The following is a 57671-nucleotide window of genomic DNA, read 5'->3' on the forward strand; positions in this document are numbered from 1 at the left end:
TCGTGGGATCGTGAACCAGAACCAGGCCATGAGGAGTCCTGACAGCATGGAATCTAAAAGTGGGGAAGCCAAAGTGCAAAAGGTAAAAAACTGGTCGCCCGTGTGGATATTTCCTATCGTCACTGCACTTATTGGCGCCTGGGTTCTGTTTTATCACTACAGCCATCAGGGGCCACAAGTGACGCTGATTACCACCAATGCCGAAGGTATTGAAGGGGGTAAAACGACGATTAAGAGCCGCAGCGTTGATGTCGGTATCGTCGAGAGCGCAACCCTGACGGATGATTTGACCCATGTGGAGATTAAAGCGCGTCTTAACTCCGGTATGGAAAAACTGCTGCATAAAGATTCGGTCTTTTGGGTGGTGAAGCCGCAGGTTGGACGTGAAGGTATCAGTGGGCTCGGCACGCTATTGTCCGGGGCTTATATTGAACTGCAGCCTGGCAATAAAGGAAGCAAGCTGGAAAATTACCAACTGCTGGATTCACCGCCGCTTGCGCCGCCAGATGCGAAAGGGATCCGTGTGATTCTGGACAGCAAAAAAGCCGGTCAGTTGAGCCCTGGTGATCCCGTCCTGTTCCGTGGCTATCGTGTGGGTTCGGTTGAAACCAGCACATTTGATGCGCAAAAGCGTACGATCAGCTACCAGCTTTTCATCAATGCGCCTAACGACCGTCTGGTGACCAGCAATGTACGTTTCTGGAAAGACAGCGGGATCGCCGTGGATCTTACTTCGGCAGGTATGCGTGTGGAAATGGGATCGCTCTCCACGCTGTTTGGCGGTGGCGTAAGTTTTGATGTGCCGGAAGGCTTAGAGCAGGGCGAACCGGTCGCGCAACAGTCCGCGTTTAATCTTTATGACGATCAAAAAAGTATTCAGGACTCCCTGTATACCGATCATATTGATTACCTGATGTTCTTTAAAGATTCGATTCGTGGCCTGCAGCCTGGCGCGCCGCTGGAATTCAGAGGCATCCGTTTGGGTACGGTAAGTAAAGTACCTTTCTTCTCACCGAATATGCGCCAGGTATTCAACAATGATTACCGTATTCCGGTGCTGGTTCGTATTGAACCAGAACGTCTGAAGGCGCAACTGGGAGAGGACACTGATGTTGGCGCTCATCTGGAGCAACTGCTTAAACGCGGATTACGGGCATCGCTGAAAACCGGGAACCTGGTGACCGGCGCGCTGTATGTTGATCTCGACTTCTACCCGAAAGAACCGCCAATTACCGGCGTGCGCGAATTTAATGGCTATCAAATCATTCCGACCGTGAGCGGCGGTCTGGCGCAGATCCAGCAACGTCTGATGGAAGCGCTGGATAAGATTAACAATCTGCCGTTGAATCCGATGATTGAGCAGGCGACCAATACGTTGTCCGAAAGTCAGCGCACGATGAAGCATCTGCAGACCACACTGGACAACATGAATAAGATCACGTCCAGCCAGTCGATGCAGGATCTGCCAGCGGATATGCAGAACACGCTGCGTGAACTGAATCGTAGCATGCAGGGCTTCCAGCCGGGGTCCGCCGCCTACAACAAGATGGTAGCGGATATGCAGCGTCTGGATCAGGTGCTGCGTGAACTGCAGCCGGTACTGAAAACGCTGAACGATAAGAGCAACGCGCTGGTATTTGAAGCGAAGGACAAAAAAGATCCAGAGCCGAAGAGGGCGAAACAATGAAAAAGTGGCTAGTGGTGATGATGGCGGTCTGGCTGACGTCATGCAGCTCCAGCGGAGAAAATAAAAGCTATTACCAGCTTCCTATCACGCAAGGGGGCGTACAAAGCTCTGCCAACCAGGGTAATCGTCTGCTGTGGGTTGAGCAGATTGCTGTCCCGGACTATCTGGCGGGCAATGGGGTGGTTTACCAGACCAGCGATGTGCAATATGTGATAGCGAATAATAATCTCTGGGCCAGTCCATTAGATCAGCAACTGCGTAATACGCTGGTGGCGAACCTCAGTATGCAGTTGCCTGGTTGGGTGGTCGCTTCGCAGCCGCTGGGAAGCACTCAGGACACGCTGAACGTTACCGTAACCGGGTTCCACGGTCGGTACGATGGTAAGGTTATCGTCAGCGGTGAATGGCTACTGAATCACCAGGGACAGTTAATCAAACGTCCATTCCACATCGAAGCTGTGCAGACCAAAGACGGCTACGATGAGATGGTGAAGGTTCTTGCCAACGCCTGGAGTCAGGAAGCGACGGCTATTGCTCAAGAGCTGAAACGCATCCCTTAAGCTTAAATAATTGTAAATTATGCCGCCCCTGGTTCTTTGCCAGGGGCGGTTTTTTTTATTTTTTTAGCCGTGGAGATAGCTGTTCTGACTGATTATTTTTGTACAAATGATTTTGCGGGTAGCTCACAAATATGACACTGGCGTGAATTTTGCGCATTGACGAGCCTGATGTTTAGGGGTATTCGTTTTAGTGTGATTGCACACTTAGTAATCACTGTTTTCTTTTCCACCAGACCCAAAGATGAGGGAAACGAGGCATGAAGAGACAAAAACGAGATCGCCTGGAACGGGCACATCAACGTGGATATCAGGCCGGCATTGCCGGACGCTCAAAAGAAATGTGTCCCTATCAGACGCTGAATCAGAGGTCATACTGGCTGGGAGGCTGGCGAGAAGCCATGGGGGATAGGGTTTTAATGGCCTGATTCTGTCTCTTTAGATAAAAGAAACCTCCGCAGAGCGGAGGTTTCGCCTTTTACAGACCTGATTAGTATCTTAGGCCGACGCCAGGCGTCTTGTCAGGCCTATAGCCAGTCTGCAAATTAGAACGCGGAAGTGTCCTGGAACAGACCCACTTTCAGATCGTTAGCGGTGTAGATCAGACGACCATCAACCAGCACTTCACCATCAGCCAGGCCCATGATCAGTCGACGGTTGACGATGCGTTTGAAGTGAATGCGGTAAGTGACTTTCTTCGCGGTCGGCAGAACCTGGCCGGTGAATTTAACTTCGCCTACGCCCAGCGCGCGGCCTTTACCTTCGCCGCCCAGCCAGCCGAGATAGAATCCAACCAGCTGCCACATGGCATCCAGACCCAGGCAGCCTGGCATCACAGGATCGCCGATAAAGTGGCATCCGAAGAACCACAGGTCCGGGTTGATATCCAGTTCAGCTTCAACATAACCTTTGTCAAAGTTGCCGCCGGTTTCGGTCATTTTGATGACACGGTCCATCATCAGCATGCTTGGTGCAGGCAGTTGTGGCCCTTTTGCGCCAAACAGCTCACCGCGACCAGAGGCAAGAAGGTCTTCTTTTGTATAGGATTCGCGTTTATCTACCATGTTCTCTGTAAGCCTTATTTTATTGAAGCACGCAGGATAGCTAACACGTGTACGCTGAACAAGTCCGATCAGTTCGGAATAATCCAGTTCAGCCAGCGTAGCGGCCAGGGAAAACGGTGACGACCTTCCTGTTGCGTTGCCGTAGCAATACGCTCCTGGATAGTTTGCATCAGCGTTGTCTGGCCTTCGCCATCCCACACCAGATTTAATAACAGTGGCAGCGCATCGGTTACGTCGTCCACCGCCCAGATAGTGAATTTTTCTTCTTCTATGGCCTGTAGCAGCGCGGGCTGCAGGCTAAGGTGTCTGACGTTCGCTGAAGGAATGATAACGCCCTGCGTGCCTGTTAGCTCACGCTGTTGGCAGATGGTGAAGAAACCTTCAATTTTCTCGTTCAGACCGCCAACAGGTTGCGCCCGACCAAACTGATCGACAGAACCGGTAATGGCGATGCTTTGATTAACAGGAACGTCGGCGAGGGCGCTAATTAATGCGCACAGTTCGGCCATGGACGCACTGTCGCCGTCTACTTCACTGTAGGATTGCTCAAAGGTCAGCGAGGCGGAGAAGGGGATTTGCTGCTCAAGCTGGAGTTCCGACATCAGGAACGCCTGCATAATCATCATCCCCTTCGCGTGAATATTTCCGCCGAGCTCGGCTTTGCGCTCAATATCCGTAAATTCGCCATCGCCAATGTGAACCACACAACTGATGCGTGAAGGTTCTCCAAATGCGCGTGGGTGGCCAGGAAATTCAATCACCGACAGGGCGTTGATTTGGCCGATACGCTCACCTTCCGTCTCGATCAGGATCTGTTCCTGCAAGATCTCATCCTGCATACGTTCGGCGAGGAAACCTTCCCGCCATTCGCGCTGGGCCAGCATCAGGCTGAACTGCTCAGCATTGCAGGTTTCGCTCTCGCATAACGGTGCCACTTCTTTGAACTGTCGGGTTATCCACAGCGGGTTAAGCGGCAATGTATCCTGTTCACCGGTATAGCGAACGGCTTCACGGATTAGTACTTGCCAGGCATCAGGGGCCGGGTAGGGTAAATTATTGCGCGTCGCGGTATGCGTTACCCACTGACACCACTGCGTCATGGTTTCGGCATCCACAATCTGCAGATTATCTTCAAACTCGCTATAAATAGCCTGCTCAGCCAGCTCAGGTTCCATGTCCTGGAAATCTGCCAGTGATTCACGCTCACCGACTAATACCACTTTCAGTTTAAGGGGCATAGATGGAACGGAGACGGGCAGTGGGCGAGACTCATCAAAAGCTACCCAGTCAAAACGCTCGTGGCTGACAATGGCTTTCAGGCGCATCCACAGCAATGGTTGGGCCAGCAGGGTGCGCAATGAAATAACCAGCACACCACCGTTGGCCTGGTGCACAAGACCTGGCTGCAGGGTAACTTCGCCGTTGAACTGGCGCAGACAGCCAAACAGTTGTTCGGCTTCAACCCAGTCAGCGCTGACTACCTGAGTTAACGTGGCAAAATTGTCTTCTGCTCTCTCAGCCGCACGATAGCGGATAGTGTGACCGGAGATATCATAATGCCCCCCGGTGAGGCTTCCTGCATCTGAATGCAGAGGCCGTGCAGCCTTTGCGATAAGGTCGATATACTCAAGCTCTTCCGGCGCTTTTACCAGCATAAACGAGGACGTCGTCCAGTGCTGTAGAAGCTGCTCTAGCGCAAATTGTAAACGTGGCTGAGTCTCACTAAGTAAGGTATCGGTGTCGTCAGTGACGTGCGGCTGTGCAAATACTTCCTGATAACTATCGGTATCAGGAACCAGATCACGCCATGCAAGTTTCGTAATGGTCAAAGTTGATGTTTTTTAGTCTGTTGTAAAAAACGAGATTATACCGTAACCATCATCACTGCACACGTGGAAAGCGCCGTGAAACGGATGTGATGGCACGCGACAGTTCACAGGCTGGATATTCTTTTCTTCAGATGCCGAAAAAGCTGATATTCTGATAAGAGTTACACGGTAACATTGAGATCGCAATGAAATATCAACAACTTGAAAACCTTGAAAGCGGCTGGAAATGGAAGTATCTGGTGAAGAAGCATCGTGAGGGGGAATTAATCACCCGTTACGTAGAGGCCAGCGCTGCCGAAGAAGCCGTTGATTTGTTGCTAACCCTCGAAAATGAACCGGTTCGGGTTAACTCCTGGATTGAAGAACACATGAACTCTGCGCTGCTAAATCGTATGAAACAAACCATACGAGCGCGGCGTAAGCGGCACTTTAACGCTGAGCATCAGCATACGCGAAAGAAATCAATCGATCTGGAATTTATGGTCTGGCAGCGCTTAGCAGGACTTGCGCAGCGGCGTGGAAAAACGCTTTCTGAAACCATTGTGCAACTGATTGAAGATGCGGAGCATAAAGAGAAGTACGCGAACAAAATGTCGACATTGAAGCAGGATTTACAGGCGCTGCTGGGAAAAGAATAACGACAGAATGGCGATATGTTTGTTTACAGTGATGCTTTGACTGATAAAAGGTGAAAAAAAACCCCGCAAAGCGGGGTTTTTTATAAGACGATAACTTAAGCCTGAGGCTGAGTTACAACGTCTTTGATACCTTTAACTTCGATCTCAACACGACGATCCGGAGCCAGGCAGTCGATCAGTGCAGCGCGAGCTTTCACGTTGTCACAGGTGTTGCCAGTAACCGGGTTGGATTCGCCCATGCCACGTGCAGAGATTTTGTCAGAAGGAATACCTTTAGAGATCAGGTAATCAACAACGGACTGAGCACGTTTCTCGGACAGACCCTGGTTGTAAGCGTCAGAACCGATGCGGTCAGTGAAGCCCAGAACAACTACGGAACCGTCTTTCGGATCCAGGTTGCTCAGCTGGCTGTACATCTGATCCAGAGCCTGCTGGCCTTCTGGTTTCAGAGTAGCTTTGTTGAAGTTGAACAGAACGTCAGACTTCAGAGTGAAGTGCTTGGTCTGTACTTCTGGAGCCGGAGCCGGAGCAACAACTACTGGAGCTGCTTCTTCCTGCTGACCGAAACGGTAAGAAACACCAACGCTCAACAGACCGTTATCCGGACGACCACCAACGGTGTTCGCGTCACCGATGTTGTTGGTCCACTGGTATTCCAGACGGGTAGCGATTTCAGGAGTAATTGCATACTCTACGCCACCAGCGAATACTGGGGATACACCAGTGTCGTGGTCTTTGAAGCCTTCGTTGTTTTTAGCGTCTGCACGCCAAACCATACCACCCAGACGGGTATAAACGTCCAGATCGTCAGTGATTGGGTAACCCAGTTTAGCGGTCAGCTGAACGCCCTGAGCTTTGAAAGCGCCGTTATTGTGGGTAGCATCAGTAGCGCCTTTGTACGGCATACGACCTAACCAGTCGTAACCCATTTCGAAACCAACATACGGGTTAACCTGGTAACCACCGAACGCACCAGCACCAAGTTGACTTTCGTGGGTAGGACCGGAGTTGTTGATCTGGTTGTTGCCAATATCATGGTACTGAGACCAGCCCAGTTTAGCACCAGTGTACCAGGTGTTATCTTTCGGAGCGGCCTGCGCCACGGTAGCGAAACCAGCCAGTGCCACTGCAATTGCGATAGCTGTCTTTTTCATTTTTTGCGCCTCGTTATCATCCAAAATTCGCCATGAATATCTCCGAAGAGAGATAACACGGTTAAATCCTTCACCCGGGGACCAGTTCAATAGTTACTCTACCGATATCTGCGGCTTACGCCGAGCACCCCTGGCGATGTAAAGTCTACAACGTAGTTGAAAACTTACAAGTGTGAAGTCCGTCAGGCATATGAAAAAAAAAGGCTTGTATACACAATATTTAACATTTATAGATGAATAAATGTACTGAGGATTTCCTGAAAACCGCTTCAGACAGGCCTTCAGCCGGAAAACACGTTATAGCTCAACGGCAATTTAAAACATGAAAAAAAATTCCAGGATAAATCCTAATTTTACTCAATGATACAAATTCGAGTGAATTTTTAGCCCGGAATGCTGTCTCCCCGCAAGTGTCTGAGCGCGAACAGGACGCATGATAAACCCCATCGCATTACCTTCATCTGCCGCTTTTACCAGCTCGGCATGTTCATCTTCGGTTAATTCTTCCGTCAGCCAGCCGATGACAACGCTGTAGTTACCTGTGCGCAGCGCTCGAACCATCGATTCCAGCGTATTGCAGGGGGAGAGCTGGCTGATTTGCATGACTTTGGTCAATGGAAGCCCAGCCGACTGTACCCACTCACGGCTTAATTTTTGCTGAGGGGTCAGCCACAGCTGCCAGCGTGATTGCTGCCCTAACTGTTGCAGCAGGGGCAGCAGCAGAAGCTGCGTCATCATGGGCTGGTCTTCGCGATAGACCACTTCACTGATAAGCCCAGCGGTAGCATTCTCTGATGAAACGCGCGCAATACTGCTTGATGCGGAAGAGAACGACGAAGAACGATTTGCATAGCCTGAAGTGTACATAATCAATCCAGCCCTGTGAGTTACTGTATGGATATACAGTAACCCTGCCATCAATAAAGATCAACCTTATTTTCGGAAACAGGTTCGCAATTTTTAGTCGTCGTCACGGGAAACATTAAATTCATCTTGCCCCATACGCATAAGTTGCCTATTTTCGTCATTAACGGATCAGTTACTGCAAATTATTTGCTTACGTTATGATTTAAAAGGATTTTTATGAAAGAGCTTTCTTATGCAAGGATCTATAAATCACAAGAATATCTGGCTTCTCTGGGAACAATTCACTATCGCTCACTGTTTGGTGGCTACAGTCTGACGGTTGGCGATACGGTCTTTGCCATGGTCGCCAGCGGTGAGTTATATCTGCGCGCCTGTGAGCAGAGCGCACAGTACTGTGTGAAAAATTCTCCTGTCTGGCTGACATTTATTAAGCGCGGACGTCCGGTTGTGCTCAATTATTACCAGGTGAACGATGCCCTGTGGCAAAACCAGCAGCAGTTGGTATCGCTATCACGATATTCACTGGATGCAGCCGTTAAGGAAAAACAGAGCCGCTTTGCACAACATCGTCTGCGGGAATTACCGAATATGACGTTTCATCTGGAGACCTTGCTAAACGAAGCAGGTATTAAGGACGAGGGGACATTGCGATCGCTGGGAGCCCAGATGTGCTGGTTGAAACTGCGGCAGAATAACCCGGCGTTGACGGTAAAAATTCTCTATGCCCTTGAAGGGGCGGTCGGCGGAGTGCATGAAGCCGCGCTCCCGGCGACGCGTCGCCAGGAGCTGGTTGAGTGGGTGAGTTCTCTTACGCCGGAACCGGGGTATTAGATGGCAGCACGGCAATTTGTTGCTGTAAACGCCGAATTTCAGGGAGCAGGGCAATCAGTAACCCAACTTGCTGTACGACCAGTGGCTCCTTACTGTCCGGACGTGGCTCGAGATGCTGAATTCGCTGCTTCAGACCGTCCAACGCCTGGTATACGCGCTGTTCGTCGGCAGGTTGATGGTGAAGCGCATCATCTACATAACAGACGGCATCATCCAGCAACGCCAGAACGTCCGGATTAGTTAACTGCTCACGGTGTGCGCCCAAAGCGGAAATGTAGCTGGTAAACGTATGGTTAAGACACAGCAAGCGAAACGCCGTTTCGCGCGTCTGGGCCGTGACATCCGGTTCACTCGACATATTCGACACCACCGAAGCAAGTTCCGCATCACGATTGTGCGCGTCACGACGGGCGATACGGTATGCCAGACGATTGTCACGCCCCTGATGGTATTGCTCGAGAATAGCATCAAGATAACGACAGTTAGCGTCGGTAGCCCGTTCAATCACCCGCGGAAGATTACGAAAACGCCAGTCTGGCCAGATAAAACTAACAGCAGCCCACGCGATGGCACAGCCGATCAGCGTATCTATCACGCGCGGAAGCGCAACCTCGAAACCTTCACCGAGCAGGTTAAAGCACAGCAGTACCAGCAGCGTAATAAACATGGTGGCATGCGCGTACTGAACGTTACGAAAGGCAAAAAACAACACGCCAGTGATCACCAGGAGTATCAGTTGCCCTTCGAGAGAAGGTACAAACCACAGGATCGGTAAACCAATGGCGATCCCGACTAATGTGCCGATAATCCTGAGTGCCAGGCGATGCCGGGTGGCGTTGTAGTTTGGCTGGCAGACAAACAGGCTGGTTAACAGGATCCAGTACCCGTGGTTCATGCCGGTTATCTGGATAATGGCATAGCCGACGCAAAGTACCAGCGACATGCGGACAGCATGGCGAAACAGGGCCGACTCAGGCGTGAAATTACGGCTCAGCCGTAACCAGATATCGCTGAATCCATGCGGACTGTCATCGGCAAGCTGGTTTTCAGACTCATTACGAGAAAGGACCTGGGCCTGTTCGGACTCAATGGTTGCCAACTGGGCATCGATGGCCCGTAGGTTTGACAGCAAAAATCCCAACGTGTTGAGCAGGTCGGCAGGCTCACCACTCGCGCGCATGCGCTCAAGCGCAGCATCTATATGGGTGAAGACGCGCTCAAAGTGTGGATCGTGCTGATAAGGCGTACGTAATAAAATACAACGAGACAGTTGTGCACACGCCTGTCCCTGCATCGACATCAGGCGCTGGAAGCGAAACATCACGTCGCTGTGGCGGAAATGGTCGCGCAGCGTTTGATACTGAATATGCGAGGAACTTGCGCGTTCGTGAATATCCTGCGCCACAAAATAGTAATGTAGCGTGCGACGTGTTCCGCGCTGTCCGCGATCGCCACGCAGGCGAGTCAGCAAAGATACCTTCGTCTGGTTTAACGTCGCCATCAGTTGCCCATTCGCAAGGGCCAAATCATACAACGGCGCCTGGCTTTCATCTTCTATATCGGGATCAAACAGACGCGATTTCAGTTCCAGGTAGTGCGCTAACTGTTCGTAGCTACGCGCCAGATTGTCCTGCAAGGGGCGGATGGGAAACAGAAGATGGCCGGTCAGGGTTAACAGGTTGTACCAAATGGCGCCAGCCAGCAGCAGGATCGGCTGCTGATACCACTGATCGTAAAGCGAGGTGCCCAGCATCGTGTAAATGGCAATCAGCAACGCGCCAAAGGCGATGGTTGCATAGCGCTGGCCTAAACCCCCGAGCAGTATAAAGCCGCTGGTGGAAAGCGTTAACCCAATCGCAAACAGCCATGGCCATGGGAAGAGCAGTTCGACCGAGGCCGAGGCAATGAAAAAGCACACCAGCGTGATGATTAAATTGCGCAGGCGGCCTGCAAGACGATCGTCCAGGTCGGTAAGCGCGGCAGCGACCATGCCCAGCGTGAGCGGAATGGTCAGCTTAACGTCGCCCAGCCACCAGGGCAGCGCCGTTGTGCCGCAAAGTGCGATAAAAATTCGCACGTAGTAAAGCCAGGTGCTGTTCCAGGTATAGCGTTTGAGCAGAGGACTTAACATAAAGGCCATCGGTCCTGATTATTCGAAGCGACGACGCGCATTAGCTTCACGCGCTGCGCGAGCTACTTCTACGGATACCACCCGGCGACCAACTGGCCACAGTGCAATCGCCGCGATTTTGAAATTCGCAATGCCTACCGGGATACCAATAATCGTAATGCACTGGGCAATACCGGAGACTATGTGCATCAGGCACAACCACCAGCCGAAAAAAATCAGCCAGAAAATATTGAGCACCGTGCCGCCAGTATTCAACAGGACGTTTTTGCCCGCTGGATTAAGCTCATCGACATGAATCGCTTCGTTGCCATAAGGAAACAGCGAGAGCCGGGTTATTTCCCAGCAGGAGCGGGTCAGGGGGAGAGTAAAAATAAGCACGATACTGACCAGCGTAGCCAGTAGCCAGGCTAAGGTGGTGGCGAATCCACCGAGCACAAAATTTAAAATATTCAGAACAGTACGCATAAACCCTCGGTTAACTCTGGTTTTCTGTGAATTCGGCAATTGTAACGTTTTTTTGGGCTGGAGCACGTTTTCTCTGGCGGTTACACTGATAAGCAAATCTCTTCGTGTGGATCCGCTTGAGTCTTATGGAACTGAAAGCAACTTCTCTTGGAAAACGTCTGGCACAACACCCTTACGATCGGGCCGTTATTCTTAATGCCGGGATTAAGGTTTCCGGCGATCGTCACGAGTATCTTATTCCCTTCAATCAGTTACTGGCTATCCATTGTAAACGCGGTCTGGTATGGGGCGAGCTGGAGTTTGTACTCCCGGACGATAAAGTGGTACGTCTTCACGGTACGGAATGGGCGGAAACCCAGCGCTTTCATCACCATTTGAATTCGCTCTGGCAGCAGTGGAGCCAGGAAATGAGCGACGTCGCTGCGGGAGTTTTACACCAACAACTCGAGGCGATTGCGGCGCGTACCAGTGAAAATAAATGGCTGACGCGCGAGCAGACGTCAGGACTACAGCAGCAGATCCGTCGTGCTTTTGCCGCACTGCCGCTCCCGCTCAATCGGTTGGAAGAATTTGAAAATTGCCGTGAAGCGTTACGCCAATGCCAGGCATGGTTGAAGGACATTGAAGCTTGTCGCTTACAGCACAACCAGGCGTACACCGATGCCATGCTGGAAGAGCATGGCGAATTTTTCCAGCAAATTGAATCCTCGCCGTTGAATCCGGCCCAGGCGCGGGCGGTGGTGAATGGTGAACAATCATTATTGGTTCTTGCGGGTGCCGGAAGCGGAAAAACATCCGTCCTGGTCGCCCGTGCGGGCTGGTTACTTGCGCGAGGGGAAGCGGCAGCTGAACAAATCCTGCTGTTAGCGTTCGGACGTAAAGCGGCCCAGGAGATGGACGATCGCATCCGTGAACGTCTGCATACGGAAGAGATAACCGCACGGACGTTTCATTCACTGGCGCTACACATCATTTCGCAGGGGAGCAAAAAAGTCCCGACGGTCAGCAAGCTGGAAAATGATGCCTCTGCTCGCAGCAAACTTTTTATAACGACATGGCGTCAACAGTGTAGTGAGAAAAAGGCGCAGGCCAAGGGCTGGCGGCAATGGTTAGAAGAAGAGATGCAGTGGTCTGTACCTGAAGGTAACTTCTGGGATGACGAAAAATTGCAACGCCGGCTGGCTTCCCGGCTGGATCGCTGGGTCAGCCTGATGCGTATGCATGGCGGAGCGCAGGCGGAGATGATCGCCAATGCTTCGGAGGAGATCCGCGATCTGTTCAGTAAACGCATAAAACTGATGTCACCACTGCTCAAGGCCTGGAAGGGTGCACTGAAAGATGAGAATGCCGTCGATTTTTCCGGATTGATCCATCAGGCAATTGTCATTCTGGAAAAAGGCCGATTTATCAGTCCGTGGAAGCACATTCTGGTTGATGAATTTCAGGATATTTCTCCTCAGCGTGCCGCTTTGTTAGCCGCACTGCGCAAACAAAACTCACAGACTACGCTGTTCGCCGTAGGGGATGACTGGCAGGCAATTTATCGATTCAGCGGGGCTCAGCTTTCGTTGACCACCGCATTCCAGCAAAACTTCGGCGAGGGTGATCGTTGTAATCTGGATACCACTTACCGTTTTAATAGCCGTATTGGCGAAGTTGCAAACCAGTTTATCCAGCAAAATCCCCATCAGCTTACGAAACCGCTCAACAGTCTGGTGACTGGCGATAAAAAAGCCGTCACGTTGCTCGATGAAAACCAACTGGATCTGCTGCTGGATAAGCTGTCGGGATTTGTAAAGGCAGACGAGAGAATTCTGGTGCTGGCGCGATACCATCATCTCAAACCTGCCAGTCTGGAGAAAGCAGCCACTCGTTGGCCCAAGCTACAGCTGGAATTTATGACTATCCATGCCAGTAAAGGACAGCAGGCGGATTATGTTATTGTTGTGGGGCTTCATGAAGGGAATGACGGTTTTCCAGCCCCGGCCCGCGAGTCGATTATGGAAGAGGCATTGCTCCCGGCGGTGGAAGATTTCCCGGATGCCGAAGAGAGACGCTTGCTGTATGTGGCGCTAACGCGCGCGCGTCATCGGGTATGGCTACTGTTTAACAAAGACGCGCCATCATGCTTTGTTGATGAGCTTAAGCAATTAGACGTTCCGGTGACCCGGAAACCCTGAAAAGCAGGCGGTAATTACCGCCTGCTTAGCGTTTATTTGAGGCGTTCTGCCAGATAACGGGCGTAATCCGGGATCAGGATGTCCGTTGCATCGTTGAAGTTTGGCGACTGGATAATAAAATCAGCAGTCGACACGTTGGTGGCAACGGGAATGTTCCATACCGTCGCCAGACGCAGCAGGGCTTTGACATCAGGATCGTGGGGTACGGCGTTAAGCGGGTCCCAGAAGAAGATCAGCACATCAATTTTCCCTTCTGAAATCAGCGCACCTACCTGCTGGTCACCGCCCATCGGGCCGCTCAGCATGGCGTTGACGTCCATTCCTGTCGCGCGTTGGATCAAGTTTCCTGTTGTTCCTGTGGCGTACAGAACGTGCTTTTCCAGCAACGGCTGGTGGCGTTCTACCCAGCTCATCAGCATCTTTTTACAGTGATCGTGTGCAACCAACGCAATGTGTTTACGCGCTGGCAATGTGCGAGTCGTTAATTCCATAGTACAGCTCCCAAGTTAACCTGGTTACAGAGTACTGGAAGCTCTTGACGCTGCAAGAGAAAGACCAAAAAAATGCGTATGCGAACATAAATGTCATGAAGGCGGCTGTTTCTGAGCCCATTGCAAAAAGTTACTTCGCGTTTGTGCGTCGGCCTGCTGGAACCAATATTTTAAACGCTGCTCGGTCAGCGTTTGCGACTGGGGCGGCACGCGATCCAGTTCAGATACCCCGGAAAGTAGCGAACTGTCATCGGCCATCATCGTAGCAAACTGCGGTAATGAAGCATGTTTAGCCGCTTTGTTATAGCGTTCAGTCTCCATTTCATAATCCACGATTTTTGCCGTGGAGGTGATAGACAAAATATCCAGCTTGACGGGGATAGGCATGGCATCCCCATCCAGCAGTTCCACGCGTGGAGCGTCATCGAAATGCGTTGCGTCCCGCTCATTGTTCAGCCGCGGAAGGTGGAAATTAACCTGGCTGACGAGTTGGGTATCAAAGCTGATGACCAGCGGAGGCGAAATGTACAGACGTTCTTCGTGACTCGATAAACGAATGGTTTTTTCTACACGAAATACAAGCTGGTGCCGACCATTTTCCAGCTCAATACTTTCGGCACCACGCAGTAATGAGCTGGAGACTTTTTTTCCGTCCAGCACCAGAAGGTCAATATCATTAGACAGGCGTAAAGAGGTAGCAAAAACGGTTACCGGCAAACACAGGGCAATTAAGGCTGTCACAATGCCGGCTTTCATAGGTTTCTCCTGTCCAGAAAATATCTGCAAACATGTATCTAAATTTTTCGATAATCATGTTTACTAACATATAGACATATTTTTGAGTTTAGCTCTCATGCGCCAGTATGGGATGAATGGTTGCAGGGGCAGGTTTGTCGTACACTTTGCTAAACAGCCTGGAGGAAAATGATGAAAGAGACCGATATTGCTGGCATTTTGACATCTACTCGTACGATTGCACTGGTTGGCGCAAGCGATAAACCCGATCGCCCAAGCTATCGCGTGATGAAATATTTACTCGATCAGGGCTATCACGTTATTCCCGTTTCACCGAAGGTTGCCGGGAAAACGCTGCTGGGGCAGCAGGGCTATGCAACGCTGGCGGATGTGCCAGAGAAAGTGGATATGGTCGATGTCTTCCGTAATTCTGAAGCGGCCTGGGGCGTTGCTCAGGAGGCTATCGCCATTGGTGCTAAGACGCTGTGGATGCAGCTTGGCGTCATTAACGAGCAGGCGGCCGTGCTGGCGCGTGATGCGGGGCTGGCGGTAGTGATGGACCGCTGCCCGGCGATCGAGATCCCGCGACTGGGGCTGGCGAAGTAGGATTGGGCTGTAGCCGTATGAAATGCACAGGCCCGATAAGCAAAGCGCCATCGGGCCTGTGTTAGGATCAATTACGCAGGCGCGGAGCCTGAAGCTGTTTACGGATTGTTCGCGCCAGTTCATCCATCGACGGTTGCTCCGGATGTTCTTCCTGCAGTTCGCTACTCAACTGTGCTTCGGCCAGATACGTATGCACTGGCAGACCATTATCGTCTTCCATCACCACGTGATACCAGGGAGCGGCGCGAAGTTCGTCGTTAACCGCCAACTCATCGGCTGACGGCTCATCAAGCGAATATTCCGGGTCGATATCCACGACCACTCCGAGGTAACCTAACAGGGAATGGCGGACCTGCTGGCCGATACCGAATTTGCTGGCAATCATAGTCACCTCCCGGGAAATAGATACCCTCTATGTAAGGGTAATATTCCACTTTTCAAGTTACATGATGCGACAGGCAAACCCTTTCAGATACAGCCCTTCCGGGTAGGTAGCGATCACCGGATGATCGGCGGCCTGACGGAACTGCTCTATAAATTGTACATCACGACCAGCATCTATTGCGGCATCGGCGATGATTTTCTGAAATAAATCGGTGGTCATCAGTCCAGAGCAGGAAAATGTCAGCAGTACGCCGCCAGGGTTGAGCAACTGAATTGCCAGCATATTGATGTCTTTATAACCGCGGCAAGCGCCCATCAACTGGCTTTTGTTTTCGACAAATTTCGGCGGATCCATCACGATGACATCAAATTTCTCACCGCGATCGCGATAGGCGCGCAGCAGTTTGAACACATCATCACGCACAAATTCGGCTTTACTCAGATCCAGCTTATTCAGTTCAACGTTCTGGCGGGCAATATCGAGCGCTTCCTGAGAGGTGTCCACGCTGACCACCTGACGGCATCCGCCCATTAATGCTGAGACCGCAAAACCGCCGGTATAAGAGAAACAGTTCAGCACACGCTGGTTCTCCACATAACGGCGCGTGGCCAGGCGGCTGTCGCGTTGATCGAGGTAATAGCCGGTTTTGTGACCATGCTGAATATCAACCAGCAGCTTCATTCCGTGCTCTTCGATAGGCAGCAGGGCAGGAGGCAGTTCGCCCGTTACTGGCCCTTGGGTCAGCTCCATACCTTCTTTTTTACGCACGGCCACATCGCTACGGTCATAAATGGCACAGTCAGGGAAAACAATTTGCAGGGCGCTAATTAGTGCGGCGCGTTGATATTCAGCACCGGCGCTGAGCAACTGCAACACCAGGAAGTTGCCGAAGCGGTCAATAGTGACACCCGGCAGACCATCGGATTCTCCGGCGATCAGACGATAGCTGTCCAGACCGTCTTTTTTCGCCAGCCAGTCACGCCATGTCTGAGCCTGCTGCAGACGACGGGTAAAGAAATCAATATTGATGGATTCAGACTTGTCGAAGGTCCAGACGCGTGCACGGATCTGTGACGCCGGTGAGAAGGCACCGCGTGCCAGCCATTTACCCTGGTGGTCAACAATATCAACGGTTTCGCCAAGGTTGGCTTTACCTTCCATACGGGCGACAGCACCGGAAAATACCCACGGATGGCGGCGAAGTAATGATTTTTCGCGCCCCTTGGCTAACACTAAACGAGGATAATGTGGAATTGTAGATTCAGTCATGCGGAGCAACCTCTCACAAACAGTGACGCGGGCTGGAGTAAAGTACCAACCTGAAACCATTAAAATAAAATGGCGCGTAGAGTAGCACAGATGGTGAGGTCAATCATCAGCGTATGGCGTTGAGCGTTTCGGCACAAAACGCTATCACAGAGGCACAGTTTCTTTTATGCCCACCGTTTACATTGCTATTTCTTAATCAGAAAAAGGAAATACAATGAAAGCTGTCTACTCTTTGGCTACCGCCGCCATTGTCGCGTTGAGTTTTAATGCCTCTGCCGCCTCGACGTTTCGCCTCAACAGCACCGACATACCCGCTAACCTGCAGTTAACGCAAAAACAGGTGTTTAAGGGATTTGGCTGCAGTGGCGACAATATCTCCCCGCAACTGAGCTGGCAAAATCCCCCAACTGATGCCAAAAGTTTTGCCATTACGCTGTTTGATCCTGATGCGCCAACGGGAAGCGGCTGGTGGCACTGGACCGTCGTAAATATTCCTGCTCAGATCCACACTCTTCCTGGCGGGGCCAGCATGGATAAGTTACCCGCAGGAGCAGTTCAGGGACGCAATGATTTCGGTTATGCTGGATTCGGTGGTGCCTGTCCACCGCCGGGCGATAAACCTCATCGCTATCAGTTTACCGTGTGGGCGTTAAATACAGACGCGTTGCCGATTGACAGTAACGCCAGCGGTGCCCTGGTCGGTTTTATGCTGAACAGCCACGTGATTGCCAAAGCTGAATTAACCGCCACTTACGCAAGAAAATAAAGAGGATAATCTGGTGCAGGATGTACATTTTCGCCATAACAACCTTACCACCGCTGAGGTGCGTTCCGGCCATCTGCACCGCTTGCATCGGGTTAAACTGTTTTCTGCTGCTATTTGCCATATTACGCAGGGAAGTAAGGTCATTATTCAGGATGAAAATCGTCTGGTTGCAGGACCGGGTGAGCTGATTATCATCCCGGCGAATACGCCTCTGGAGATTATTAATCAGCCGGAACAGGGAGCATTTCGCTCGGATTTGCTGTTGCTATCGACGAGCATCATTACCGCGTTTAAAAATAACTGGGTCGAGGATTTCCCTCCGGCAAAATTGACGTCGCTATGTACGCCAATGAGCAACGGACTGGCATTTATGTGGGAAAGCCTGCTGGATGCAGTACGCCAGGACTTACCTGCAAAATTGCAGGAGCATCAGGCGATGGGATTATTGCTGGCGCTACTGCATGATGGTGTGGCAGGGCCTCTGCTTATCGAGCGACGGTTTAATCTTACTGAACAGGTGCGACAACTTATTATGTTATCCCCTGCTAAGCTATGGACAGCCCAGGAGATTGCCGGTCACCTGTCTATCGGTACCTCGACGTTACGCAGACGATTACAGATGGAATCGCAGAGTTACCGGCAGATAGTCGAGGAGGTGCGCATGTCCTGTGCGCTCTCTCAACTACAGTCGACCACGCTGCCGATTGGCGAAATTGCGTTACGCTGTGGCTATCTGTCAGGTTCACGATTTACTGCAAGATTTCGCCAGCATTACGGATGTCTGCCGAAACAGGTGCGATGAGGCCTCGGTACCTGTTCCTTCATTTACGTTGATAAGGAGAACCGCAATGTCGAAAGTTTGCATCATCGCCTGGGTCTATGGCCGGGTTCAGGGGGTAGGATTTCGCTACACCACCCAGCATGAAGCGCAACGGCTGGGGTTGACCGGTTACGCGAAGAATATGGATGACGGCAGCGTAGAGGTTGTCGCCTGCGGTGAAAGCGACCGGGTGGAACAACTGATGAAGTGGTTGAAAGCTGGGGGACCGAGCAGCGCCAGGGTTGATCGGGTTCTCAGTGAACCGCACCGCCCTGGCGACGAGCTAAAGGGATTTAGTATCCGCTATTAAATACATTTCACCGGTTTCGGCAGGCCGGCAATTTTAGTCGCCTGCTTAGCCGGACCTTTCGGAAACAGGCGGTAGAGATAACGACTGTTGCCTTTCTCTTCGCCAAACTTGTTGGCCATCGCCTTTACCAGCATGCGGATAGCAGGGGAGGTATTAAACTCGAGATAAAACTCGCGTACGAAACGCACCACTTCCCAGTGCTCGGGGGAGAGGACGATACCTTCGTTTTCGGCGATTTTCTCCGCCAGCGGCTCGTTCCACAGCGTGGTATCTTTCAGATAGCCTTCGCTATCGGTTTCAATTTCATGGCCTGCAAAAATGAACATAGTGCTCTGTCGATAAAGTAAAATCCGCCCCTAGTTTAGCAAATAAGGGGCGGCGTGAGAAACCTCGACCTATAGAAGAAGCTGTAGCAGATTGTTGGCATTAAGCTTTTTCAGTGCGTTGCATTTATACGTGGATACCTGTTTTTCGCTAATCTGCGTCATATGCGCAACATGCTTTACCGATTGACCGTTAACCAGCCTGTCGAGAACATTGAACTCCATGCCAGTCAGGCAGCAATTCAGACTGCGTACCCGACGGGGCTCTTTAGCAAACAGATACGCTGCATCCACGACGGCAATTCGGTCATCAATGATATATAAGGTCAGCGTAGAAAAACGCTTACGTAAATGCGTGGCCAGTGCCCACCCTTTTTCATTGCACACCAGATAAACTGTCCCCTCCCAGCGCCTGGCCTCCAGTTGAAGAAGAATGTCGACCAGCGCCAGATGTGTCCTCGCGACGGAAAAACGGCAGCGCACAACGAGGGTGTCACAGGCCAACAGAGAACGGCGCCACTTTAACGCGCCGTTCTCCACCTGAGTTTGAGCGTTACGGCGCAGAAGGGCGTAGCGCAACCCTTCCGCATAAAAACGATTATTATCAAGAATGACGTAATTCACTGCGGCCTCTTTATAACGTACTGGGTGTGTAGATAATGCGTAGCGTGCCGGTGTAATCCCCGGCATTTTTACTGCTGGCAGCAAACGCTGGGGTTTTCAGGACTATCGGGGCCGGTACGCACAGTACGCTCTCACGCCCACCGGGCAGGACGACCTGACGCAGATGCTGCGGATCGTTGGTGCCCTGCCAGACCAGCGTTTTTCCGTTAGCGACGGTTTCGGTTACGCCGGTGACGGGATTGGTGACGTAGACCTGATAGTCGAGACGATCCCGCGTACCGATCTGACTTCCGCCGCGTCGCCGGATCGAAAATGCGCCTTCTGTACGATCTGTTGAAGAGAGTCCATCGTCCTCAAACCGTAAATAGGTGCGAGTACTGGTACTGTTCTTGCCGTCGTACAGACACATATCCAGCGTGTTTTCCCCCTGGATTTCACTGCCACCCGGCCGCCCAGGGAAGTTGGTCAAGTTGAGGTTAACGATAGGCGTTGAGTGCGGAAATGCCGGCAGATAAATCTGCTGATTACCCGGATCGACCACCTCAATGCGTATTGTGGCCTGCCAGTTAGCGATGCTGAGATAGCCAGGACATCCGACATTGACGTCATTGAAGTTCCCGCCGCAATCAGCGCTCCCCCATTGGCGCAAGTTTTGCTTCAGTGTGGCGGTCCAGATACCAGGCAGAGCGAGCCTTTCCAGTTCGCTTTTCACGATATAGAAATCAAAGTAGGGTTCTCTGTTCCAGGCTGTAACATCGGCAGACCCTCCTGAGACAAAACTGGCAAAGGTAAAGACTTTATTATTGATAAACATGTAGTGGTCGCCATAGACCTTAATGTCCACCGTTTTGCTGGTAAGGGCATGTTTGAAACGTAAATTGATAGCATAAGGCGCAGCCGGGTTCGCTGAGAACCAGACCGGTGCGTTCATGCAGGCGCCATTGGTTGTGTCGGTACGAGACAGACAAGTCAGGGTATTGCGCCCCCACTTTTGCGGATCGGCGGCATCGTAGCCGCCGGTTTCATGAAGCCAGATATCGAAACGTGCAGGCGGTGCCATGCGATCGAAGCTGATCCCAACGCTGGAGTTTCGTCCCGCAGGGGCGCCAGCCTGGGTCTGGCCAGCCCACAGGCTGAAGAAAAGCATAATAATAAAGCACTTGTTCACATCATTTCCCTATTGTGAAATTGTCTGCATTCATGGCCGTTGGACTCGTTGCTACCGATCGTCCGGCGAGCATCAACTGGGCCTGCTGCCGGACCGCATCCGGCAGGGCAGAGAAGGTTAATTCCTGGCAAGGGATCGACCCGACGTAACGCACGACGTCGCGCATACTTTTTACGTTCAGCTCGCACTGATAAAACTGCTGCTGACGTACCAGGTAGAGGTTATGCAGCAGAGCGTCGCTCTGAGCGCTAAACCCACCGTTGCCTAAGTCGCTCCAGCCATTAACGTTCAGTGGCACACCGCCGATAAACGGCGAATGTTGTTCGTCAGTTAACTGGCCGAGCCATGTGTAGCTTGCCGTGGTTTGCACGTCCCGACGGAGCAGTTTGCCCGGCACCATAAACAGCGTTCTGCTGCCTGAGCCTTGTGTTATTTCACTGCTGACACCCCTTGAGACATCCAGAGATTCGTTAATCGTCAACGTAGTCTGCTGATAACCCGGCACTGCGAAGAGCGCGCGGCTATTGCCTGGAATGTCTGCACTGCCGCCGTTATCCAGTGACACGGTGACGTTCGGATCCTGGGAATCTCCAAGTGTGGCAACGTTAACTGCGATGGCTGAGGCAGGACGTCCGTCACTCCAACGGCCTAGCCACAGGCCGGAGCGCGACAGTGCAAGCGTTGAACTGTAATTGCCGCTGCTGCTCAGAGTATGGCGCCTATCCTGACGATCCCAGGTATCGCTGACTGTCAGGCTCCCGTTGCCATATCGTCCACCCTGGCGCGTATAAGCAGAGGAATTGAGCGAATCGCTGTTAATGCCTGACGCGCTCAGTCCATACTCATTTTCACCACGTGCATCGGCATACCAGTTGTGCGCCACGTTGTAGCTCAACTGGTTTTTTTCATGCTGTTGGTGCTGCCATGTCGCGCCCAGAGAGGTATAACTTGTCGCATCGCCCTGACGGTTATGCGCCATTGACAGGCTCACGCTCAGGTAACCGCCTTTATCCTTGCCTTCGCGGGAGTCATCGTTACGCATGAAAAGGTTAATGCTGCTGTTGATGTTCAGGCCGCGCGTGCTGAAGGTCGTACTCAAGCCACTCTGCCAGGCCCGCGTTCGTGAGCGTGTCATATAAACTGGCTCCCACGGCAAGCCAACATCGTGGCGATCGTCGCTTTCCGGGAGTTCCCGACGTGAAACGTACCGGCCTTCGTTGCGGTTATCCGAATACCCCAGACTGGCATACCAGGCGCTAACAGGGACCGAAAACATTACCGACATGCTTCGGTAACAGCCATTCACGGCGTCATATCCTGCGCTTTGGGTATTGCAGTTTTCCGCTGATAACGCGTTGCGATAGAAGCTCAGCGAAAAACCGTCGTTATAGCTAATTTGCTGAATATTGCCGCGTTGTCCTTCGCTGCCGTACAGATAGCTAAAGCGGGTGCTTAGCACGCCATCGATTGGACCCGTATTAAAACCCCGACTCCAGTCGACAGCATTTTCCAGAAAATGCTGGTTTTTCTTAATCGTTACGCCGCTGGTCAGTGCCAGGGTTGGGGTAACAGGCAGGCGGACTCCCGCCTGCGCGACCGCGCTGCGTTGATCGTTTTGATCGTTATTGTCGGTTTCGCCCGCCTGCAGGAACCACTCGACGCGGTCGAACGGTGTAATGCCGGTTCGGATAAACGGTACCTGCTCGGTGCGCGTCAGTCGGTTATTTTCATAGACGGACAGCGTCACGGTATAGCTTCCGTCCGGGAACGATCGCGTGTCCAGGGTCTGAGCCCCGGCATTCAAATAAAAACTGGCCAGCAACTGATTGCCCCGGCGGGCGTCAATACGCGCGTCGTGGGAAAGCAGCACGGTGATGGGGGTACCCTTTGACTGCTGAACCGGATTAATCCATGCTCTTGTCGAGCCTGTACGCAGGCCGCGAATTTTGCCCAGCGGTAGTTGGCTGAGGTTAATATTCCCGCCGGCATTACTGAACAGATCGCGGGTATCCATCTCGCCTAACTGAATATAGTACTGACGCCAGATATCCTGGCGAAACCAGGCATTATTGACGGTTATCTCTTGCTGCTGCTGGCGCTTTGAACGCTGCCCCAGCCAGATCCAGTCGAGGTTAAAGTAACCGTCCTGCGTCATGGCCAGTGCGCCATTGCCCTGAACGGTGGCTGACTGATAATCCCTGTCAGCAACAAAATTGATATTCTGTTGATGGATCAACGCATTCTCGCTGCCCTGTGTGGGCTGATACCACTGGTTGTCTGTGGTCTGTTTAGGCAGAAATTTCTTGTCCAAAAACAGGCTAATGCGCGCGTTATTCTCGTCATAGATAATGGCCGTGCGATGGGTATCAATGTAATCACATCCCGTTGCGGAACCATTGCTGCTGCACGCCAGGTTGCCGTTACGAGCAAGTGGAACGGCCAGCGCAGCAGACACGGTGGCAACAAGGGTAGGATCGTCATTAAACTGACGTTTGATGGTCGCTACCAGGGTTTCTGGCGCGACAAAACTTACCGTTTCAAGCGTGATATCCGTTTCAAAAAGGCCAAGCGATTCGCCATAGAGGTTTACCTCTGTCCACAGACGCTGCGTTTTTGCCAGATCTTCAAAACCTGCCGGCACGGCCATCTCGGCGCAGGCGAGTTGGATGGATGCAGGTAATAAAGCAACTAAAAGGAGAGTATTTGTGTGAAACGCCATGACCGAGCCTCGACATCATCCTGACATCAGAGGGCGAGCACCCTCTGATGTTATTCCTTAGATACTGCGGTGTTACGCCCCGCCTTCCGTGGTCGTCGCCTGAGTCAGCATCAGACTGACAACACCGCTGTATTGACCGGTTTTCAGAATGCCTTTGGTGGTCTGAGAAATGGTCAGTGGCAGTACCGCTGAACCGTTTTCAATGCTGCCCGGGAACAGTTCAGTTCCGGTAAACTCGGCATCGGCGGTGGTCAGGGTTTTATCACCCAGCTTCACGGTCATCGGGACGGACTGATCGCCTTCCGTATTGCTCAGTTGCGCTGCGCTTACCAAACGCACTTTCACGTTGTTGGTGGCCGAGTTTGACCAGACTTTGGTATTTACACGATAACTTTCCAGCCCGCGGCCCGGCAGGTACTGCATATCGATGCTGGCTGGCAGCGGCGTATTGTCGGCCTGAGTCAGATCGAGCTGTGAATCGACGCTGGCGTTGACGGTAATATCTTTTTGGACCGCCAGAACGCTAACGGACGTGGTCATCGCGGCAGCAATCATCAGAGGCTTAATTAATTTACGCATTGATATCTCCATTTTATAAATGAGCACCTGGGCTCTTTAAACAAACCACACGTGGTTTTTTACAGTGATGCCGTGTTATTGCACGACGGGTAAATCAGCTTCTTCAGTGTTTTTATTCATCCAGTTGAAGTAGCGAAATTTATATTTCTGACCGTGGTTCATTGTGAGCATTTTTAATTTCCGTTCAGTGTCCGGATAAATCGTTGCATCTTCTTTTATCCATTTACATGATGAATTTGCATCACAAATACCAATCTCTCTGAGCGGCACACGAAGCGTGCCGCTGTTTTTTAACGTCCCCCGGCGAGGGTCGACCGACAGTGAAACTACGCTTTCTTCTGGCGCAATATGGACCAGTGCGCCCCAAATCACATTGACGCCCAATGTCGCCATCGCCGCAGGTGTTTCTGCTTTGCCCGGAATAATACTGTCAGGTTGTTTTACTCCTTCAAAATACATGCGCCAGGTGGTCTCTTTTTTCGGCGGAATAAGCGATACCAGACGAACAACGCGCATTGCGCCTGCAGCAAGAGCAAATTTTTCTGGCGTAACCACCACGCCACCTTCTTTCCACGAAGCGACGTCGATTTCTTTTTCCTGAAGCGTTCCGGGATTAAGAATTTTCTTTTGCCTCACCCGAATGAACTGAATATCATCCGTTTTGGAAGCCACCTTAATTTGCGCCGCACCGGATCTGTCTACATTCAGTTCCATGGGATATACGCTCATATTGGCCATTGTCATTTCTGAGAAAAATGGCAATGACAGCGCGGCGACATAAAAGGCGGTTGTCATGCTCACTCTTTTTTTCTGTTTCACAATCAGTCTGCCTGCTCTGAGTTTAAAGGCGGCGCGTTAACACCAGGACACCGTCTGCTTTCGTATGGCTTCAGGGCAGGGAAACTTTAACCAGAACAGCGGTTTGTGAAAATTTGTATTAGTTAACTCTTTATATACAGTTTTTTATCCTGCTTTTCTGGCTTTAAGGTTGTATAGTTAAGCGAAAATACCGTGACCAGGGATGTAATGAAAATTCCTTCTGATGAAAAAACAAGCAGTTCAGGGGGCGGTTTTCATGTCGATGTACCAGGGAATAAAAAGCATGCGGTAACAGCCGAGAATAAAAGATGTTTTTTATATGCAATAATTCGTTGTTATTTGATCCTGAAGCACATGTAATAAGTCTTGTTGGACAACCCGAGTCTGTATTAACACTTTCGGCGCCAGCCGTTCGTCTTTTGCAGGAATTTATTAAACACAGAGGACGCGACCTGAGCCGGGAGGAATTGATCGCTCGCGTGTGGGAAGAGTTTGGCTTTACGCCATCGGGGAATAATCTCAATAAGGCGGTAAGCGAACTGCGTAAAAGCTTCCAGTCTCTGGGAGAGGGGCACGAATTTATCGTCACTGTCCCGCGTTATGGCTTCCGTTTTGATGCCGATGTAATTTTTCAGCCTGGAGAGAACATTCAGGCTGCTGATCCGCAACCCCCTTTCGGGCAACAAGCCGTACTGCCCTGGCGCATGTTCCTGAAAAGGTGGTTGATTATAGCGGCATTGATCGTTGCGGCGTTGGGGGCGAGCATCTATTTTAGCCGCCCGCTGGAGATAACCGTTCCGGCGAAATTAAAGCCGGTCGAGGAAAAAATCGCGCGTTGCAGTATCTGGATTATCAACGATCATGGACGACCGTTAGTGCTATCGAAATTAGCGGAGCGACTGGAGGCCAATAACGTGGCTTGCGAGCGCGAGGAGTACGATATTTATTATTTCAGTGCCCGTTTTTCGCTTGCCGCGGCTGATGAAGTATTCATTGGCGCTTGTCCGGTCAGTGAAACCAGCCTGTGTAAAACCATTCGCTACAAAAACGGGGCGGAAGAATGAAAATCAAACTTTTGTTTGGGCTGGGTGGTGCATTAATTGGAGGAGCGGTTGCGCTCTTTATCTACACGGGCGGAGCCTATAAACGCGATGCGTTGGCCTGCAGCACTGAGTTTAATTTTACGCGCTATGAAGGAAAGGTGAACGAAGTGAAGGTCAATGCCGTTGCTCAGTTCTATTTTCATCGTAATGGTACCGGCCTGACCACGTACAAAGGTGCTGCAAAGGCTGAAGGTCGGAGCCTTATCGTTGACAGGGACGTAGATTTTACGTGGGAGCGACGGGAAGATGATAAGGTTATTGTCTTGAGCTACGCCAAAACCTGGCGTCGACACAATGACAACACCCCCGATGCTCAATGGGGCAGCTTTGCCTCGCCGGGCTCCCGCTATTATCTCACCATCTCTGAGCTATCGCCCTCGGTGTGGCTGATTCAGGACCGGCGTTATCCTACTTATATCTGCAAGGGTGAATAAGGTATAAAAAAAAGAGAATGCCACTGGCATTCTCTTTTTTCGTATCAGTGATGCTGCTTAATCGCGGCTCGCAAAGCCCAGAATGCTCAGCAGGCTGACGAAGATGTTGTACAGCGAAACGTACAGGCTGACGGTGGCACGGATGTAGTTGGTTTCACCGCCACGGATGATATTGCTGGTTTCAAACAGGATTGCGCCTGAAGAAATCAGAATAAATACCGCGCTGATCGCCAAATGTAACGCCGGCAGTTGCAGGAAAATATTTGCAACCATACCAATCAGCACCACCACGATACCTGCCATCAGCATACCGCCGAGGAAGGACATATCCTTACGTGTGGTCAGTACATAAGCCGAGCAACTGAAGAAGACCAGCGCCGTACCACCCAAAGCCATGGCGATAACATCACCCATGCCCGCAGACAGGTATGTGTTCAGTATCGGTCCCAGAATGTAGCCCAGGAAACCGGTGAAAGCGAAAGCTGACAGAATACCAACCGGTTTATCAGCCGTTTTATAAGTCAGGAACATAAGACCATACATACCCACCAGCGTCAGGATAAGTCCCGGAGAAGGCAACATCAGTACGGTACTGGCAGTCGCAGTGATCGCCGAAAACGCCAGCGTCAGGCTGAGCAGGAAATAGGTATTGCGCAGCACCTTATGCGTGCTGAGTAGCGATGTACGATCGCGCGAAGAACTAATAATACGATCCATGAGTCACTCTCTTATGACAGATGTAATTAATGATGGAGGATAATGAAATCAAGGGGAATGACACAGCGGTTTTACCCATCTTTACGCATTTTAACCCGCCGGGCTTAAGCATATTATTTCAACAAAAGCTCCCGAATCAGATGTTAGCACTGTATGTGCAAAAATGTCAGATCCACATCTGCCAGGTAACTGAAAAATATTGCGTTATTCCCGAATCTCTCTGACAGTGACAACGGTGTCTACCTAAAACAGAGCAATAAGGTAAAGGGAATGATTCAACATAAATCGAAGATATTGACGTTTACGCTGTTAGCTGTCTGTTTGATGTCTATTAACGGCGCGGCGAGAGCGGCTAATGTTCCCGCAGGAACACTACTTGCAGAAAAACAGGAACTGGTCAGAAATAACGGCAGCGAGCCAGCGTCGCTGGATCCGCATAAAGTTGAAAGCAACGTTGAGTTTAATTTAATCAGCGATATGTTCGACGGACTGGTGGCAGTTAAGTCCGATGGGTCTATTGAACCCCGTCTTGCCGCGTCCTGGGAGAACAAAGACAATACCGTCTGGACCTTTCATTTGCGCCCGGGCATAACCTGGTCAGATGGTTCTGCTATTACCGCGCAGGATGTTGTCTGGAGCTGGCAGCGCCTGGTCTCGCCGCAAACGGCTTCACCTTATTCTTCGTATTTGGGCAATATGCATGTTGCAAACGCCCTCGATATTGCTCAAGGGAAAAAAGATCCCGCCACGCTGGGGGTAAAAGCCCTCGATGACAACACGCTGGAGATTATCCTGACGCAGCCGACGGCGGCGTTTCTGGCGATGCTGGCGCACCCGTCGCTGGTCCCGCTGGATAAAGTGCTAATAGGCCGCTTTGGCGATAAGTGGACCCGACCAGAACATTTTGTCAGTAGCGGACCGTACAAATTATCGCAGTGGGTGGTCAATGAGCGCATTGTTGCCGAGCGTAACCCACATTATTGGGACGATCGGCACACGATTATTAATAAGGTCACCTATTTGCCCATCAGTTCCGAGTCCGCTGACGTTAACCGCTATAAGGCTGGTGAAATCGACATTGTGTATAGCGTACCGGTCAATCAGTTCGCGCAGTTGAAGAAGACGATGGGCGATGAACTCCATGTTTCACCTCAGCTTTCGACTTATTACTATCAGTTCAATACGACCCGAGCGCCATTTAATGACCCGCGCGTGCGTCGGGCGCTAAATATGGCGTTAGATAAAGACATCATTGCACAAAAGGTGATGGGGCAGGGGCAACGCGCGGCGTGGGTTATCAGCCAGCCGGAAATAGGGGGAGTTCAACTGCATGCGCCGGAATATGCGTCGTGGCCGCTCGAAAAACGTATTGCCGAAGCGAAGAAACTGCTGGCTGAAGCCGGTTTTGGCCCTGAACATCCGCTTAACGTAAATCTGCTCTACAACACCTTCGAAACGCACCAGCGTATTGCCATTGCCGCATCGTCAATGTGGAAGAAAAATCTTGGCGTAGAGGCGAAACTGCAAAATCAGGAATGGAAAACCATGCTGGATACTATGCATACCGGTAATTTTGACGTCGTGCGCTATGCGTGGATAGCCGATTATGATGATGCCTCAAGCTTCCTCAATATTTTCCGTACCGGTGATAGTGAAAATACAACGAAGTACAGTAATCCCACCTTTGACGAAGCGATGCGAAATGCAGCGAAAGCAACTTCGCTCCAGGAGCGAGGCAAATACTACCAGCAGGCTGAAGACCTTTTAGGCGAGGATGTGCCAGCGATTCCGGTTTACCACTATGTCCGTACGCATCTCGTGAAGCCGTGGGTGGGGGGATTTGCGCCGGATAACCGGGGAAACTACTACACCAAAGATATGTTCATCAAAAAACATTGAGTGCTGCAGTCCTGCATTTGTGCTGAATAAACGGTCAATTTGTTGTTATTTCAGTCGATTAATAACATTTTGGCTGTTTTTCAGGCAAACGAACACATTGGTGCTTTACAGGTCCGTTCGGGATGTTTATAGTGCGCCTCATTGGAAGCGTGGCCGAGCGGTTGAAGGCACCGGTCTTGAAAACCGGCGACCCGAAAGGGTTCTAGAGTTCGAATCTCTACGCTTCCGCCAAACATGAAACCCAAGTCGTTATGCGACTTGGGTTTTTTCTTTTTTATTGGTTTCCAGTATGCCATTGCCGTCTGGTTCGCACTGCCGATCATGACCCGCCATATACCGCGATCGAGGTTGCGGGTGATGACTTTCATAGCAGTTTCAGTTTTTTCCAGTAACCAGCCGCCGCAGCGAAAATCCTGCTTCATAGCCCAGTCCAGAGCCGTTTTGCCACCGATACTTCGGTGATATCGTTAAGCTGGCGTATCTGTGTCTCAATCTGTGTCAGTGCAGCATTACGCCCTGTCACAATGGGCTCAACGCTGGTGGAGTAAATGACATCAGTATGATCGGTTAAGATTTCGGCGTCAGTAGGGGCTTGTTCAATATGGGGCAGCAGTACTGTAGAGTCGGTCGTATCTTCGTCGTTGTTGAATATACCAATTCAGTTGTAATAGGGATGCGGTTGCTGCATCCCTTTATAAACTATTAGAAGAAATCAATACGCGTATTGATTCCGATGGTGCGCCCCATATTGACCTGCGCGACGGCGCTGCTGCCGTTCATGTAACCATAGGTACGGTAACGACGGTCGAACAGATTATCGACATAGACGGAAATGTTCAGCCGTTCAGTCGCCTGCCAGCCCAGGCTGCTGTCCAGGGTGGCATAGGTGCCCTGCCGCAACTGGTTATCGCCATCGAAATAATGCGGCCCGACCAGATTAACCGCCAGTCGGGGCATCAGTGCGCCATAGCGCGTATCAATTACGCCGTTCACACTGCTACCTGCGCCATAACGTGGTACGAACGGTACCCGGTTGCCGTGATACAACTCACTGTCATTGGTGAATTCGGAACGGATCACGTTGCCATTGATATCCCACGACCAGCCTGGCGCAAACCGCCATTTCGCTTCAAGCTCAACGCCGGTAGCGTCGGCTTTCCCCGCATTGCTTAATGTCTGCATCCCAACCGGGCCAGAGTAGAGCTGCATGTCTTTGGTGTGGGTATAAAACGTCGCGGCTTGCAGCGTGACGTCAGCGGTTTCGTAGCGAGTGCCAAGTTCATAGTTGATGGATTTTTCTGCGACGAACGGTTTGGCATCAAGACCGGCAGTAGGCACGATGTTGTACCCGGAAGGTTTATATCCCTGGGCTACACGGGTATACACTCTCCAGTCGTCGGTCAGCATATAGCCTGCGGATAGCTGTCCGAGCACCTGATCGTCATTGCTCTTGCCCTGGTCGCCAAACGGGTTGCCGAGCATGCTGCCGTGATATTGTGTACTGGCCTTATCATGCGAGAAGCGCACGCCACCGCCGATATCAAATCGCTCGGTCAAATGCCAGGTCAGGTCACTGTATGCGGCCAGGGTTTCAGCGGTGGTATAGCCGGTACTGCTTAAATAAGGCATTGTCGGCATATCGTAGGCTGAATTTAACTTCTCGCGGGTGTTCTGCCGGTACAGCCCAAACACCATATCAACGGTACGCGCATCGCCCAGGGTAGCGGCGCGTAGCTCCTGTACATCCTGATTCCAGCGCTGAGGCATATTGACGATTAACGAACCGGAAGGGAAGGTGCGCGAATAATGCTGCTGCTGCCAGGCGCTGATCAGATTGAAAACCCACTCATCGGTGGTGTATTTTCCACTCAGGGTCTGGCTGTCAGTGCAGCGCCGCATGTACGGGTCTGGTGAACCATCGCTAAGTGAGAGCTTACGGCCCTTAATATCATTCCATCCCACATAGGCGTCCTGGGTAGCGCGGGTACATTCGCGTGAGGTGGCAAAGCCCATTTCCCAGGGCTGGTCGTCTGGGGCGAGACGCAGTTTCACATTCCCTATGCTGGCGCGGGTGCCGCCTAAGTCATCGCTTCCCGTCGCGGGGTTAATCATGTCGCCGTCATCAACCTGGCGTAACAGGGTGACGCTGCCGTACAGCAGGCCATCCTGAATAGGGCCACTCAGATTGAACTTACTTCGATAACTGTCGCGGCTGCTGACGCCGCCTTCAATATAGCCGCGCGGCGTGCTGTCCGGCTGCTGGGTGACGATGTTGATGATTCCGCCCTGAGCGCTTTTGCCATATAACGTTCCCTGTGGGCCACGCAGCAACTCCACGCTTTGTACATCGGTAAGCGCCTGGATGGTGTTGGTGGAAAGCTGAGGAACGCCATCGACATACAGGGTGACGGCGGGGTTATAGAAGTCCTGCGCCGAAGAGATGCCGCGTAGCGAGATCGTCGAAAAAAGCATGTTGCCGCTGTTTTCTATATTAAGCCCAGGCAAAACTCTGGGGAGTTTGTCGCTGGCGGTAACGCCGGCGTCGCTTAACTGCGGCGCGCTGACAACGGTAGACGAGACATTGTTGGCTGATGCCGAGCGGGAAGATTGTTTACTGGCGGTAACCACCAGCGTGCTTTCGTCTTGCTGTGAAGTCTGGGCATTAGCAATGGCGGGGAGCAATAATCCCCCCAAGGCCAGAGGATAAAGCCGTGTCATTTTCATTGTTGTGAGTCCCTGTAAGACGGCGAAACGCCAAAAATACCGACAATAGTGAATTGAAAATGATAACTATTTCTAATAGAGGTGCTACCCGAAACGGGTTTATTTATGCCCGTTTCGGGTTGGTGACTGGTGGAAAGAGCAGAGGCCCGGATGGGGTATCCAGGCCTCCGTCAGGGAGCAATTTATGGGGCGGGACTCTGGTTAAATCAAGCGTTTAAAGGTCGAGGGGGTTACGCCGAACTGTTTCTGGAAGGCGGCAGAGAAATGGCTGGCGTTGGCATAGCCCAGATCGGCCGCCACCGTCATGACTGAGGTATTGCCGTTAGCCAGTCGTTTTCTGGCTTCCTGCATTCGTTCAGCCTGAAACAGGCCATAGACGCTGTTGTTGAACAGAACGCGGAAGCCTCGCTTAATTTTGAGAACGCTCAGACCGGATTCTCTGGCCAGTTCCGCGACGCCCGGTGCTTGCGTTAGATCAGCCAGCAGCAGATCCTTCGCCCGCAGTAGTTTCTGGCGTTCCATCGGGTTGAAGTGGCAGGAGAGGCAACTGGCGTCTTCACGATGTTCATCCAGCACCAGACTGAGCATGACCAGACTTTGCCCCTGCAACCATAGCGTCGACGGCTTTTGTTCATGGCTGAAGCCGTCGTGCATGCGCATCAGCGCGTGACGCAAGGCCTGAGCCGTTAAGTGGGTTTCAGCATTACAACGCTGCTGCTGGCAACAGCAGTGGGAATCGATATTATTCTTAATGGGCGCGCTAATATCCGGTACCCACTGCGCGAGAGTTTCAGGACTGAAGGAGAGGGTAATGCTCTCGAATCGGCCACAATAGGAGGCGCTGCCGCGGCAGTCTGGCGTATGGGTAATGTAATGGCGATTGCGCGTAAGCTCCCATTCGGTGCGGCGCCTGAGTCCCAGAATCGCAAATCGCGATGTGCCTTCCAGGATGCACGAGAAGTTAATCCTGCCAAGATCATCGTGTAGCTGCAACGTCTCAGGCCGCGCAAAATGGCCCCTCCAGAGCAAAATATCCATACCTTCCTGCAACGAATAGCGCAGCAGTTCACACTGAGCGGGAATATTGCCATCGTTTGCAGGTTTCCCGACCACCAACTGGTGAATAGAGATTTCAGATTGCGTTTGCGGTGACTCCGTCATGACCGGGTTATCTCCCTGTGGCTTAGACCAATGCGGGTAAAAAAAGAACTGAATGGGGTAGATGAGTTATTGATAATGGTTATTATTCACATTAATTATCAGAACGCCACCATGAATTGCCGTTTTTGGTGTCTGTAAAAATTCATCAGGAAATTCAGTTACTCCCATGTCATCTCAATCATCCAATACTGAATCACCGTCCCGATTTCCTCTCTGGCAGGTGATTACCCCGGTTCGCAGGAAGGTTATTTTAGCTATGGCGCTGGCAGGACTGGCGGCATTAACCAGCCTGGGGGCTCTTCTTTTTCTGGCGTGGAGTTTGCGCGATATTCGTGCGACGCCAGACGATCTTCCGGTCTGGACGCTGGGCGGCTTGATCGGCTGCGTGGTCTTAACTTTTGTTCTGCGCCTACTGGCGTTTAACACTTCTCATTATGCGGCTTTTCATCTGGAGAATATTCTGCGCAGCAGGCTAGCCCGTAAAGCATTGCAGCTTCCGCCTGGTGTGTTACAGCAAATGGGTAGCGGGGCAGTGGCGAAAGTGATGCTGGATGACGTGAAGTCGTTACATATCTTTGTCGCCGACAGTACGCCGCTCTATGCCCGCGCGATCATCATGCCGCTGGCGACAATCGTTATCTTGTTCTGGCTGGACTGGCGGCTTGCAATCGCGACGTTGGGGGTACTGGCATTTGGCTTAATTGTTCTCGTGCTGACCCGCCAGCGTTCGGAAGATATGGCTCAGCGTTATCATAAGGCGCGTGAGCAAGTCAGCGCGGCGGTTATTGAGTTCGTACAGGCCATGCCCGTAGTGAGAATGTTTGATAGCGGCAGCACCAGTTTTTTGCGTTATCAACGCGCTCTTGAAGAGTGGGCCGATGTGCTCAAAACCTGGTATCGCAAAGCCGGTTTTTCAGCGCGTTTCTCATTCTCAATTCTGAATCCTCTCCCGACCCTGTTTGTCCTGATTTGGTCGGGGTACGGCCTGTTGCATTATGGCAGTCTCGATTTTATCGCGTGGGTAGCCGTTTTACTGCTGGGCAGCGGAATGGCCGAAGCTGTGATGCCAATGATGATGCTCAATAATCTAGTCGCACAAACACGTTTAAGCATTCAACGTATTTATCAGGTTCTCGCGATGCCGGAGTTATCGCTGTCGCTGTTTGACCAGCAACCGAAAGAGGCGAGCATTACCTTCGATCAGGTGAGCTTTCATTATCCGCAAGCGCGTACTGGCGCCGCGTTGCAGAAGGTAAGCTTTCATGTGCCCGCCGGGAAAATTGTGGCGCTGGTTGGGCCAAGCGGTGCCGGAAAAAGCACAGTGGCGCGCTTGCTGCTGCGTTACGCCGATCCAGACAAAGGCCATATCCGTATTGGCGGTGTGGATCTGCGCGATATGCAGACGGACACCTTAATGAAGCAACTCTCGTTTGTGTTTCAGGACAACTTCCTTTTTGCCGACACGATAGCCAATAACATTCGTCTGGGTGCACCGGATACGCCGCTGGAGGCGGTAATCGCCGCGGCCAGAGTGGCGCAGGCCCATGATTTTATTAGCGCGCTGCCAGAAAGTTACAACACGCGAGTTGGGGAACGCGGCGTATTTCTCTCAGGTGGCCAGCGGCAGCGCATCACCATCGCCCGGGCGCTTTTACAAGATCGCCCCATTCTGGTACTCGATGAGGCGACGGCGTTTGCTGACCCGGAAAACGAGGCGGCGCTTATCAAGGCGCTCGCGGCAGCCATGCGCGGCAGGACGGTCATCATGGTCGCGCATCGACTCTCAATGGTGACTCAGGCCGATGTGATATTGCTGTTTTCCGACGGACAGCTCAGGGAAATGGGGAGCCATACGCAACTGTTGGCGCAGGGGGGGCTGTATCAACGGCTCTGGCAACACTATCAGCAGGCGCAGCATTGGCTGCCGGGTGGAACACAGGAAGAGGTGGCGGAAAATGAAAGACAATAATCCTGCGGATAACCTCGCCTGGCGCGTCATCTGGCGCCAGCTTATCTCCAGCGTTGGCAGCCAGGCCAGGATGCTGCGACGCTGTATGCTAGCCTTGTTGCTGGCGGCATTTATGCAGGGGATCGCCTTTGCCTGTCTTTATCCGATCATTGATGCGCTGTTACGGGGAGACGCGCCGCAACTTCTCAACTGGGCTGTGGCCTTCAGCGTTGCTGCATTTGTGACGCTGGCGCTACGCTGGTATGGCCTGGGCTTTGAATACCGTGGTCATCTGGCGCAGGCCACCCATGAGTTACGCCTGCGAATAGGGGAGCAGTTACGTCGCGTGCCGCTGGAAAAGCTCCAGCGCGGCAGGGCGGGCGAAATGAACGCCTTACTGCTGGGCAGCGTGGATGAAAACCTCAATTATGTTATTGCGATAGCCAATATTTTGCTGCTCACCAGCGTCACGCCGCTGACGGCGTCACTGGCGACTTTGTGGATAGACTGGCGGCTGGGGCTGGTGATGTTGCTAATTTTCCCTCTGCTGGTGCCGTTTTATTACTGGCGCCGCCCGGCGATGCGGCGACAAATGCAGACGCTGGGGGAAGCGCACCAGCAGCTGAGCGGAGATATCGTTGAGTTTGCTCAGGGGATGATGGTATTGCGTACCTGCGGCAGCGATGCTGAAAAAAGCCGGGCGCTGCTGGCGCATTTCAATGCGTTGGAAAACTTACAGACCCGCACCCATCGTCAGGGCGCAGGCGCGACGATGCTGATCGCCAGCGTCGTGGAGTTGGGCCTGCAGGTGGTGGTGTTATCCGGGATCGTCTGGGTGGGGACGGGTACTTTGAACCTCGCCTTTCTGATTGCCGCCGTCGCGATGATTATGCGCTTTTCAGAACCGATGGCGATGTTTATCAGCTACACCTCAGTTGTGGAACTGATCGCCAGCGCCCTGCAACGGATTGAGCAGTTTATGGCGGTAGCGCCGCTTCCCGTTGCAGAGCAAAGCGAGATGCCGGAACGTTACGATATCCGCTTTGACAACGTCAGCTATCGCTACGAAGAAGGCGACGGCCACGCGCTTAATCATGTTTCTTTGACGTTCCCGGCAGCCAGTATGAGCGCGCTGGTGGGTGCCTCCGGCGCAGGCAAAACCACAGTCACTAAATTGTTAATGCGCTATGCCGATCCACAGCAAGGGCAGATTTCTATTGGCGGCGTCGATATTCGTCGCCTGACTCCGGAACAGCTCAATAGTCTGATTTCTGTTGTTTTCCAGGATGTCTGGCTGTTCGATGACACACTGCTGGCGAATATCCGTATCGCGCGCCCGCAGGCGACGCAACAGGAGGTGGAAGAGGCCGCCCGCGCGGCACAGTGCCTTGAGTTTATTTCCCGTCTTCCGCAAGGCTGGCTGACACCAATGGGGGAGATGGGCGGTCAGCTTTCGGGCGGCGAACGCCAGCGAATTTCTATTGCCAGGGCGTTATTGAAAAACGCGCCGGTCGTCATTCTCGATGAACCGACCGCAGCGCTGGATATTGAAAGTGAGCTGGCGGTGCAAAAAGCGATCGATAATTTGGTTCACAACCGGACGGTGATTATCATTGCTCACCGTTTATCCACCATCGCCGGGGCCGGAAACATTCTGGTGATGAAAGAAGGGCAGGTGGTTGAGCAGGGTACCCATGCGCAATTGCTCTCTCAACATGGACGTTATCAGGCAATGTGGCAGGCGCAATTGGCCGCGCGCGCGTGGCGCGACGTAGGGGTTTCCGCGCCTGGAGTATGGGAACATGAGTGATGTTCAGTCGAATGTGAAACCACTGACGTTGACGGCCGGACGGGTGATTTTTGCTATTGCCGGCGTCTATGTGACACAAAGCCTGGTATCGGCGCTGTCTATGCAGTCATTACCCGCGCTGGTGCGAGCTGCAGGCGGTTCGCTGGCGCTGGCCGGTGCGACAACCCTGTTCATGCTGCCCTGGGCGCTGAAGTTTATTTGGGCGCCGTGGATCGAACGCTGGCGGCTTCCGCCCGGCAGCCAGGAACGCCGTTCCCGCATGTTAATTCTGCGGGGTCAGGTTGTGTTAGCGGCGATCCTGACGATTGCCGCAGCGATTGGCTGGTTCGGGCGAGAAGGGGGATTTCCCGATACGCAAATCGTCGCGTTATTTGTTCTGTTTATGGTGGCAGGCACGGTTGCCTCCACCATTGATATCGCCAGCGACGGCTTTTGCGTCGATCAACTTACCCGTGCGGGTTACGGCTGGGGAAACAGCGTGCAGGTCGGCGGTAGCTATCTGGGAATGATGTGCGGAGGCGGGGTGTTCCTGATGCTGTCGGCATCATCCGGCTGGCCTGTCGCCATGCTAATGATGGCGGTGTTGATTATGGCGCTGTCATTCCCGTTGTGGCGTATTAAAGAGCCGAAGCGAACAGCGACTATCCCGCATGTTCCGGCCTTAGGTTATGCGCTAAGCAGGGAACAGACGCGCCTGGGCTTACTGCTGGTATTAATGCTGAATTCAGGCATGCGATTTGTGCTGCCCCTTCTGGCTCCGCTGTTGTTGGATCATGGGTTAAGCATGTCAGCGTTGGGCGCGCTGTTCAGCGGCGGCAATATTGCAGCGGGAATAGCAGGAACGCTGGCCGGCGGATTACTGATGAAATACACCTCACCCGGCAGAGCGCTGTTGACGGCTTATGGCGTCCAGGGGATCGCGCTGCTGGCGGTGGTGATGACGCTCCTGATAACGCCGGGTCATCTGCTGCTGTCGATTCTCCAGTGTCTGGTTATTGTCCAGTCCATTTCGCTGGCCTGCGCGCTGGTCTGTCTTTACGCCACGCTGATGTCGCTTTCATCGCCTTTGCAGGCCGGGGTCGACTTCACCCTCTTTCAATGTACTGACGCGGCAATCGCCATTCTGGCGGGCGTTATCGGCGGCGTTGTTGCTCAACATTTTGGCTATGTTGTCTGCTTCCTGTTTGCCGGGGGATTAACGTTGCTGGCGGCGTGGGGTGCTTATATCCGGCTGCATTCGGCAAAAGAATTGATGACAAGCGCAATTGATTGATCCGGGAATAACACAGAGAGTTAAGGGTTAAAAATCAGTGAATTTTTACACCTGACGTTACCAGAGGAACAATGGCTGCCGACGAATTTCTGGTGTCTTACGCCAGTTTGCAGAAGAAGAGTGTTATGTCTATGAGAGTCAGCCTTGTGGGTATTTAGGCAAAGGCTGCCAGGCTCGGTTGCACATAAATGCCGACGGAACGCAGCTATTTTTCGGGTTCCACATTGTTCTGAGGGTAGGTGTCGATCGGCGAGGACAACCCCGCCGCGTTTCCACAACCACTGTCTGAATCCGGAAACAGCCAGTTTATTCAGCCCACAACCACGCACCTTAAAGCGTTTTCGGCGATGTTATTGATTTCCATCTAGCCAGTACTGCAGTATGCGTACATAACATTAATGTTGAAGATGATTAATCTGCCCGGATAGCTTTAGTCAGCGCTCTGGACTTTTGGCCTGCCTTGTAGGCGATCCCTAATTTCCTCATGAATATAATCCAGCAAAGCATATCTTTTCCTGTATTCTGAGCGTTTTTTACTGGGAAGCGCATTAAATGACTTACGCTCGACATTCACCGGTAACTGATACCAGTTACTATATGGACGGCCAGCAATCGATTCCCAAAAATCACTGTATGTGGCAACAAAGGACTTACGTTTCTTATACCGGTATCTCAGTTGCCTGAAAACATGACTTTGTTCGCTGACTGCTAAAACATCAGAAATATCACAGCAACTCATTAATGAGCACAGAGCCTCATAAACGATCCGCTTAGGAAATAGTCCATAGCAGGCCTTAGTTGCATCCCTAATAACGTCAGGTCCAATATTTTTTGGAGCACCCTGTAAACCACCAATAAACGCACAATGCCCTTTTGGTGTTGGGATAATAGAGAATGACAAACGAGCGACCGGGATCGTGTTATAATAGAGCGACAACATCAGTTCTCCCTCGCGATCAAAACCGCCAGAAGAGCAATAAATATTAAGCTCCTCACCATTTTTTCCATTAAACTGAGTCAATAATACATCACTGTCCGGAAATAAAAAATCCTGATATTTTACTGGCAGGTTTTGGATAAAACGGTAATGTCCAATGATATTTTTACGTCGAGTCTTGGTTAGTCCACCTTTATGTAAATAAGGGCGATGAATTTTGGCCGGCAACGTAGGTTGTATTTCCAGGATCTTATTCGCTTCACTAAGTGAACATAACTCATAAAAATAAAGAATACTGGAGGCAGGATTGATTATGCACCGTAAAAGATACATGAATCGAAATTTCTTGTTCTTCCATTTGCCATGCAGAGAACCACGAGCCAGTACGATGTTTGTCAGAAATTTTAAAAATGATACATTTTTCATAAATATCGCGTGTTAATCTGTTATTTAGTGTTAAAGTTTATTCGCTCGTAAATCATAACCCTTGATTGGCACATTCAGAATGAATAATAGCTTCATTTCTGGGCGCAACACTTTTCCATTTGGACAGGAGAGAGTTATAAAACCCAAATCTCTGACGGAAATGGACAGGCATTAACTAATTTTTAATTATACAGGGTGAAACCTATATATTTATTAAACAAAGTGCTTTTACAGGCATTGCTATATTCTATGAGATGATGAGTGTATTCTTAAGATAGAGATGGGGACATTAAACTTCAGTTTAAACAAGGTATTACAGCCTCTACCGTAAGCTGCTTAACAGAACCGTATAGATATTTATTTTTCATTTAGATCAACTACTTAGTTTGGAATGTTTGGCGATCCATGATGGAAAGTCGCTGAAAGGCGAGGATGTGGTCGGTGTGATGGAGGGGGGGTGGGTGCTGGGCAAGCGCCTGCCGGTATGTATTCATTCTCAAATGACATGGCTCCGGCTAAATTCATCCAAAGTCTCTGGAAAGACAAAGATCTCTGATTTAGCACTGCAATGATTTAGGTCAGGGTCAATTTGGCCAAGATCTCAAAAAATGCTTGGAACTAAAACGGGTCTATTAACAGAATCAACAAGTCAACTAAGATTAGCTTAACTGACTTGTTACTCGTCCCATCCTTTTTTAAAATGGTTCTAGCTATCCATACTCTCCGGATACGGATAGCCAGCACTATTTAAAATTTCGGTAAGAGTGAATGCTTCACCAATGTTAGGCCACTCAATACTGTTTTTTGTTATTCTATAGTTTTTTAAATCTTTTATATTTGCCTGCTTAAGCAATGGGAACCAAATGAAAGGGACCGATATAATGAGTCCATTTTGTAACTCAAGACAAATATGATGGGCGGAATACCGTATTTTTTTAACTTGTAACATAAGAGACCTTAAGGTAAGTTAATGTATGGAACACGCTTCATTGAATTGTTGTCAGATAATTTGATTATTTTCCATAAATATCTTTCGATAGTATCCAGTATTGGTAACGTCGATTCCCTTGGGCGGTGATACGTATCGAATGAAGATTAACATGCCATCCTCCGTCACTGTCAGGTGATTCATCAAAGATAACAGTACCAGTAAGAAAACCTTCATCGATTAAAAGAGCCATATACGCATAGGTTTCTTTTGTACTACCAATCGATTTAACTAATTGATTCCACTCGTGATGATTTATTCTTGAGGGAAGTGCTGTTTTGAAAGCATTTAAAACATGCATTTGTTTATTTTCATCTATAATCATTATGGCTACTCCTGTTGATTATTAATGTAATTACTTATTGAGTCTTAGATGGATTTTACCAAAACCAATAAAAATCAAAACAATAAAAAATAAATGCTGCAATTAATATCACCCAGCATAATGCTAACATGATATTTTGTGTTTTTTTATTTCTCTCTAGCGGTTGCATATTTCTTGCCTTTTCATTGATAAGTGTACTTACACCTTGTAGTATCTAACCTTCCTAAATACCCTTAGTAAAAATGAACTGCAAAAGTTGTATTTTCCTTGCACGAACAGCACCTGCACAAGAGTTAAGATAGTAATCGAACGTTCTTCTAAATATAGGGGGGTAATCATCTTCCAAAAGATGCCATGAAGAGTTAAAACGTTGCTCCCATGCTATTAAAGTCTTGTCATAATCTGTACCGAAATTGTGTAAGTCTTCTGTAACAAACCAAGTTTCACTCGCACTCGATATTTGAGAAATTGACGATAAACTGTCATGTTGGAAAATATACTTGTTTATCCATGGATCTACATTATGGTCAGTTTTGTTCGAACAGATAGTATGGAGTAAAAATAAGCCACTTTTTTTTAAAAGCTGATTAATAATATTAAAATAAGTCAGATGGTTTTTAGCTCCAACATGTTCAAACATACCTATCGAGACAATGCGATCAAAGGTTTGTGTAAGTGTTGGGAGATCTTGATAATCAATTAACTTAAAATCTATATCTAATGAGCTACAACGGATACTGGCCATTCTTATTTGCTCGGCTGAGACAGTTACTCCCGTTACTCTAACTCCATAATTTTCAGCCGCATACGCAGCAAGCCCCCCCCAGCCACAACCGATATCTAATAACGTCATTCCTTTTTTAAGCTGCAATTTTTCACAAATAAGTTTTAACTTATTCTGTTGCGCTGTATGTAAATTTTCCGCATTACGCCAATAACCACAAGAGTATTGCATATAAGGATCGAGTATTAAACAGAACAGGCGATTACCAAGATCATAATGATCTGTACCTGCTATCCAGGCCCACTTATTTGATTGCATGTTGAGCAATTTTTCTCCAGCAAGCCTGACCATGTTCTTCATGTTCCTTTTTATTATCCCGTCCAGGTCAGCGCGGAGAGTTTTGGTAACCATTTCATCCAGCTTTTCACAATCCCACCAGCCATCCATATAGCTTTCACCGAGGCCAAGAGCGCCTTGCTGTAAAACTCGCTTGAAAAAACGGTTATCATGTACCTGAATGTCGAATGGTCGAGAACCATTAATTTTGATATCAGCTTCATAAAACAGTCGCTGAGCCAGATCATACCATTGATCATGTTGGCCTTTTCGTACTGTGTTCAATGGATATTTATTCCTGGAATAATAATTATTATTATTCATGAACTAACTCTCTTGTAACTTTTTTTTACAGCTGTAAATAAAAGAAGTCGACCTCCACGTTAACATCTCAATTTCTCGCGGAGTCTTACCATTTTTAAGATGTTGAAGGATTGTTTCACGGTCTTCGTTGATGTTTTTACGACAGTTATACTGGTTTCTTTCTGCATCTTTCAGTCGACTACTAAGGAGTGTGGTCAGTTTTCTTTGTTTCATTATAGCAGTTGACTTCATATCCCCATCACTAATTGACTGAATTTCTCGCCAGACCGATATCGCACGGCGTAACAATCCCATGGATTCAAGTTCATTGGCTTTATTCATCAGTTCCAACGTTTTCTTCATAGTAGGAAGATACCTTTTTATATTCTGTCATTTGTAATACAAATCTGCTTGATGTTTATTTGAAAATATAATGAATTATACGAATAATGATCATTGATGAATGGAATGAGTTTTTTAAGTAGTTGTTTTATAATCGATTATCGTTGTTTTTTATATGGTGTGATTGCTATGATTTATCAATTTTGAAGACGGCAAATATGTTTCAATATATTAATCTGAACTACGCCTGAGAAAATTTTTATTACTTGTTGTTCGTATATGTTTTGTTTAGTTTTTCAATGCTAATTTTGGATTGTGAATCACTGCGTTAATGTAATAACTAACGTTATATTTTCCAGGTTGTATTGTTCATGCCAGCAGTGGATTGCTTTTTTTTACGATAACCAATCGCAACCTGTAAGGTTTGCCTTTGCTATGTCACAAGTATATGCTTCTTCATAGATATATAGACATCAAGATAATTATTTTTTAAATATAGGTTTGTTAAAATGAAATCAAAAGAAATTCTGGCTGGAATAATGATGGCCTCAACGATGCTGATGTCAGGTTGTTCAACTTATGATTCGGTGCAGGTGAAACCGAAAAAGCTTGAGAATAATTACTCTTATTACCTTCTCAATCCCCCTCTGTACGAAGGTGATGTTGTACAGTACAAATTAAAAGATGGTAGCCATGATACTGTTACTGTTCAGACAACCACACCGCGGGCGCTGCTTACAAGTACCGGGCAGGCGGTTTCCTTTGATGATATGGTTTCGCTTGATAAAAAAGACATATCGAAAGGAAAAACAGCAGCAGCAATAGGGGCTGGCGCTGGAGTAACCGCAGTTGTCATCGTTGCTGTATTTGCTGTAGCACTCGGTGCGGGCTTTGCAGCTATAGCTGCCGGAGGTTAAAACTATTCAAGTCACGTCGTGACTCAGCCGCTCCCATTTAACAATATGTTATGTAACCTATGGCCTGAGCTCACATTGCTATCGAATTCATGAAGCCTAAGCACACAGTTGGTTGTCAGCAGGCAATTTTGTGTAGCGAGATCCGTCTGAGCATCGACAGAGTGACCCATCAAGTCATGCAGGGCATCTGAGGCGAACTGATATCCCATCCGGGTAATGAATTTAGCGACAATAAATACGACCAGTAAATCCATAAAGTGCAGCCCCAGCAAATTCCCGGTGATACCGAACGCCACCACTACGGATGATGCAGAATCGGATCGCGCGTGCCAGGCATTCGCAATAAGTAGTGAAGAGTTATGCCTCGGCCGGTCGCAAGCATATATCTAAAGAGAGTCTCCTTAATCGCTAGAGCCAGTAAAGCAATCCATAATGCGATCGTTTTACTTCCTGATGAGACTGTCCGTGAAAGAGCTTATTACCGGCAGACCACAGCATCCCTGGACCAACAAAAAACAGAATGTCCCCGATAATAAATTTCGCACCATTCTCGAAACGCAGATTTCCGTAATGGTGGTCATCATCAGAGTCTCGCTGGATTTATTATTTTCTACCATGATAACAAAGTCAGAAATAAGTCTAAAAATGAGTGAAGGCCATCAGAAATCAACCCTTGAGAACCAAGGGGCATGCCAGCAACGAATTGAACAATTTAAAGAAAAAGCTCTAATCATTACACTTGTACGATAGTGAGGTAGCAGAGGCTCTGGTCAGTGTTTTGGGTTGAACAGAATGACTGAGGCAGGCATGTCAGAAAACATGCTTATTGCCTGAAAATGGACTTTCTTTTGCTAGCAGGCTTGAACTGAACCCGATGTATTCAACAAAGCCCATTGTTATTAAAAGGAATGAATATGCATAACAACTGTAATGATTAGCTCGTCCATGAGGTAATCATTATCCCCCTTAAATTACGCGCTGGCGGCAATCAGCCCATTGAGAGTGTCGCTTATCTTCTCAACCATCGTAGAAATACTTTCCTTGGTTCTCTGATTGCGCTCGATGTTAATGCTGAAAATATCTGTTATTGTGCTGGGATGCCCGCCAAGAAGACATACCCGGTCTGAAAGCATTACCGCTTCTTCAACGCTGTGGGTTACCAGGAGCATCGAGCGTGTTTTAATAACCCTATTTTCCCACATTTCGATGAGATCCTGGCGTAGCTTGTTGCCGGTGAATATATCCAACGCGGAGAAAGGTTCATCCATCAGTAAAAGATCCGGCTCAACCGCCAGTGCCCGGGCAAACCCGACACGCTGGCGCATCCCCCCCGAGAGCTCCCGTGGATAAGATTTTTCATAGCCGATGAGGCCAATCAAATCCAACATGTCCATCGTCCTTTTACCGACTTCATCAGACGAAAGTCCCAGTGCTTGCAGCCCAAGAGCCACACTATCGAACACATTTAACCATGGGAATAGCGCAAATGATTGAAAGACCATACTGGTATTTTTTCCCGGCCCATTAACTGGCTGATCGCAGCACACGATGGAACCAAAATCAGGTTCGACAAGACCGGCCACCATTCGCAGCAGCGTGGATTTACCCGAACCAGAACGCCCAAGTAATGCAACAATCTCATTCTCCTTAACCTCAAGATTAATATGTTCTAGCACAACAACTTTTTGTTCCCGGTCTTTTTTGAAAGATTTAGAGATGTTTTTAACTTCTAATACAGCTTTTGAATGCTTCATAACATGTCCTGATGGCTGATTATTAATCATTAGTCGAATTTGAAACGGTTTTCTGCATAGCGATACATGGGTTGCCAGATGAAAATAATGCACAGTAGAACCATGAAACACATTGCCAGGCATCCCAGTGCTTCTTGCTGATTTAGGCCGGCATCGCTGGCGAGAGAGATAAAGGCACCGAGCCCATGAGTTTGTAATGTAATTTTTCCCCAGTTCAGTACTTCAGCGGCAATTGCGGTATTCCATGCCCCCCCAGCTGCTGAAATAACTCCAGTGACGATATATGGGAAAATTGCCGGAAGTGTGAATTTACTCCACCACAGCCATCCACGAAGATGACAAACTTTACTCGCTTCAACCATTTGGCTGGGGATCATCGATGTGCCCGCGATGACGTTAAAAAGCACATACCATTGTGTACCCAGCATAATCATCGGGATGGTCCAGCTCCCCAGGTCCTGGTGCCATACCACAATCATAAAAGCAATCAACGGGTAAAAGACGTTGGCAGGAACCGCGGCTAAAACCTGGATAATCGGCTGGAAAAAACGTACCAGTTTAGGCCGTAGACCGATCCAGACGCCAAGCGGCGTAAAAATAATGACGCTGAGCACCATGGCCGCAATGACCCTCGCAGCAGTCAACCCCATCCAGCCGGGAAGTGAAGCCAGATATTCCTTAGGAATGAATAACCACAGCTGGTGGCCGTAATAAATGCATCCAACAACGATAGCCAGATACCATAGATTTGACCAAAGCCAGTTCATTTGTCCCAGGAAAGCAAACAAGCGATGAAGTCGTAACCCGTACCATGCTTTTGGTAATACAAATAACCAGAATAGGGAGAACCGTTTGCAGGCGAGCCCCAGTCCTCGCCCTGTCATTGAATTGCTCAGGCATTGATAGAACCATGAACTTGGTACCTTTCTGTCACTTACATCCTCGTACTTAAACTGATGGGCATAGCGGACCAGCGGACGGAACAGTAATTGGTCAAAGATGATGATATTAACGATTAGCGCCAATACTCCCCGGACGACGCCAGAAGGACTACCTTCCTGAAGCGCAATACCAATATAAGAGCCAACACCCGGTAAATTTGTACTGCCTCCTCCTGCTGTCAGCATCTCTGAGGCAATTAACGCAAACCAGGCGGCAGACTGCGATACCATCGTATTCCACAGTAACCCCGGGAACGAATAGATGAATCCCAGGCGCCAGAATTTCTGCCAAGGGTTATAGCGGAATACTTCCGTCGCTTCTGCCAGCTCGTTGGGTACCACTCTGAGTGTCTGGTACAGCGTCAGCATCATATTCCATGCTTGTGCGGTAAAGACTGCGAATATCGCTAAACCTTCAAGCCCCATAACGCTGTGCGGATAAAGACCGAGGAAAAAGGCGGTGGTGAAAGTCAGGAATCCAACTAACGGGACAGATTCCATAAAGTTGACTAAGGGCAAAATGACGCGTCTCATAGGCGCAAATTTTGCTGCCAGCACCGCAAAGACGATTGAAAATAGCATTGAATAAAATAGCCCGATTACCAGGCGCATGGTGGTGCGAAGCGTGTAATAAGGAAGAACATGATAATCGAGGCTTAGTGCGGGTAAGTCGTGCCCATTGAATGCGCTATGCATCCCCCGCCAACCGTAGATAAAGAGGACAATACTTGCCACAAGAATAAAACAGACAACCATATCGTTAAGCACAGAAGTCGTCTTGCTTCTATGTTTTGTCAAAGCATGCATAATAAGAATCTCCGCTCATTATTCACGCTCAGGGGATGACCTTCACTGAACATGAGTGAATAATGCAGGATGAAATTTATAAACCCAAAATGGCCATAGAGGCGCGTCAGCTTAACTCAAGCCTCTATGGTACATTACGAATTAAGGCAGTAACGTGTTGATATAATCCTCAACTGCACGCTGTCTTTTATTTGCAAGTTTTTGCAGGAACCCACTGACGAAAGACTTTCCGTTAGCGAGCTTTTTATTGATGGCGAGTGGTGATGAATTCCGGACGGGCAGACAGGCATCCGCCAGAGTTGAAAAATGAATGGTGCTATTAGCATCAACATAAAAAATATAACGTTTGGTTGTGAGCAACATGCTACACCTCACCTAAGTGCATTAAATGAAAGGCCATTAACCGACAGTTTCAAGGCAACTGTCATGACCACCTCCATTGCATACACCTGATTTCAATGCAGATAGTCAGCCTGTGCTTAGCCCTCTCGATGGAGGTTCATCAGAAATGTTATGCGTCATAACGCTTCTCCTCTTGAAGATACGGGGTTAATTTAGTTATGGCGGGATGATTTTCGATAAGAACATCACGCTAATTAGTAGTTATTTTGAGGCGCAATCACATGTTAGGTGAAATTACTGCCCACCGGGACCGGCAAGCAGCGACAGGAACATTTTCGCTAGCTTGCCTTGTTATTTAATTTAGGGTAACTGTCCAACGAATAACTCCTGTTTGAAAGATGCCTTATTATAGCTATGTGGCTTGAACGGTAAATTAAAAAATCACTTCTGGTTATGAATTGTTTAGCTATGACAAGGTAAGAGTTAATGTTTCAAAATAATACGGATTGAATCGCTATGGATAATCCAGACACTCCCTGCCGTTAATGGACTGACCCCACCATCACAGCCGGGTAAACGAGGATACAACAAACCCATACATTGTCGAAAATATCGTTACATCGATGATCTGCAACAGTCATGATTCGTTTCATTGTGATTAGAGGGGCCATCATTAATGATTTTTAGACTATTGATGAGTCTATCTGGTTCTGTTGACTTAAAAACTGAAGTTCAGGAAAAACTGTGATGCCGGTTTTTCAGATAGCCAGCAGGAATATGCACCGGTCTAATAAACTCAGACCGTGTTGATTGCGCGTTACGAATAATCCTTAGTCAGCAAATGATTAGAATTGTATATTGATTTTGATCAATTTTACGGCGATTTAGTTCAATGTAAATATCGATCGATTACGCCTTTCTTGATAGTTATCGACTATCAATAGTAATTAATTGATCGTTTTTGTTGGTCAATATGTCTGCGCATACTATCCTTGGCTTGTTTTCTGCACAAATTTGGTTCTTTTTTTGTTCAATTGGGCCGGGGGCTTTATGTAGGAACTTGAGCTCCGTGAACCGACGCAGAAACAGCGGCCGATGATGCGTGCTCTTATCGAACAGGGTAGGAGCATCTACCGCCTCAGGTTAAGTTGGCTGAATAAGCTGGGTCTGCGAATACGGATACGACTCGATGGAACGCTGATCCCGGCATTTCCTTGAGGATGGTGAACCTGCATGTTGGATAATTCATTCTCTTAATTAAACGAGGTTTTTACATGATATTAAAACTGATTCCGATTGCTTCGCTAGTTTTTCTGGCGGCCTGTTCATCCTCTGGCGCGGCTCATTCCCCGGACAATAAGGCAGTCAGTAAAAATATGACTCCGTCAGTAAAGTACGCCAGCGGAAGAAACTCCCTGACTCCGGTTTATGCTATTACTTCCAGCAACAACAGTTGTGTGGATAACTTTAATTTTCTTCGGCGGACCGGAAGTGAGCAGTATCAAAAATATTCACAGGACTATATAAAAATTGGCAACGGGTATACGTTTCTGAACACCAATAAAAATATTATGGGGGACGATGCGAAAGCAGTATATACCATGAAGCTTGATATGAAGCTGGATACCTTATGTAACCGCGTCAATTATGCTGGATATCAGGTTGTTAAAGCAAAAATAAAAGAACTATACGGAATTTAAGCTATTTCCTTGGCTGTCTTTCCGGAAATAAATGGTGCCGGGTGCATACTACGTGAGGCACTAATGCCGGGTTGTGGAGATAATCATAAAAATACTGAAAGGGTAAGGGAGGCTCGTGATGGAAATGGCACTGACTCTTTTTCTTACGCTGTTATGCATCCTGTTTTATATTGGATGCCTGACCGGTTTTTTTTTGTAATCTGCAGAATGATATTATATATCTCCTGTCCGTTTTTTAATCTGTGTTTATTATTCTAATGATGGAATAGTCCATGTCCCCTGACATCAGACGTAATGCTTTTATTGCATGGCTGCTTATTATTATACAGTTTATTACACCCGTACTGACGCTGCTTCCGGCACCGGCTCGTGCGGATGTGGATATGTCTGCAGATATGCAGGGGACAATTCATGGACTGAACTCACTTATATTCGGAGAACCGGCGGGGCATCACGACTCCCCGCCAGTAGTTTCTGGCGAAGGGCAAACTGTAGCGCCTGTGGTCCCACTCTCTGCCGGCCCGCAAGGTCAGCGGGCAGTCCCCGATGCCAGACTGATTCCGGAGCCCAGGGTATCACCCGGTCTGCCAGATCTGACCCGGCCGGTAGTGGGGCAGGGGAGGCCGCTGAAGGTTCCGTCAGAAAACATGTTGGAGAGGCATGTTGCGGAACGGTCGTCTGAACCTGAAGGGACGCTGGCCTCCGGTGCCATGCAGATGGGGTCCATGTTCTCCAGCGAGAACAGAACGGATGCTGCCATTAATTATGCCCGGGGAGTTGGCGAAGGACTGATTAACCAGAGAGTAAACGACTGGCTCAATCAGTTCGGTAACGCTAAGGTCTCGCTGGGGAGCGACGGGCAGTTTTCCGGTGATATGCTCATTCCTCTTCACGACACCGACCAGAATCTTATTTTTACCCAACTGGGCGTTCGCCGGGGCCAGGAGAGAAATACAGTTAACCTCGGTGCCGGCTACCGGACGTATATGGACGACTGGATGCTGGGTGAAAACGTTTTCTATGACTATGACTATACGGGTAAAAACCGGCGTCTTGGTGGCGGTGCAGAGCTGTGGCGCGATTACCTGAAGCTGGGGGTTAACGGTTATATTCGGCTGACGAACTGGCACCAGTCAGTACTTTCAGAGATGGAGGACTACGATGAGCGTCCGGCAAACGGTTTCGACATACGTGCTGAGGGATATCTGCCCGCCTGGCCCTATCTCGGCGGTAGCCTGAAATACGAGCAGTATTTCGGCAGGGGCGTCTCCGTCAGTGACAGCACCAGTCCTGACACCCTGAAGGACAATCCTGCCGTGCTGACTGCGGGCCTGAGTTACACCCCTTTCCCCCTGATGACCCTTTCTGCCAGCCGCTCGGTTGGTGACTCAAATGATACCCGAATGGCCCTGGATATTAACTATCGGCTGGGAGTGCCGTGGTATCAGCAGGTCAGCCCCGATAACGTGGATTTAATGCGCAGTCTGGCCGGCAACAAATACGATTTTGTTGACCGCAATTACAACATTGTTATGCAGTACCGTAAGCAGGAGTTGCTGCGCATAGGGCTGCCGGAGCGGCGTAGGGCACAGGCGATGGAAACCATCACCATTCCGCTGACGATCTCAAAGGTCAAGTACGGCCTGAAGGGGGTTGACTGGTCGGTTTCTCCGGAGCTGGTGGCCCGCGGTGGACGCTACAGAATACTGACTCCCACGGAAATTGAGGTGATGCTGCCGGCCTATATATTCAGCGGTGATCAGAAAACGCCGCAGACGTATCAGATCAGCGCGATGGCGACGGACAACCATGACAACCAGTCCAATACGGCAACGATGCAGATTGACGTTGTGCCATCCGATAACGGGGTGACTATCAAGTCGGACAAGAATAATGCGAAGGCGGACGGTCAGGGTACGGACAGCGTGCTGGTGCAGGTGACGGACAAAAAGGCGGGTCAGGTGGTGGCGCTGACGGCGGACAACGGGGCGGTCATCGCGAAGACGGTGACCACGGACGAGAAAGGCCGGGCGACGGCGCCGCTGACCAGTATGGTGGCAGGCACCAGCACGGTGACGGCGACGATGCTTAACGGTAACTACGATACAACTGGGGTTCACTTCGTAGCAGACAGCGCGACGGCGCAGGTGAAGTCGGTTCTGCTGCAGGGAGATGAGGTCAGCAGGGTTGCCGACGGCAGCAGCAGCTTCCGCTACGCGGTGACGGTGACGGACGTGAACGGCAACCCGGTGGCGGACCAGACGGTGACGGCGCAGGCGGACAAGCCTGACCATGTGACGGTGGCGGCGGACGGCGCCACCAACACCGCTGGTCAGACAACGGTGACGCTGACGAGCACCACGACGGCGGTGTCGGACATTCAGGTGAGCGTGAGGGCAGGCAGCACCGGCACGATGGTGGACGCGGATAAAAAGGTCAGCTTCGTGGCGGATGTTTCAATAAAAGACATTGCAGTCAATGGTTATATCTTTGGAAAGGATGAAGGCTTCCCAACGACAGGTTTTAAAGGGGCGATGTTCACCATTGAGCTGAAAAACGGTAACGCTTCAGACTTTAACTGGAAAGCCGATGCTCCTTGGGTGACAGTAAAGGATGGAGTGGTTTCATTTAACGATACAGGAACCGGAAGTAAAGTTACTATTACCGGCACACCAATTAGTGGTGAGGGTAAAATTATCAGTTGGGATTTTACGCTGAAAAATTGGTTCATCAATAATGGTACAACTACCGGGACCGACATGGATGAAGCTAGTTTTTGCGGTTCGAATTTTTCTAAAGTGCCGACAATACAACAACTTAATGGGAGTGAAAGAAGTGATGGTAAGCGTGGAACTCTCGGTGGGCTTTGGAGTGAGTGGGGTAATCTGACTGCTTTCAACGGATCAGGTTTTGTGTCGACGAATCCAATCACAGATTATACTGGTTACTGGACATCTCAATATGCCGCTGCCACATACATTGTCAGTCTAAGTAATGGAAAACTCGGTACTATTATTGGTAACTTTAGTGAATATATGGTGTGTCGAAAGTCGATGTAGTGATAGAAACCTGTAAGTTATTCTGTGTAACTGCCACTACGCCGAAGGTGATCGTGTAAGTATTCTGCATAATCGTGCCATTCATCTTTAGAGATCCTCCGGCATAATCAAATTAGTTTTAGCGGAAGCGGGCTACGTTTCCGCTAAATATGGACTCCAGGCTATTTAATAGCTTGGTTTATTTTGTTTAGCTCGGTTTATATTTTGTCTTCCTTTACTTGTCTTAGTCGCGCAAGGCAACAGCGTGGCTGCCCGGTTGAATGCTGGTGAACTGAGTAATCGCCCCACCTCGCGAGACCTACATTAGCGAACGCCTCTTCATTCGTCGTAATAGCCATAGCAAGCCCAACATAATAGCCAGATAGCCCATAACGTAATTTCCCTGTTGCTTTCGTTCAGAGAGCGCCGGGTCGGCAGCCCATGCCAGAAAGGCGGTAACATCCCTGGCGTATTGCTCCTCAGTTTCAGCTTTTTTCGATGCCGGGCTCCATTGGATCTCTCCACTCGTCAGTGGTTTTGGCATGTTAATCACGCCGCCTGGAAAATAACGATTAGCCTTCAGTTCAGGATCGGCAGGCAGATAGCCGGTTAGCAGTGCGTAAACGTAATCTGCCCCCTGGTCCGTGTAGGGCAGAAAAGCATCTAACAAAAATTGTGGGAAACCGCGATCGTATGAGCGGGCACGGACGATATAGCTCAGGTCAACGGGTTCAGCGCCATTGTTAAGGTATCGTGCTTCACGTTCATTAAGATATGGCGATATAAAGCTGTCATTTAGCGTACCGTCCCGCTCACCAATCTGGCCGTCATCCTGAATCTCAGGAAACTGATAGCCGCTGGCGATACTTCTTGCTTCTTCAGCCGTGAGTTCTGGACCGCCGGGTCTGGTCAGCGTCCGAAAGGTTAGGTGTTTCATGCCGTGACAAGCGCGACACTTCTCTTCATAAACCTGCAGGCCACGTCTAAGCTGCTCTTTATCATATTGGCCAGTAATGCCGCTAAAGCTCCATTCCTGGCGTTCAGGCCTGGCTTCCTGCGCATATGAGGAACTCAGCCCCAACAGAGAAAAGGACAAGACGCTGAATTTCAATAGTTGTTTCATCATCAGTCCTGTTTTTCAAGAAAACGACGGCAAGGTAAGACGATTAAAAACCAGGCAAACCAAATCAGCGTCGAAAGCTGGGATGCGGCACGGATCCAGCCCTCATCATTACGAAAACCGTCAAGAAGATCCGGGCCAACCAGCGCTTTCGACCCTAACCAGCCTAAAAAGCAGGCATTAATAACCCATAGCCAGAATCCGCACTTAACCAGTTTGCTGTAATGGCGAAAACGAGCCCGGGAAGTATCAAGCCAGGGTAGAAAATAGAAAATCAGTATTGAGCCGCACATCGCGGCTAGCCCCACGAATTCATTCGGGAAGCAGCGCAAGATGGAGAAAAAGGGAAGGAAATACCATTCTGGCGCAACAATCGCGGGTGTAATCGTTGGGTCAGCAGCAATAAAGTTGTCGGCGCTGCTCAGATAGTGCGGCGCGAAGAATAAAAACCAGGCGAAAACCATCAAAAAAAGAGTGATTTTTATAGCATCGAGATCGGTGATTTTGTAATCGAACAACAGGCTCCTGGACTCTTTCTCGCTAAACCTCTTTTTCATCGCCTGGGCAAAAGCCGACTGTACTGTACGTATATGGAAAACCGTGGCGACGACAATCACGAAGGGAAGAATAAAGTGGATAACAAAAAAGCGGCCCAGCATCGGTGTCCCCGGAGTATGGCTGCCGACTAAATATGCGTAAATTGAATCACCCACCAGCGGGATGGCCTGGGCAAATCGGGTAATCACCGTTGCCGCCCAGTAGCTTTTTTGCCCCCAGATCAGGCTATAACCAAGAAACGCGGTCATCATCAGCAGGATATACAGCGTGACGCTAACCATCCACATTGTCGTCCAGGGCTTACGGTAAACGTTGTAGTACATGCCACGAAAAATATGCATGTAGCAGGCAAAGAAAAAGAGCGACGCGCCAAAAGCATGCATGTTACGTAACAGCTCTCCATGGCGAACCGCGCGCATAATATGAATAATGGAGTCAAATGCCAGCTCAGCCGTCGGTACGTAAAACATCGCCAGCACGATACCCGTAAAGATCTGCACGCCGAGCATAACCAGCAGGATAGCGCCGATCGCAAATACCCAGAGTCCGGCAATTGAGCGAGGGAAAGGAATACGCCAGCGAAGCGAATAGACGCTTTCATTCTTCATTTCAGACTTCCTTCGCGCCGATACGCACGACCTGACCATCGGAATGAATAACGTAGTCTGGGATTGCCAGGTTGGTCGTTGCGGGCCCGCGCGTCACGCGCCCGGAGGTATCAAACTCTGAGCCGTGGCACGGGCAAATCCAACCCAGCCCACCCGGTCGGGCGTTAGGTACACACCCGGCATGTGGGCAATAACCTTGAACCACCAGCCATTGAGGATGGGCTGCAGAGACCCTGGCGCTGTCTGGCTGTGGGTCGATAAGCGTATCCAGGTCGGCACTTCTGGCAGTAATAATTTCATCCGGGGTGCGATGGTGAATAAGAATCAGCTTTCCCTGCCATACACGTCTGACGGTTTGTCCAGCAGCAACCGCTGCAAGAGAGACATCAATCGGTTCATTTTCCCCAAGCGTTTTTTCATCCGGGCCCAAGGCCGAAACCAGCGGCCAGACAGCAGCAGCGACGCCTGCCGCACCGACAAATTTTGTCAGTTTACACAGGCATTCCCGACGCTGTTCCTGGATTTCGCCATCTGGACGTTTATTATCTGCCACCTCGTATACCTCCTTAAGTGTCGCGGATTAATGTTTGTCGATACGCGCGTAAATTTCCTGAAAGCGCTTGTCAGCAATACCCGGCGCTTTGAACGCACGGTAGCTTTCTGGTAACGAGGCATCTCCAACCTTAATCAGCATCACCATGCCCTGAGCGTAATGCGGTGTACATTTGATGCCGTAGAACCCGGCATTGTCATAAGTAACTTCGATCTCTTCATCTATTTTGCCCATAAATCCAGGATAGCCAGCCGGAGACAACTCAGCGATTGAGGCCGCGTTGTGGCTTTTATGTTTACGGATAAACTTCACTGTATCCCCAGGCTGGATCTCCAGATAATCCGGCTCATAGACCATTGGCCCCGCAGACCCACGATTCTTCATCAACACTTCGTGAGTTTGTGCGAAGGCTGAAGAGGCGAAAGCGAGTAAACACAAAATTTGCAGACTCTGTTTGAGGTATTTCATTGATTCTTCCTTAAAATTCATCAGGCCGTTGATAACGAATAAAACAGTTTGCACCACTTGCATCCCTTTCAATGATGGCGTCGATTCCAAACCAGGTGTGGAGGTTTTCGCGGGTAAAAACAGCGCATGGTTTCCCTTGCATCGCCATATGTCCGGACGTCATTACGATGATGCGATCGCAGAACATCGCGGCATGATTGAGGTCGTGCAGAGCAGCAATCACCGTGAGCTTTTCACGTTTCACGAGACTTAGCAGGCCAATCTGATGTTGAATGTCGAGATGGTTGGTGGGTTCATCCATCAGCAACAACTGTGGCTGCTGTGCCAGCGCCCGGGCGATATGCAGGCGCTGTTTTTCTCCACCAGAAAAGGTATGCCAGCAGCGGTGCTGTAATTCACTGAGATCAACCTTTTCCAGCATAGTCTGCACGATAACGTCATCTTTGGCGGACCAGGGGGAGAGCAGGCTAAGCCAGGGGGTCCGCCCCAGAGAAACGGCTTGTAAAGCAGTAAGACGCTCGCTGGTTTCAGCCTGTTGTTCGACCAGCGCCACCTGTTGAGCAAGATGACGCCGCGAATAATGCTGGAGCGCTTTTTGCTGCAGAGTGATTCGTCCTGAAGTCGGCTTCAGCAAACCAGCCAGGAGTGAAATCAGTGACGTTTTGCCCGAGCCATTGGGGCCGATGATGCCGACAAACTCGCCAGGCGTTACGCTGAGTGAAATATCATCAACAATCGTCTTACCTTTTACCTTCCAGCGCAGATTACAGGCTTCAATAACGGCTTGTGCAGAGGTAATAAAAGGGTTTACGAGGTTCACCGTCATTTGTTCTGGTTTCCTCTAATCAGAATGATTGAAAACGCAGGGGCGCCAACCAGAGCGGTGATCACGCCTATTGGTAGAACCTGGCCGGGGAGTAACGTGCGGGAAATAACATCAGCGATAATGAGGAAGATCGCGCCGGTAAGCGCACTCACTGGCAGCAGTCGATGATGCTGGTTGCCGACCAGTAGACGAGCGGCATGCGGGATAACCAGACCGACAAAGCCGATCGCACCAACAATGGAGACCATAATTGCCGTCATGCCGGTGACGGCGGCAATCAGTACTGCACGGGTACGTTTTACCGGAATACCCAACGATGCCGCAGACTCAGCGCCAAAGGAGAACGCGTCGAGATGGCGGGCATAACAGAAGCACAGCACGATACCGACCAGAGCGGTTGGAATGGCTAAGACAACATCGGGCCAGCGTACACCGCTCAAATTGCCTAACAACCAGAACATAATACCGCGCGCTTGCTCGGCGTTTGCTGAGCGGGTAATGATAAGCGACGTAATCGCATTGAAAAGCTGTGAGCTGGCGATCCCGGCAAGGATGATCTGGGTTGTTACACCTCCGCCTTGTCTACCGCCAGCAGCCATTGCTAATAGCGCAACGAACATAAATGCCGTCAGCGCACCAATAAAAGCTCCCAATGACATACTGATGACCCCAGCCCCAAGCCCGGTGAGAGCAATCAGCACCGCTCCGGTGGATGCTCCGGCAGAAATCCCCAATAGATAAGGTTCAGCGAGCGCATTGCGTAGCAACGACTGCAGCACTACGCCGGAAACAGCCAGGCAGGCACCGCAGCTGGCGGAGACCAGCGCTCGGGTCAGGCGATAGTTCCAGACGATCCCTGCATCCAGCGCATCGACAGGGTAGTGTGAATCAAAAAGATGATTTGCCAGCGTGCTGAGTACGTGCTGCCAGGGAATCAGCGTTTCGCCGATGGAAATACCCGCCAGCAGTACGCAGCACATCAGCGCACTGACCCAAACGGCATGTCCACCTATTCTCATCGCAAGTTGACCAACGGCACGACGCATCCTGCGTGAATCACTCATGATTATCTGCGTTCCTGAGTAACGGAGATGCGCTATACCGTCCGAGGATATAGCGCAAAACGTAGATTAATGAGCAGCCTGCGGATGCGCTAAGCCATATTCAACAAGGGCATCCGCCAGTTTTTCCACCCCATCAATAGTTCTGATCCCGGCATTCATTGTCTGTACGTCAATGACCGGCAGATGGTTTTCCTTGACGGCAGGAACCAGTTTGGTGACAGGGTCGGACTTGAGGTATTCCATCTTGACCTTCCAGTCATCTGCCGGGAAACGCCGACGGCTCATCTCTCCGAGCACAATGACCGAAGGATTAGCTTTAGCGATGGTTTCCCAGCCCACTGTTGGCCATTCTTCGGCAGAATCAATCACATTCTTCACACCCAGCGTTTGGGCTATCCACGCAGCTGGGCCAAACTTCCCGGCAACGTAAGGATCGAGCTGCAAATCGGCGCTTGAGAACCAGAACACCGCGGAAACATTCTTATCCATTCCGGTAATTTTATTTTTC

General features: G+C 50.1%; 56 protein-coding genes, 1 tRNA gene and 3 pseudogenes (2 of these 60 cut by a window edge). 23 read left to right on the top strand and 37 right to left on the bottom strand.

Going from position 1 to position 57671, the window contains the following annotated elements; all coding sequences use genetic code 11:
• The 4 genes from pqiA to rmf form a co-directional block, all read left to right on the top strand.
• On the top strand, positions 1–42 hold the 3' portion of the coding sequence (gene pqiA, locus OGV94_RS18210; protein WP_043015785.1) for a membrane integrity-associated transporter subunit PqiA. The gene continues 1212 nt to the left of window position 1, outside the view; only the last 42 of its 1254 coding nucleotides appear in the window; its start codon lies off the left edge, out of view; it ends in the stop codon at positions 40–42.
• Positions 43–46: 4 nt separating this feature from the next.
• The gene (pqiB, locus tag OGV94_RS18215) at positions 47–1687 is read left to right on the top strand and encodes an intermembrane transport protein PqiB (RefSeq protein ID WP_043015786.1); all 1641 of its coding nucleotides are present in this window, start codon (positions 47–49) and stop codon (positions 1685–1687) included.
• Positions 1684–2247 (top strand): membrane integrity-associated transporter subunit PqiC, encoded by a 564-nt coding sequence (pqiC, locus tag OGV94_RS18220; protein ID WP_043015787.1) that lies wholly within the window; start codon positions 1684–1686, stop codon positions 2245–2247. Before pqiB ends, pqiC begins: the two co-directional genes overlap by 4 nt.
• A 257-nt stretch (positions 2248–2504) precedes the next feature.
• Positions 2505–2672 (top strand): ribosome modulation factor, encoded by a 168-nt coding sequence (gene rmf / locus OGV94_RS18225; protein WP_003035871.1) that lies wholly within the window; start codon positions 2505–2507, stop codon positions 2670–2672.
• Positions 2673–2789: 117 nt separating this feature from the next.
• Here the strand turns inward: rmf and fabA are convergent, their stop codons facing one another.
• Both fabA and OGV94_RS18235 read right to left on the bottom strand, forming a co-directional pair.
• Positions 2790–3308: a bifunctional 3-hydroxydecanoyl-ACP dehydratase/trans-2-decenoyl-ACP isomerase gene (gene fabA, locus OGV94_RS18230; RefSeq protein ID WP_003035875.1), complete on the bottom strand. Its 519-nt coding sequence runs from the start codon at positions 3306–3308 to the stop codon at positions 2790–2792.
• A 68-nt stretch (positions 3309–3376) separates the two neighbouring features.
• Entirely contained in the window at positions 3377–5137 is a 1761-nt protein-coding gene (locus OGV94_RS18235) for an AAA family ATPase (protein ID WP_043015788.1), read from the bottom strand.
• A gap of 185 nt (positions 5138–5322) precedes the next feature.
• Between OGV94_RS18235 and matP the strand changes: the two genes are divergently transcribed.
• Entirely contained in the window at positions 5323–5775 is a 453-nt protein-coding gene (matP, locus tag OGV94_RS18240; RefSeq protein ID WP_043015789.1) for a macrodomain Ter protein MatP, read from the top strand.
• A 95-nt stretch (positions 5776–5870) separates the two neighbouring features.
• Here the strand turns inward: matP and ompA are convergent, their stop codons facing one another.
• Together ompA and sulA are read right to left on the bottom strand one after the other, a co-directional pair.
• Positions 5871–6929: a porin OmpA gene (gene ompA / locus OGV94_RS18245; protein WP_016156137.1), complete on the bottom strand. Its 1059-nt coding sequence runs from the start codon at positions 6927–6929 to the stop codon at positions 5871–5873.
• A 357-nt stretch (positions 6930–7286) separates the two neighbouring features.
• Positions 7287–7796: an SOS-induced cell division inhibitor SulA gene (gene sulA / locus OGV94_RS18250; protein ID WP_043015790.1), complete on the bottom strand. Its 510-nt coding sequence runs from the start codon at positions 7794–7796 to the stop codon at positions 7287–7289.
• A 216-nt stretch (positions 7797–8012) separates the two neighbouring features.
• On the opposite strand from sulA, the gene OGV94_RS18255 reads away from it, so the two are divergent.
• Complete coding sequence (locus OGV94_RS18255; RefSeq protein ID WP_043015791.1) at positions 8013–8627, top strand: TfoX/Sxy family DNA transformation protein; 615 nt, start codon at positions 8013–8015, stop codon at positions 8625–8627.
• Here OGV94_RS18255 and yccS read toward each other — a convergent pair.
• Together yccS and OGV94_RS18265 are read right to left on the bottom strand one after the other, a co-directional pair.
• A complete protein-coding gene (gene yccS / locus OGV94_RS18260; RefSeq protein ID WP_043017873.1) occupies positions 8605–10758 on the bottom strand; it encodes a YccS family putative transporter in 2154 nt (717 codons plus the stop codon). The two genes, OGV94_RS18255 and yccS, sit on opposite strands and share 23 nt — an antisense overlap.
• Before the next feature lie 18 nt (positions 10759–10776).
• On the bottom strand, positions 10777–11223 hold the full coding sequence (locus OGV94_RS18265) for a YccF domain-containing protein (protein WP_016152485.1): 447 nt from the start codon (positions 11221–11223) through the stop codon (positions 10777–10779).
• Between the two features lie 125 nt (positions 11224–11348).
• Between OGV94_RS18265 and helD the strand changes: the two genes are divergently transcribed.
• Positions 11349–13403: a DNA helicase IV gene (gene helD, locus OGV94_RS18270; protein ID WP_043015792.1), complete on the top strand. Its 2055-nt coding sequence runs from the start codon at positions 11349–11351 to the stop codon at positions 13401–13403.
• Positions 13404–13435: 32 nt separating this feature from the next.
• Here the strand turns inward: helD and mgsA are convergent, their stop codons facing one another.
• Positions 13436–13894 carry a methylglyoxal synthase gene (gene mgsA / locus OGV94_RS18275; RefSeq protein ID WP_016152487.1) on the bottom strand — a complete coding sequence of 153 codons (459 nt, stop codon included), beginning with the start codon at positions 13892–13894 and terminating at the stop codon, positions 13436–13438.
• A gap of 93 nt (positions 13895–13987) precedes the next feature.
• Complete coding sequence (csgI, locus tag OGV94_RS18280; RefSeq protein WP_043015793.1) at positions 13988–14650, bottom strand: curli synthesis inhibitor; 663 nt, start codon at positions 14648–14650, stop codon at positions 13988–13990.
• Between the two features lie 171 nt (positions 14651–14821).
• On the opposite strand from csgI, the gene OGV94_RS18285 reads away from it, so the two are divergent.
• Positions 14822–15235, top strand: a complete 414-nt coding sequence (locus OGV94_RS18285; protein ID WP_006685217.1) for a CoA-binding protein — start codon at positions 14822–14824, stop codon at positions 15233–15235.
• A gap of 67 nt (positions 15236–15302) precedes the next feature.
• Here OGV94_RS18285 and hspQ read toward each other — a convergent pair whose 3' ends face one another.
• Positions 15303–15620 (bottom strand): heat shock protein HspQ, encoded by a 318-nt coding sequence (gene hspQ / locus OGV94_RS18290; RefSeq protein ID WP_043015794.1) that lies wholly within the window; start codon positions 15618–15620, stop codon positions 15303–15305.
• Between the two features lie 57 nt (positions 15621–15677).
• Positions 15678–16889, bottom strand: a complete 1212-nt coding sequence (gene rlmI / locus OGV94_RS18295) for a 23S rRNA (cytosine(1962)-C(5))-methyltransferase RlmI (protein ID WP_199994021.1) — start codon at positions 16887–16889, stop codon at positions 15678–15680.
• A 214-nt stretch (positions 16890–17103) separates the two neighbouring features.
• Between rlmI and OGV94_RS18300 the strand changes: the two genes are divergently transcribed.
• The 3 genes from OGV94_RS18300 to yccX are packed head-to-tail and all read left to right on the top strand — an operon-like array spanning position 17104 to position 18785.
• A complete protein-coding gene (locus OGV94_RS18300; RefSeq protein ID WP_075144915.1) occupies positions 17104–17655 on the top strand; it encodes a YbhB/YbcL family Raf kinase inhibitor-like protein in 552 nt (183 codons plus the stop codon).
• A 13-nt stretch (positions 17656–17668) separates the two neighbouring features.
• Positions 17669–18457: an AraC family transcriptional regulator gene (locus tag OGV94_RS18305; protein ID WP_043015797.1), complete on the top strand. Its 789-nt coding sequence runs from the start codon at positions 17669–17671 to the stop codon at positions 18455–18457.
• Between the two features lie 46 nt (positions 18458–18503).
• Positions 18504–18785, top strand: a complete 282-nt coding sequence (yccX, locus tag OGV94_RS18310) for an acylphosphatase (RefSeq protein ID WP_020996508.1) — start codon at positions 18504–18506, stop codon at positions 18783–18785.
• Here yccX and tusE read toward each other — a convergent pair.
• From tusE to OGV94_RS18340, 6 genes are all read right to left on the bottom strand, one after another.
• Positions 18782–19111, bottom strand: a complete 330-nt coding sequence (tusE, locus tag OGV94_RS18315) for a sulfurtransferase TusE (RefSeq protein WP_043015798.1) — start codon at positions 19109–19111, stop codon at positions 18782–18784. The genes yccX and tusE overlap by 4 nt on opposite strands.
• A gap of 69 nt (positions 19112–19180) precedes the next feature.
• Entirely contained in the window at positions 19181–19732 is a 552-nt protein-coding gene (locus OGV94_RS18320) for a LuxR C-terminal-related transcriptional regulator (protein WP_075144914.1), read from the bottom strand.
• Between the two features lie 10 nt (positions 19733–19742).
• Entirely contained in the window at positions 19743–20900 is a 1158-nt protein-coding gene (locus tag OGV94_RS18325) for a CblD like pilus biogenesis initiator family protein (protein WP_052128074.1), read from the bottom strand.
• Position 20901: 1 nt separating this feature from the next.
• Positions 20902–23619, bottom strand: coding sequence for a TcfC E-set like domain-containing protein (locus OGV94_RS18330; RefSeq protein ID WP_286523918.1), 2718 nt, complete (start codon positions 23617–23619; stop codon positions 20902–20904).
• 72 nt (positions 23620–23691) lie between these two features.
• Complete coding sequence (locus tag OGV94_RS18335; protein ID WP_043015802.1) at positions 23692–24198, bottom strand: CS1 type fimbrial major subunit; 507 nt, start codon at positions 24196–24198, stop codon at positions 23692–23694.
• 75 nt (positions 24199–24273) lie between these two features.
• Complete coding sequence (locus tag OGV94_RS18340; protein WP_286523920.1) at positions 24274–25017, bottom strand: fimbrial protein; 744 nt, start codon at positions 25015–25017, stop codon at positions 24274–24276.
• A gap of 308 nt (positions 25018–25325) precedes the next feature.
• Here OGV94_RS18340 and OGV94_RS18345 point away from each other — a divergent pair, with 308 nt between their 5' ends.
• Together OGV94_RS18345 and OGV94_RS18350 are read left to right on the top strand one after the other, a co-directional pair.
• On the top strand, positions 25326–26081 hold the full coding sequence (locus OGV94_RS18345) for a winged helix-turn-helix domain-containing protein (RefSeq protein WP_075144911.1): 756 nt from the start codon (positions 25326–25328) through the stop codon (positions 26079–26081).
• Complete coding sequence (locus OGV94_RS18350) at positions 26078–26554, top strand: hypothetical protein (protein ID WP_043015805.1); 477 nt, start codon at positions 26078–26080, stop codon at positions 26552–26554. Before OGV94_RS18345 ends, OGV94_RS18350 begins: the two co-directional genes overlap by 4 nt.
• A gap of 57 nt (positions 26555–26611) precedes the next feature.
• On the opposite strand, the gene yccA is transcribed toward OGV94_RS18350, so the two are convergent.
• Positions 26612–27271, bottom strand: a complete 660-nt coding sequence (yccA, locus tag OGV94_RS18355; RefSeq protein WP_043015806.1) for an FtsH protease modulator YccA — start codon at positions 27269–27271, stop codon at positions 26612–26614.
• Between the two features lie 270 nt (positions 27272–27541).
• Between yccA and OGV94_RS18360 the strand changes: the two genes are divergently transcribed.
• Positions 27542–29170 carry an ABC transporter substrate-binding protein gene (locus OGV94_RS18360; RefSeq protein WP_286523922.1) on the top strand — a complete coding sequence of 543 codons (1629 nt, stop codon included), beginning with the start codon at positions 27542–27544 and terminating at the stop codon, positions 29168–29170.
• Between the two features lie 143 nt (positions 29171–29313).
• Positions 29314–29401: transfer RNA gene (locus OGV94_RS18365), tRNA-Ser, on the top strand.
• A gap of 95 nt (positions 29402–29496) precedes the next feature.
• Here OGV94_RS18365 and OGV94_RS18370 read toward each other — a convergent pair.
• The 3 genes and pseudogenes from OGV94_RS18370 to ybtA all read right to left on the bottom strand — a co-directional run.
• Positions 29497–29771, bottom strand: a pseudogene (locus tag OGV94_RS18370) (DUF4942 domain-containing protein); the annotation flags it as partial.
• Positions 29772–29872: 101 nt separating this feature from the next.
• Positions 29873–31894 (bottom strand): siderophore yersiniabactin receptor FyuA, encoded by a 2022-nt coding sequence (fyuA, locus tag OGV94_RS18375; RefSeq protein WP_047412256.1) that lies wholly within the window; start codon positions 31892–31894, stop codon positions 29873–29875.
• Positions 31895–32095: 201 nt separating this feature from the next.
• Positions 32096–33055 carry a yersiniabactin transcriptional regulator YbtA gene (ybtA, locus tag OGV94_RS18380; RefSeq protein WP_286523924.1) on the bottom strand — a complete coding sequence of 320 codons (960 nt, stop codon included), beginning with the start codon at positions 33053–33055 and terminating at the stop codon, positions 32096–32098.
• A 256-nt stretch (positions 33056–33311) separates the two neighbouring features.
• On the opposite strand from ybtA, the gene ybtP reads away from it, so the two are divergent.
• The 4 genes and pseudogenes from ybtP to OGV94_RS18400 form a co-directional block, all read left to right on the top strand.
• Positions 33312–35024 carry a yersiniabactin ABC transporter ATP-binding/permease protein YbtP gene (gene ybtP, locus OGV94_RS18385; protein WP_286518570.1) on the top strand — a complete coding sequence of 571 codons (1713 nt, stop codon included), beginning with the start codon at positions 33312–33314 and terminating at the stop codon, positions 35022–35024.
• Positions 35011–36813 carry a yersiniabactin ABC transporter ATP-binding/permease protein YbtQ gene (gene ybtQ, locus OGV94_RS18390; protein ID WP_080625437.1) on the top strand — a complete coding sequence of 601 codons (1803 nt, stop codon included), beginning with the start codon at positions 35011–35013 and terminating at the stop codon, positions 36811–36813. Before ybtP ends, ybtQ begins: the two co-directional genes overlap by 14 nt.
• Entirely contained in the window at positions 36806–38086 is a 1281-nt protein-coding gene (gene ybtX, locus OGV94_RS18395) for a yersiniabactin-associated zinc MFS transporter YbtX (protein ID WP_080625436.1), read from the top strand. The genes ybtQ and ybtX overlap by 8 nt, the downstream gene beginning before the upstream one ends.
• Before the next feature lie 33 nt (positions 38087–38119).
• Positions 38120–38300, top strand: a pseudogene (locus tag OGV94_RS18400) (salicylate synthetase); the annotation flags it as partial.
• Here the strand turns inward: OGV94_RS18400 and OGV94_RS18405 are convergent.
• The 6 genes and pseudogenes from OGV94_RS18405 to OGV94_RS18425 all read right to left on the bottom strand — a co-directional run.
• Positions 38295–38468 (bottom strand): annotated as a pseudogene (locus tag OGV94_RS18405) (IS66 family transposase); the annotation flags it as partial. The pseudogenes OGV94_RS18400 and OGV94_RS18405 overlap by 6 nt on opposite strands.
• A gap of 48 nt (positions 38469–38516) precedes the next feature.
• Positions 38517–39449 carry a VirK/YbjX family protein gene (locus OGV94_RS18410; RefSeq protein WP_080625435.1) on the bottom strand — a complete coding sequence of 311 codons (933 nt, stop codon included), beginning with the start codon at positions 39447–39449 and terminating at the stop codon, positions 38517–38519.
• A 706-nt stretch (positions 39450–40155) separates the two neighbouring features.
• Positions 40156–40398 (bottom strand): DUF2442 domain-containing protein, encoded by a 243-nt coding sequence (locus tag OGV94_RS25120; protein WP_043015815.1) that lies wholly within the window; start codon positions 40396–40398, stop codon positions 40156–40158.
• Positions 40399–40462: 64 nt separating this feature from the next.
• Positions 40463–40762 carry a hypothetical protein gene (locus tag OGV94_RS18415; RefSeq protein ID WP_080625434.1) on the bottom strand — a complete coding sequence of 100 codons (300 nt, stop codon included), beginning with the start codon at positions 40760–40762 and terminating at the stop codon, positions 40463–40465.
• A gap of 223 nt (positions 40763–40985) precedes the next feature.
• Entirely contained in the window at positions 40986–42146 is a 1161-nt protein-coding gene (cfa, locus tag OGV94_RS18420) for a cyclopropane fatty acyl phospholipid synthase (protein WP_080625433.1), read from the bottom strand.
• A 3-nt stretch (positions 42147–42149) separates the two neighbouring features.
• Positions 42150–42488 carry a hypothetical protein gene (locus OGV94_RS18425; protein ID WP_043015817.1) on the bottom strand — a complete coding sequence of 113 codons (339 nt, stop codon included), beginning with the start codon at positions 42486–42488 and terminating at the stop codon, positions 42150–42152.
• A gap of 488 nt (positions 42489–42976) precedes the next feature.
• Between OGV94_RS18425 and OGV94_RS18430 the strand changes: the two genes are divergently transcribed.
• On the top strand, positions 42977–43384 hold the full coding sequence (locus OGV94_RS18430; protein WP_047412240.1) for a hypothetical protein: 408 nt from the start codon (positions 42977–42979) through the stop codon (positions 43382–43384).
• A 23-nt stretch (positions 43385–43407) separates the two neighbouring features.
• Here the strand turns inward: OGV94_RS18430 and OGV94_RS25125 are convergent, their stop codons facing one another.
• Positions 43408–43770 (bottom strand): cation efflux transmembrane domain-containing protein, encoded by a 363-nt coding sequence (locus tag OGV94_RS25125; protein WP_080625432.1) that lies wholly within the window; start codon positions 43768–43770, stop codon positions 43408–43410.
• 79 nt (positions 43771–43849) lie between these two features.
• On the opposite strand from OGV94_RS25125, the gene OGV94_RS18435 reads away from it, so the two are divergent.
• On the top strand, positions 43850–44134 hold the full coding sequence (locus OGV94_RS18435; RefSeq protein ID WP_125461427.1) for a hypothetical protein: 285 nt from the start codon (positions 43850–43852) through the stop codon (positions 44132–44134).
• Between the two features lie 221 nt (positions 44135–44355).
• Here OGV94_RS18435 and OGV94_RS18440 read toward each other — a convergent pair whose 3' ends face one another.
• The 3 genes from OGV94_RS18440 to OGV94_RS18450 all read right to left on the bottom strand — a co-directional run bounded on the left by OGV94_RS18440 (position 44356) and on the right by OGV94_RS18450 (position 47249).
• The gene (locus OGV94_RS18440) at positions 44356–45138 is read right to left on the bottom strand and encodes an ABC transporter ATP-binding protein (RefSeq protein WP_043015819.1); all 783 of its coding nucleotides are present in this window, start codon (positions 45136–45138) and stop codon (positions 44356–44358) included.
• 29 nt (positions 45139–45167) lie between these two features.
• The gene (locus OGV94_RS18445; RefSeq protein ID WP_105179621.1) at positions 45168–46886 is read right to left on the bottom strand and encodes an ABC transporter permease subunit; all 1719 of its coding nucleotides are present in this window, start codon (positions 46884–46886) and stop codon (positions 45168–45170) included.
• A 141-nt stretch (positions 46887–47027) separates the two neighbouring features.
• Positions 47028–47249, bottom strand: a complete 222-nt coding sequence (locus OGV94_RS18450; protein WP_080625430.1) for a hypothetical protein — start codon at positions 47247–47249, stop codon at positions 47028–47030.
• Positions 47250–48502: 1253 nt separating this feature from the next.
• Between OGV94_RS18450 and OGV94_RS18455 the strand changes: the two genes are divergently transcribed.
• Together OGV94_RS18455 and OGV94_RS18460 are read left to right on the top strand one after the other, a co-directional pair.
• A complete protein-coding gene (locus tag OGV94_RS18455; RefSeq protein ID WP_043015822.1) occupies positions 48503–48928 on the top strand; it encodes a YuaE family lipoprotein in 426 nt (141 codons plus the stop codon).
• A 272-nt stretch (positions 48929–49200) separates the two neighbouring features.
• Entirely contained in the window at positions 49201–51987 is a 2787-nt protein-coding gene (locus tag OGV94_RS18460) for an inverse autotransporter beta domain-containing protein (protein WP_286523932.1), read from the top strand.
• Between the two features lie 298 nt (positions 51988–52285).
• Here OGV94_RS18460 and OGV94_RS18465 read toward each other — a convergent pair whose 3' ends face one another.
• The 7 genes from OGV94_RS18465 to OGV94_RS18495 form a co-directional block, all read right to left on the bottom strand.
• A complete protein-coding gene (locus OGV94_RS18465) occupies positions 52286–53089 on the bottom strand; it encodes a cytochrome c1 (RefSeq protein ID WP_075144873.1) in 804 nt (267 codons plus the stop codon).
• A gap of 2 nt (positions 53090–53091) precedes the next feature.
• Positions 53092–54252 (bottom strand): cytochrome b, encoded by a 1161-nt coding sequence (locus OGV94_RS18470; protein WP_286523933.1) that lies wholly within the window; start codon positions 54250–54252, stop codon positions 53092–53094.
• A gap of 1 nt (position 54253) precedes the next feature.
• A complete protein-coding gene (petA, locus tag OGV94_RS18475; RefSeq protein ID WP_051642642.1) occupies positions 54254–54805 on the bottom strand; it encodes a ubiquinol-cytochrome c reductase iron-sulfur subunit in 552 nt (183 codons plus the stop codon).
• A gap of 27 nt (positions 54806–54832) precedes the next feature.
• A complete protein-coding gene (locus OGV94_RS18480; protein ID WP_043015827.1) occupies positions 54833–55273 on the bottom strand; it encodes a pseudoazurin in 441 nt (146 codons plus the stop codon).
• Positions 55274–55283: 10 nt separating this feature from the next.
• On the bottom strand, positions 55284–56099 hold the full coding sequence (locus tag OGV94_RS18485; protein ID WP_043015828.1) for an ABC transporter ATP-binding protein: 816 nt from the start codon (positions 56097–56099) through the stop codon (positions 55284–55286).
• A complete protein-coding gene (locus tag OGV94_RS18490) occupies positions 56096–57163 on the bottom strand; it encodes a FecCD family ABC transporter permease (RefSeq protein ID WP_199994883.1) in 1068 nt (355 codons plus the stop codon). Before OGV94_RS18490 ends, OGV94_RS18485 begins: the two co-directional genes overlap by 4 nt.
• A gap of 66 nt (positions 57164–57229) precedes the next feature.
• Positions 57230–57671 carry the end of an ABC transporter substrate-binding protein gene (locus OGV94_RS18495; RefSeq protein WP_087052647.1) on the bottom strand. Its footprint extends 614 nt past the window's final position, so 442 of the gene's 1056 nt are visible here — the last part of the coding sequence; its start codon lies off the right edge, out of view — the gene reads right to left on this strand; the stop codon is at positions 57230–57232.

Origin of the sequence: Citrobacter sp. Ce006 (genome assembly GCF_030336535.1) — a bacterium.
Classification (GTDB): Bacteria; Pseudomonadota; Gammaproteobacteria; order Enterobacterales; family Enterobacteriaceae; genus Citrobacter; species Citrobacter europaeus.

Bases quoted from the DNA above. Each gene is read 5' to 3' on its own strand.
- pqiB (WP_043015786.1), top strand. From the start codon at position 47: ATGGAATCTAAAAGTGGGGAAGCCAAAGTGCAAAAGGTAAAAAACTGG.
- pqiC (WP_043015787.1), top strand. From the start codon at position 1,684: ATGAAAAAGTGGCTAGTGGTGATGATGGCGGTCTGGCTGACGTCATGC.
- rmf (WP_003035871.1), top strand. From the start codon at position 2,505: ATGAAGAGACAAAAACGAGATCGCCTGGAACGGGCACATCAACGTGGA.
- fabA (WP_003035875.1), bottom strand. From the start codon at position 3,308: ATGGTAGATAAACGCGAATCCTATACAAAAGAAGACCTTCTTGCCTCT.
- matP (WP_043015789.1), top strand. From the start codon at position 5,323: ATGAAATATCAACAACTTGAAAACCTTGAAAGCGGCTGGAAATGGAAG.
- ompA (WP_016156137.1), bottom strand. From the start codon at position 6,929: ATGAAAAAGACAGCTATCGCAATTGCAGTGGCACTGGCTGGTTTCGCT.
- sulA (WP_043015790.1), bottom strand. From the start codon at position 7,796: ATGTACACTTCAGGCTATGCAAATCGTTCTTCGTCGTTCTCTTCCGCA.
- OGV94_RS18255 (WP_043015791.1), top strand. From the start codon at position 8,013: ATGAAAGAGCTTTCTTATGCAAGGATCTATAAATCACAAGAATATCTG.
- yccS (WP_043017873.1), bottom strand. From the start codon at position 10,758: ATGTTAAGTCCTCTGCTCAAACGCTATACCTGGAACAGCACCTGGCTT.
- OGV94_RS18265 (WP_016152485.1), bottom strand. From the start codon at position 11,223: ATGCGTACTGTTCTGAATATTTTAAATTTTGTGCTCGGTGGATTCGCC.
- helD (WP_043015792.1), top strand. From the start codon at position 11,349: ATGGAACTGAAAGCAACTTCTCTTGGAAAACGTCTGGCACAACACCCT.
- mgsA (WP_016152487.1), bottom strand. From the start codon at position 13,894: ATGGAATTAACGACTCGCACATTGCCAGCGCGTAAACACATTGCGTTG.
- csgI (WP_043015793.1), bottom strand. From the start codon at position 14,650: ATGAAAGCCGGCATTGTGACAGCCTTAATTGCCCTGTGTTTGCCGGTA.
- OGV94_RS18285 (WP_006685217.1), top strand. From the start codon at position 14,822: ATGAAAGAGACCGATATTGCTGGCATTTTGACATCTACTCGTACGATT.
- hspQ (WP_043015794.1), bottom strand. From the start codon at position 15,620: ATGATTGCCAGCAAATTCGGTATCGGCCAGCAGGTCCGCCATTCCCTG.
- rlmI (WP_199994021.1), bottom strand. From the start codon at position 16,889: ATGACTGAATCTACAATTCCACATTATCCTCGTTTAGTGTTAGCCAAG.
- OGV94_RS18300 (WP_075144915.1), top strand. From the start codon at position 17,104: ATGAAAGCTGTCTACTCTTTGGCTACCGCCGCCATTGTCGCGTTGAGT.
- yccX (WP_020996508.1), top strand. From the start codon at position 18,504: ATGTCGAAAGTTTGCATCATCGCCTGGGTCTATGGCCGGGTTCAGGGG.
- tusE (WP_043015798.1), bottom strand. From the start codon at position 19,111: ATGTTCATTTTTGCAGGCCATGAAATTGAAACCGATAGCGAAGGCTAT.
- OGV94_RS18330 (WP_286523918.1), bottom strand. From the start codon at position 23,619: ATGGCGTTTCACACAAATACTCTCCTTTTAGTTGCTTTATTACCTGCA.
- OGV94_RS18335 (WP_043015802.1), bottom strand. From the start codon at position 24,198: ATGCGTAAATTAATTAAGCCTCTGATGATTGCTGCCGCGATGACCACG.
- OGV94_RS18345 (WP_075144911.1), top strand. From the start codon at position 25,326: ATGTTTTTTATATGCAATAATTCGTTGTTATTTGATCCTGAAGCACAT.
- OGV94_RS18350 (WP_043015805.1), top strand. From the start codon at position 26,078: ATGAAAATCAAACTTTTGTTTGGGCTGGGTGGTGCATTAATTGGAGGA.
- yccA (WP_043015806.1), bottom strand. From the start codon at position 27,271: ATGGATCGTATTATTAGTTCTTCGCGCGATCGTACATCGCTACTCAGC.
- OGV94_RS18360 (WP_286523922.1), top strand. From the start codon at position 27,542: ATGATTCAACATAAATCGAAGATATTGACGTTTACGCTGTTAGCTGTC.
- fyuA (WP_047412256.1), bottom strand. From the start codon at position 31,894: ATGAAAATGACACGGCTTTATCCTCTGGCCTTGGGGGGATTATTGCTC.
- ybtA (WP_286523924.1), bottom strand. From the start codon at position 33,055: ATGACGGAGTCACCGCAAACGCAATCTGAAATCTCTATTCACCAGTTG.
- ybtP (WP_286518570.1), top strand. From the start codon at position 33,312: ATGGCGCTGGCAGGACTGGCGGCATTAACCAGCCTGGGGGCTCTTCTT.
- ybtQ (WP_080625437.1), top strand. From the start codon at position 35,011: ATGAAAGACAATAATCCTGCGGATAACCTCGCCTGGCGCGTCATCTGG.
- ybtX (WP_080625436.1), top strand. From the start codon at position 36,806: ATGAGTGATGTTCAGTCGAATGTGAAACCACTGACGTTGACGGCCGGA.
- OGV94_RS18410 (WP_080625435.1), bottom strand. From the start codon at position 39,449: ATGAAAAATGTATCATTTTTAAAATTTCTGACAAACATCGTACTGGCT.
- OGV94_RS25120 (WP_043015815.1), bottom strand. From the start codon at position 40,398: ATGTTACAAGTTAAAAAAATACGGTATTCCGCCCATCATATTTGTCTT.
- OGV94_RS18415 (WP_080625434.1), bottom strand. From the start codon at position 40,762: ATGATTATAGATGAAAATAAACAAATGCATGTTTTAAATGCTTTCAAA.
- cfa (WP_080625433.1), bottom strand. From the start codon at position 42,146: ATGAATAATAATAATTATTATTCCAGGAATAAATATCCATTGAACACA.
- OGV94_RS18425 (WP_043015817.1), bottom strand. From the start codon at position 42,488: ATGAAGAAAACGTTGGAACTGATGAATAAAGCCAATGAACTTGAATCC.
- OGV94_RS18430 (WP_047412240.1), top strand. From the start codon at position 42,977: ATGAAATCAAAAGAAATTCTGGCTGGAATAATGATGGCCTCAACGATG.
- OGV94_RS18440 (WP_043015819.1), bottom strand. From the start codon at position 45,138: ATGAAGCATTCAAAAGCTGTATTAGAAGTTAAAAACATCTCTAAATCT.
- OGV94_RS18445 (WP_105179621.1), bottom strand. From the start codon at position 46,886: ATGCATGCTTTGACAAAACATAGAAGCAAGACGACTTCTGTGCTTAAC.
- OGV94_RS18450 (WP_080625430.1), bottom strand. From the start codon at position 47,249: ATGTTGCTCACAACCAAACGTTATATTTTTTATGTTGATGCTAATAGC.
- OGV94_RS18455 (WP_043015822.1), top strand. From the start codon at position 48,503: ATGATATTAAAACTGATTCCGATTGCTTCGCTAGTTTTTCTGGCGGCC.
- OGV94_RS18460 (WP_286523932.1), top strand. From the start codon at position 49,201: ATGTCCCCTGACATCAGACGTAATGCTTTTATTGCATGGCTGCTTATT.
- OGV94_RS18465 (WP_075144873.1), bottom strand. From the start codon at position 53,089: ATGAAACAACTATTGAAATTCAGCGTCTTGTCCTTTTCTCTGTTGGGG.
- OGV94_RS18470 (WP_286523933.1), bottom strand. From the start codon at position 54,252: ATGAAGAATGAAAGCGTCTATTCGCTTCGCTGGCGTATTCCTTTCCCT.
- OGV94_RS18480 (WP_043015827.1), bottom strand. From the start codon at position 55,273: ATGAAATACCTCAAACAGAGTCTGCAAATTTTGTGTTTACTCGCTTTC.
- OGV94_RS18485 (WP_043015828.1), bottom strand. From the start codon at position 56,099: ATGACGGTGAACCTCGTAAACCCTTTTATTACCTCTGCACAAGCCGTT.
- OGV94_RS18490 (WP_199994883.1), bottom strand. From the start codon at position 57,163: ATGAGTGATTCACGCAGGATGCGTCGTGCCGTTGGTCAACTTGCGATG.